Raw genomic sequence first — 57,671 nt, 5'->3', positions numbered from 1 at the left:
TTTACTTTTTGCAAGCTGGCATACTCTTCAAACAATGGCTCCTCAGGAACTGGCTCACCTCGCAAACCTAAGATCCACATATATTCCACATCTACAATGTGAAATAGGGTATGTAGTATACTGCCGAACCCACCGACCCGTTTCTTTAATAGTTCTTCATCCGGCATGTCTTCGCACAATGTAAACCACTCATCACGAACTTGCCAGTTATATTGAAACAGTTTCAACATCACAGCAACCTCCATCTTTTAGATTAACATTTAATATTCACCAAAAGACTTCAAAATTCCTATTTAAATAATACCTCTTATAAACCTATTAAAACCTTATACAAATTGGCCCTCAAATTGAACATTCAATATGAAGTTAATGAATGAAAAGAAAACCCCTATTATACAGGGGTTTATCAATCTTTTTATAAATCAATACTCAGACCTAATAACAACTTCGTGGTTTGAAAATATCCCTCTTTTTAAATAAAAATACTAAATCATTTTATAATAAATAACCGTTGCATCTAACTCACCATTCGGAGAAATTGCATATTCAGGTATTTTTCCAACTTCTTGATAGTCTAATGATTTATACAATCTATTGGAAGGGTCTCCTTCTCTCGTATCTAGTACTAAAAGAGACCGTTTTTCTTGTTTTGCTCGCTCCTCTGCTTTTTGCATGAGTAAACGTCCAATACCATTACGTCTAAAGTTTGGATGAGTCATTAACTTGCAAATTTCAGCTCTATGTATCCCATTAGGCTTTGTAACTAAATGTAATTGAATACTCCCTGCCACTTCATTGTTTATTTTAGCAACATACAATATCACTTCTGGTGCTAATATAGTTTGCCAATAATTTGTTGCTTCTTTTTGTTCCAGTGGAGGTAAAAAACCAATTGACGCCTCATCATTTACTACAGTTTTCAACAGTTCAGAAAGCTCTTCAATGTCTTCATCAAGTCGTTTAATTTCTTCTATTACTATACTTCGCATTCCTTTTCCCCCTTTTGTTTCATTGTAACAATTTTTAAAGCAGGAATAATGAAATACTAAGATGAAATTATTAAATATATGATTTTTTAGAGAAAGGATACCTATATGAAGTATATATTAGATAGGAAATATGCAAGAGAATTACTCCAGTGGGCATATGAGCAAAACCCAGGTCCGTGGTTCGATCATTCACGTAATGTTGCCCTTGCAACTGAAAAGATAGTTGTTGAACTTATTAATAATGGGTACGACCTAGATGCTGATATAGCATACAACGCTGCCCTCCTACATGACATAGGAAGATATAAAGGTTTTACTAAATCTGTTATTCATTCCTATGATGGTTATATGTATATGAATGATTTAGGGTATACAGGAAACGCCATTATATGTGTGACGCATTCATTTCCTTGCAAAAATGAGCATTTAGATATCGCGGCAGAGTGGAGCATTGTTCCTGATTATATGGAAAGCCGATTAATTGAAATATTGAATGAAAACAGTGACTACGACTTATACAATAAGGTGATTACCCTTTGTGACGCACTTGCTGATGCGGAAGGCTTTACTACTCTTGAAAAAAGATTGGTTTCAGTTGGTTTACGTCATGGCACAACCTCTCATACTTCTTTCCATTGGAAGGGATTCTATGCAATTAAGAAAGAATTAGAATCTTTAATTGGTAAGAGCATATACACACTTCTCCCTAATATAGAGACATCGATTTATAAAAATATAGAATATTAAAATGGGATTTGACTTGATAGAACATAAAGGTAACTTTGATTTTGGATATGAAGATATTGCGGGTATATCTCGGAAATGTAAATTTTCTAATTGTTCGCATACAAATGAACCACACTGTGCAGTAAAAAAGCTATCTCTGACGGCATACTTTCTGAAGAAATATTTAATAGTTTTTATAGAGATTTAAACGAGGCACACTATGTTTCTAAACAGAGTAATAAAACAAAAGCTATCGACTATATGAAACAATTGAAACTCTTTCAAAAAAATTAGACTAAACTAGAAAGTCCCCCTTAAAAGAATATTTTAAGGAGGGCTTTTTCTTGTTTAATGACTTTGATGTTTCAATTCCACCAGACATTCTTGTACTAAGGTTACTGCCTGACTCATTGCAGCTCCCCCAGCAAACGCGGCTGAAACACCACAAGCCTCTAAAATTTCTTTATCAGAACATCCTTGGTCAATACAGCCCTTCGTATGATAAATCGTACAATATTCGTCTTGTGTTGCTAAACTAATCCCTAATGCAATGAGCTGCTTTTCTCTTTTAGTTAATGTACCCTCCTGAAAACATGCTTGTGTAAAAGCGTTATATGTTTCTGCAATTTCAGGGATTTGTTGCGTAAAATTCCCTATACCTTCTTTATAATCAAGTAATACATCATTTATAGAGCCATATTGTTGATTTTCCATCGTATATCCTCCATTCATTTTATTCACACTTACTTTAGTATGAGATAAAATGAAGGACATATACAAATATTTACTTTAAAAAATAGAATGAATTTTCAGTTTATTTTACTTTTAAATTTGCACATCTACAGTTTCAGCCCATTATCTACTGACACTTTTTCTTTAGAATTTTTCCTTTCAACCTCTTTATTTCTTTCTTCCCAAAATGTTAAACCTTCAATTCCCACATTTTTAGGATCAAACACTGGATCTTTCCCTTCTTTTTTCTGCGTTTCATAGTCTTTTAACACTTTTAATGCCGTTTTACTTAATAATAGAATCGCGATTAAGTTTAACCATGCCATACTACCGATTCCTAAATCTCCAAGGTTCCATAATAGCGACGCTGATTCTACGCTACCGATGTAAACCATAATTAAAAACCCAATTTTCAAAACTGGTTTTAACCAGCTATATTTGAGGTCACGATCTAAATAAGTGAGTGTCGTTTCAGCGATATAGTAGTACGCGAGTAAAGTTGTAAATGCAAAAAAGAAGATTGCGATTGAAATAAATAATGGACCAAATCCTGTCATAACAGTTTCAACTGCTTGTTGTGTATAGATTGGACCTGCATCTACATTTCCCATATTCTTTACAATAGCGCTTTTCCCTTCAGGTATTACATTATACATACCTGTTATTAATATCATAAGAGCTGTCGCTGTACATACTACAATTGTATCAATATATACAGAAAACGCTTGAACTAGCCCTTGTTTTGCAGGATGAGATACTTCAGCAGCAGCGGAGCTATATGTCGCTTCCCCAACACCAGCGACGTTTGAAAATACAGCACGCTTTACTCCCCATGCAATAGCTGCGCCGACGATGCCGCCAAACATTTCATTTACACCAAAAGCACTTGAGAAAATTAAAGCAAACATACTTGGAATTTCCGTTACATTCGCAATTAATACGATACATGTAACAATTACATAACCAATTGCCATAAATGGAACTAGCATTTGAGAAACGCCCGCAATTCTCTTTACGCCACCAAAAATGATAGCTGCTAATAATACGACTAACAATATACCAGTTATATATTTGCTAATACCATTAGAATTTTCAAATCCAACTGCGATACTACTCGATTGAATACCTGGTAATAAAACGCCATATGATAGTGTTACAACGACCGCTACAATGACCGCAAACCATTTCATTTTCAAGCCTTTCTCAATGAAATATGGCGTACCACCACGGTATTCATTGCCTACTTTACTTTTATATACTTGTGCTAATGTTGATTCAATAAATGCACTAGCTGCTCCTAATAATGCCATCACCCACATCCAAAATACAGCTCCAGGTCCGCCGAAAGCGATAGCTGTCGCTACTCCTGCGATATTACCAATTCCAACCCTACCTGATAACGCCAAACAAAATGCTTGAAAGGATGATATCCCAGTCTCCGAGCTCTTCCCTTCAAATAATAGTTTAATCATCTCCTTAAAATAGCGAATTTGTAAAAAACGAGTTGCAATTGTGAAATACACTCCTGCTCCTAATGCGAAAACAACTAAACCAATACTCCAAACTTGCCCTACTAACCATTCTACTAACTGCTCCATCCAAATCCCCCTTATAATTCTTTTGAAAAAGCAATTTTATATATAAGAAAACGGACAACTATTATTAAACCTTCCAGTTGTCCGCATCTCTCATTATTTCATCCCTCTATTTATTAACAGTTAGACTCTCTATTACTTTATATTTACCCAAACACTTTTCACTTCTGTATAGTTATCAAGGGCGTATGAACCTAATTCACGTCCGATACCAGATTGCTTATATCCACCAAATGGTGCAGCTGCATTTTCTAAGTTATAATCATTAATCCACACTGTTCCTGCCTTTAATTTATTGGCAACTTGATGTCCGGTTTTAATATTTTGTGTCCATACGCCCGCAGCAAGCCCGTAAGACGAGCGATTTGCTCTTTCAATTACTTCTTCTGTCGAATCGAACGGGAGTACAACGACAACTGGTCCGAAAATTTCTTCCTTAACGATTGTCATATCGTCTGTAACATTTGTGAATACTGTTGGCTGTACAAAATAACCTTTTTCAAATGCACGTTTACCACCAGCTGCAACAGTAGCACCTTCAGCTTTTCCTTGTTCAATGTAATTTAGCACACGCTCTTGTTGTTTTTTAGATACGAGCGGTCCCATTTCAGTTTCCGCCTCCATACCTGCCCCTAGCTTCACGTCATTCGCCATTTTTACAAGTTCATTTACGACTGTTTCATAATGTTTTCGGTGGACAAACACGCGAGAGCCTGCACTACAATTTTGACCATGATTATACATAATACCTTGGAACGCACCGTTAATCGCTTCTTCTAAGTCAGCATCTTCTAAAATGATGTTTGGTGATTTACCACCAAGTTCTAACGTTACATGTTTAATTGTTTCTGCAGATTGACGCATAATATATTTCCCTGTAACTGTTGAACCTGTGAAAGCTACTTTATCAATATCATGATGGTTTACAATTGCCGATCCTGCTTCAGGACCGAAACCTGGTACAAAGTTTACGACACCGTTTGGAAAACCAGCTTCTTTAAAAAGCTTCGCTGTATATAGTAAAGATAAAGGTGTTTGCTCTGCTGGTTTTAATACAATCGTACAACCCGTCGCAAGAGCGGCTCCCATTTTCCAAGAAGACATAACGAGCGGAAAATTCCACGGGATAATTTGACCTACAACGCCAACCGGTTCATGGCGTGTGTAATTTAAATAATCTTTTGAAATTGGAATGGTTTGCCCAATAATTTTTGTAGCCCATCCCGCGTAATAGCGGTAATTTTCTACAGTCGCTGAAATATCATCATCAAGTGCTACTTGATATGGTTTTCCATTATCTAAAGCTTCCAGCTGTGCTAATTCTTCTCTATGCTCTTCAATTAAATCTGCTAATTTATAAATAAGGTGTGCTCTTTCAGCAGTAGTCATCTCTGCCCACGGGCCTGATTCAAAAGCAAATCTTGCCGCTTTTACTGCGACATCAATATCCTCTTCTTGCGCTTCACATACGACTGCTAGAACATCTTCTGTCGCTGGATTGTATGTTTCAAATGTCTTCCCACTTATTGAAGAAACAAATTCACCATTAATGAACATTTTAATTTCTTCATTTAAAAACGCTTTCACTTTTGGTTTCAGCTCAATGTTTGTCGTTAACATATATACTCTCCTCCTTATTTAAACAGCTGCATGAGCCGCAATTTCTGATAAAATCGTTTGAAGCTTTTGATCTTCTTCTTCAGTTAATCCTAATCTCGGATAACGTGAAGGTCCTCCGACTTGCCCATGTAATTCCATTGAACGTTTAACGATTTGCACATACTTTCCTGACCCTTCAAGAAACTCACAAAGAGGTAAAATAGCATCGTTCATTTCCCACGCTTTTTCTAATTCACCATTTTGAAAATGCTCATACATTTTCGTAACGAGTCCTGGAACGATATTTCCGGCTACTGAAACCCATCCCGATGCACCAACTAAATAAGATTCCATAACTAAATCTTCAGATCCGCAGAAGACTTGGAAAGCACCTTCACCTTGTCTTACTAAATCTCTCGCTTTTCGAATATCTCCGCTAGATTCTTTAATATGTGTAACATTTTCACACTCTTTTCCAATACGGAGCATTAACTCTGTGCTCATATCAACACCAGAAGTAAATGGGTTATTGTATAGCATAATTGGTATATTTACAGCGTTTGAGATTTCTTTAAAATGAAAATAAATCTCCTCTTCCTTCGGTTTACAATAGTAAGAGTTTATAATTAATGCGCAATCCGCTCCGTGCGCTTCTGCATGTTTCGTATATTCAATCGTTTCTTTCGTCGTCTCTGCAGCAGTTCCAACAATGACAGGAATACGGCCATCAACTTCTTTTAATACTGTTTCTACCATGTTAAATCGTTCTTCTTTTGATAAACTAACAAATTCCCCTGTACTTCCATTAATAATAATTCCAGCTACCTTTTGCTCAATAAAGTAGTTTACGTTTTGTTTTACGCCTTTCCAATCAATCTCTTGAAATTCATCCATCGGTGTTATTAATACTGGAAATGCCCCTTTAATTTTTTGCATCTTTATCTCTCCCTTTAACATATTATTTTAATAAGAAACCTGTTGGAAACGGATCAGTAGGATCTAATATAAATGTTTGCATACCTGTAATAAACCCTCTACTTTCAAATCGAAAAATGTATCCGAGTTCTTCTTTCTTCACTTTTTCTACTGTTATAAAGCTATTAAAAATACTTTCATTTTTAAAAGGTTTATCCGCTATATAATCATTTTTAAATAATGTATGAACATAAGACACAATAGTAGAAACAAAACCTGGTGAACGTACTATAAAGTTATCTTCATGAAATGTAATCGACTTTATATGGTTCTTTTCTTTTTGCATAGAATCTACTAAAATAAGTCTTTTTATTAATGACTGTTTTTGTATAGCTTGAAGTGTAGCTTCACCCCATTTTTTTAATTTAGAGATGTTTTCAATACTGATTTCTGGCGAATACGTATCCTTTTCTACAACTGCATATACTTTATCTGCCTGTATGAGAGAGTAACTTATATTACCAACCTTTAAATTTTTCTCAATCATATAACATAGTTTGCTTTCAAACGAAACAGATACAACTTCATCATTCTCTACATATGCATTCACTGAAAATATGCCAGATAGCGTTTCGATTTTGTATTGATTAGACTCTCTCTTTTTTAAATACCCGCTTTCTAGTAACATCGTTATTACTGCGACAATGCCTCCGTAATGAAGAGGAATGGATCCTTCATGATTAAAAAACAATACAGCTGCATCCACTTCATTATGAATAGAAGGAACGACAATACATCCATTTAAACCGATAAAACCACGTGGTTCATTTAATAAAAGCTTCATTTCTTCTGCTAATTCACCTGAAAATTGTTCGTTTAATTGCTCCAAACTGTAGTAGTATTTACATGGTACGTCTTTCATTACACGAAATGCCTCGCCATTTACGTGTACGTCTACTGCTGTATACATTTTTTGAATGTTCATTTTACATCCTCCGTTTCATGTTCCATCGGCGGAATTAGCAAAAATCCTTCTTTAAGTGGATCCTTTTCATTGTAAAAAAATCTATGCATACCCATAAGCCAAGCTGATCCCGTAATTTTCGTTACTACAGCTTCAATATTTTCTACATATGTTGTATTCATAACACACCCTTTAAATAAAGAACCTACAATACTCTCATGAACAAATTCTTCATCGATATCAATTTTTTTATGAGCATATAATACAGCTAACTTCGCTGATGTTCCTGTGCCGCATGGAGATCGATCAATTCCTCCTGGCGGAACAACAACTGTATTTTTCACATGCGCACTTTCATGAGTAGGATCTGTATAAAATTCAACATGTGTTAATCCTCTTATAAACGAATACTCTGGATGAATGATTTCAAACTTCTCATTAATTGTATTTCTAATATGAATCGCCTTATCAATGATTGTAGATGCGTTTTCTGGTACTAACTCTAAACCTACTGACTTCGCATCGATAATGGCATAAAAATTCCCTCCATACGCAATATCAGCCTCTACAGTTCCAATTTCTTCGACGTGTACAGAAATATTTTTCAGTAAAAAAGCTGGTATGTTACAGAAGGAGACTTCTTTCGCTTTCCCATCTTGAACAGAAATATCTACTTCAACTAAGCCAGCTGGTGTATCTAGCTTTAAAGAAGTAACCGGTTCAATTACTGGAATTAAACCTGATTCAACTAAAGCTGTACATACACCGATTGTATCGTGGCCACACATCGGCAAATATCCACCTGTCTCTATGTATATAACACCTATATCAGCTTCAGGATGACATGGATCTGTTAATAATGCCCCTGACATTACATCATGACCACGAGGTTCATTCATTAACAATTTCCGAATCCAGTCATACTCTCTTTTCATATGTAACATCTTCTCTGCCATCGTCTCTCCAATTAACTTAGGAAGTCCGCTAATTAATGTCCTCGTTGGATTCCCGCCGGTATGTGTATCAATCGTCGTAAAGACTCTTTGTGACCTCATCCGTTTAACACCCTTTCTGTAAAACGACTCAAACGAAGTGGTTCAATAGGAATGATTGTTTCTTTTTCATTTAATAACTCTTCAATCACTTTCCCAGTAACTGCCGCAAGACTAATTCCATCACCTTCATGTCCTGCTGCTATAAAGTAGTTCGGAATATGTTCCACTCGTGAAATTATCGGCAAATGATCTTCTGTCCACGGGCGTAATCCAGCATATGAACGAATCACCATCATATCTGCCATTTTTGGATAAAAACGAATTGCTCTATTCGCAATACATTTAATAACCTCGTTATTTATCTTCGTATGAAAACCTACAAACTCTCTACTACTACCAATTAAAAAATTTTGGCTTTCTGTCGGTTCAAATACAAGTGCCACCCCATACTTTTCAGTTAAAGCATCCACTTTTCGTTTTCCACCAAATTTAGAAATTAAATAACCAAATTCCATTACTTTACGGCAGCCAACGTGTTGTTGCCTTGAAGCTACAATAATATGTCCCTTTCTCGGTTCAATTGGGATATTCACATCTAACATCTGTCCGATTTTAGGAGCCCACACACCGGCTGCGTTCACAACTTGCTTCGCAGTAAACGTTCCATTTGTTGTTTCTACAATAAAGGAACCGTCTATATCTCTTTTCACTTCTTTAACTTCTGTATGATTAAAAGCTTTTGTACCAAATTTCTTCGATTCTGCAAGAAGTGAAAAAGCAAGAAGATATGGATTTACAGTTGAATCCGTTGCACATTCTAAACCGCCTAATAAATCATCTGCAAAAAATGGTGATTCTTCTTTTATATCTTGCCTATCAAGCATTCGAAATGGTAAACCAACCTCTTTTTGACGATTTACCCATTGCTGCGCTGCCTCCATCTCTTCGTCTGATTCACAAACGAGAATGCTTCCTGGCGCTCTATATTCAAATGAGTGCTCCAATTCTTCACTTAATTCAGTTACTAAATTTTGACTTACTAACGACATTTGACTATCAAACCCTGGGTCTTTATCAATCGCCAAAATGTTCCCGTCACACCGTGAAGACGTTCCACTGACAAACTCCCCTTTTTCAATGATTGTTACGTCTCTTCCGTATTTTGATGTGTAATAAGCGATAGAACATCCTATAATACCACCGCCTATTATTAAAACGTCACAGTGTCTCACATAGCACCCCTCCTTTCTCCTAAATCTCTCACTTTCTATTTATGCAATTGGTGTGCCAACTCTACATACAGAACTATTTATATGAAATAATTTTTATTTGTAAAAATATTTTAAATTTATCGTAAATAGGTGTATTATTTTTTTATCACTGTCTAAATTTTTATACATAATAGGAGGGCAATATGGCATTTTCATTCCCAACAATAAAAGAGTTAATAAAAATTTTGTCAATTGATTGTACAAGTATCGTTAAGCGCATGACACAGGTAGGTGAAAAATTTTATTACCTCCATTCACCTACTGAGGAATGGAGGTGCGCAGTTATATATGAAGATGAATCTTTCACTACTTTAATCGACGCATTTTCTCATGAACTAGCCGTTGTCATCATTAAAGAAAATCAAGAGCCTTTATGCTGTATAACTGCTCAGCAAATGATTCCTTTTCTTTATAAGTATTACAATGAACTACTAGCTTTTTATAACACTGTTATTCAAACGTCTGATTCTTCTGTTACAGTCATCGACGATAAAGAATGCGTTCGTACTTGGACAGATGGCGCTGAAAAGATTTTTTCAGTGAACCATAATGAAATTATCGGACAACCCATCACCCGTTTTTTTGATTATAAAGATTTAGAAATTCTGCAATCATTACATGACGGAAAAAGCATAATTGCTCAGTTCCATCAGCCACGTCCAGATTTGTTCGTATTAATTAATTCAAACCCAGTTTATTGCAACGATAAAATTATTGGAGCAGTCGTTTCAGAAACGGATGTTACAAATCAAGTCGTATTAAATGAAAAACTATTTAATATGTCGCATGAAATGCACCGTTTAGAACAAGAAGTAGCAAAATATAAAGATACATCCGATCCTTTCCTTGCGATGAATGGAAAAAGCCCTGTTATACAAAGAACGATTCAATTAGCTAGAAAGGTTTGTTCAGTGAAATCCACGGTTTTAATACTCGGAGAAAGCGGAGTTGGAAAAGAAGTGTTTGCGAAAGCAATTCATGAAGCAAGTGAGACAGCAAATGCCCCTTTCATTTCAATTAACTGCGGCGCAATCCCAGAAGCGTTATTTGAAAGTGAATTATTTGGTTACGAGCGCGGGGCGTTTTCTGGTGCAAATAGTAAAGGTAAGAAAGGTAAAATAGAACTTGCACAAGGCGGTACTTTATTCCTCGATGAAATAGGCGAAATGCCGCTCGATATGCAAGTGAAACTTTTGCGTGTACTGCAGGAACGAAAGTATTACCGAGTTGGTGGAGAAAAAGAAATCAATATTGATTTCCGCATTATCGCTGCTACAAACCGTGATTTACAAGAAGAAATGAGAAAAGGAACTTTCCGAGAAGATTTATACTATCGCTTAAATGTAGTTAGCTTGCTTATTCCACCGCTGCGCGAAAGACGAGAGGATATTATCGAATTGACGTACTCCTTTTTAAACGATTTTTCAATAAACTATAACAGGCCTATTCGAGACTTACCTTCAAATATTATGCATGAACTACTTCATTACAATTGGCCTGGTAATATTCGCGAGCTCCGAAACGTAGTTGAAAGACTCGTCGTATTTGCGACAGACGGCATTATTAAACAAGAATATTTACCATTTCATACAAATGAAACTTTAGACAATCATACAGCTCAATCCCTATTACTCAGCAACAATAATACGATTCTTTCTTTACAAGAAGAAATGGATGAGCACGAGAAAAAGGTAATTGAAAGAGCTTTACGCATTTTAGATGGTAATAAATTAGAATGTGCGAAACAACTTGGCGTAACAAGAGCCACTTTATATAATCGTTTAAAAAGACTGGGGTTACAATAATCCCTCTCCTCCTCTATATTGGCATAGTTTTTGCATAATAATTTGTGTAAACCGAACTAGAGGAGGAATACATATGACGAATAAAGAGAACTTAATTGTTTGTCGTTGTGAAGAAGTTACATACGGACAACTTCAATCGACAATTGCTGAATATAATTGCTCAGCTCGTGAGCTAAAACTAAGAACACGTGCTGGTATGGGTTTTTGCGGCGGTAGAACATGTAGAATGACGATAGAACGAATGGTAGAAAATGCGAATCCTAACATATCCCAAAATAAAATTCCATTAAAATATCAACCGCCAGTGCGTGCTGTTACTTTTGGAGCGGTAGGTGACAATCAATGAGTAGAATTACACATCACCCTATTTTAGGTAGTTTAAATAATAATCAGCACATCACTTTTCAATTTAACGGTCAACAATACGAAGCATATGAACATGAAACGATAGCGGCCGCTCTACTTGCAAACGGAATAAGAACGTTAAGAGTGCATGAAGATAGCGGAACTCCGCGAGGTATTTATTGTAATATCGGGCATTGTTCAGAATGCCGCGTGACAGTAAATAATCAATCGAACGTACGAGCATGCTTAACAGTTGTAGAAGACAATATGGTTGTTGAAAGTGGAAAACAGCATCCGAATATCGTGAGAGAGATGGTGAAAAAGCGATGATCGATGTAATTATTATTGGCGCAGGACCAGCAGGATTATCAGCGTCTATCTCTTGTGCCCATTTTGGACTTAACGTACTTGTTATTGATGAATTTATGAAGCCGGGCGGGAGATTGTTAGGTCAGTTGCATCAAGAGCCTACTGGGGAATGGTGGAACGGAATAGAAGAATCAAAGCGCCTTCATGAAGAAGCAAAATCCCTTTCAGTCGATATTCGGTGCGGTGTTTCCGTATATAACTTAGATGAAGATGAGAGGTCTTGGTTCGTGCATACAAATATCGGGACGCTAGAAGCACCGTTCGTACTAATTGCTACTGGGGCTGCTGAGTATTCCATTCCCCTTCCTGGATGGACACTTCCAGGAGTTATGTCAATTGGAGCAGCTCAAGTTATGACAAATGTTCACCGCGTTCAAGTTGGTAAAAAAGGAATCATTATCGGTGCTAATATTTTGTCATTCGCCATTTTAAACGAATTGCAATTAGCTGGAATCACAGTGGATCATATTGTACTCCCTGAAAAAAGCGAATTAAGCCAAAAGGCCGGTGAACCAGAAGAAGTTTTAAACTCACTCTTAAATGCGGCTCACCTCGCCCCATCTCCCTTCCTACGTATAGGTAGCCGTTTTATGAAATATGATTGGATTCGAAAAGCTGGATTAACATTTTATCCAAATAGCGGCATGAAAATAAACGGGACGCCGCTTCATCTTCGTAAAGCTGCACTTGAGATTATCGGAGCGGAACAAGTTGAAGGTGTTCGTGTTGCTAACATTGATTCTAAAGGAAATATTATTAATGGATCAGAAAAGATATATGAGGCTGACTTCGTTTGTATAGCCGGAGGTTTATATCCGCTTGCTGAGCTTGCCGCTGTAGCAGGATGCCCTTTCTATTACATTCCAGAATTAGGCGGACATGTTCCACTTCATTCAGAAGAAATGGAAACCCCTCTTCCAGGTTTATTTGTAGCTGGAAATATTACCGGAATTGAAAGCGGAAAAATCGCGATGGTGCAAGGAACAGTTGCAGGTCTATCTATCGCTAAACATGCAAGTGAGAAACTTGACGTAGTCGACCAACAATTACAACAAGCAATTCAAAACGTTCACTCTGTTCGTCAAAAAGCAGCGATTCAATTTAACCCCATGATTGATGTTGGTAGACGGAAGATGAATGAACTTTGGCGTGATTATTCTTCTACATATGCACATACTAAAAAGAGCTGCTGAGATTACTCTCAACAGCTCTTTTCACTACTCGTCCGAGTTATTAAATTTCGCTAATGCGTAAATGCCTTCTTCATCATCTAATTCAAGTTGCAATCTTGCTGCAAATGAATTGACGTTGTATTCTCGATCAAGCAACAAGCGTAGTGCTTCGATTAAGTTTGCTTGAATTAAAATTTGCTGGCGACCATTTACCTCTACTTCTGCAGAGAAACCGTAGTCATCATCATACATTAGTTCAACTGAAACTTCTTCTGGACCAACTTGTCTTTTTTCAGCGATATATACGCAAAGCGCATTTATAAGTTCTTGTTCAGAAATTTTTATTGTTTCCATGCTACTTCATCTGCCTTTTTCTTACGTTGATCTTTGAAGTATTTAAATGCACGAACTGCTAACATTACGATACCAGCCATTACTAACATATTTACCATAAACGCTAATACAGAACCAAGTGCTCCCATATTTGCAAATAAGCTGCCCATTAGTAAACCACCAAGACCACCTAGTAATAAGCCTTTCATAAAGCCACCTTTATTACTTTTTGGCGCTGTGTTTGTTGCTTTTGTTTTTGAATCAGTTGTCGTTTTTTGTGAATTCACATTAGAATCTTTTTTGTTTAAATCAACTTTTGACTTTTGACCTGAACTTGGTGTATATGATTTTTTACCAGATTTGTAACTTTTCGCTGCCGCATGATCTACGAACATAAAGCTACTAGCCCCAAAGATAACCATGAATGCTGTCATTACTGCTACAAGTTTTTTCAACATATTATATCCATTCTCCTTTTATATAGATATATGTGAAATCTACCTTTCTAGTAAATTCAGAATGATAGATTTGTTTTAAAACCATTTTAAAGGTTCTTATGAACTTATTATATGAACTTTTGTCGAAATATGCAAGCATTATTTACTTACGACAATTTCATGACATAGGAAAAATTAAGCAAAACGGAATTGACTTTAAATGAAACAAAACATATTATAAGTTCATAAGAACTTTTTATAATTTTGGAGGTGAAAAGATGGAAACATTTCATCTCACACGAAACGAAATGGCAACGCTCCTTCTATCACTAAGAGGATGGAATACGAAGAAGCCTCTCGGCATTTTACAAGAAGCTTGGGCAAAGTCACATAAAAAAGATATTGAAAGCGGACAAAGCGTTACTGCTTTTATTACAACCGCACTTTCACCTATTTTTGAAAAATTGATTAAAATTGACGATACGGATGTCGGTTTTTCTTTAAATGAAATAGTTGCGCTTGGCAATCAGATTGAAAACACGAGTTTCTCTGTAACTGCTATGCAAAACTGGGTGAAACGAGATATAAAAGAAATGATTGGCTCCCCTCAAAAAGGGAAAAAATACTCAATCGAACAAGCAGCATTACTATTCATTGTCGAAGATTTAAAAACAGCGCTTGATTTTGAATCTATTCGTAAGCTATTACGTCTTATCGTAAATGACCCAGCCGATCGAAGTGATGACTTAATCAATCCTGTTCATTTGTACGGAGCATACTCTTCTCTATTTGAAGAACTCAATCAAGGGAATTGCTTACAATTAAATGCAACAGACACAATCCATACAATTGAAAATATCGTGAAAGAAAGAGCTGATAAAATAGCAAGTAAGTTCAATCAAATTAATAACGAACAACGCGAAGCAATTCGTAACGCCATTATTATCGCCACCCTTTCTGTACATACCGCATATGTACAAATGTTAGCGAAACGTTACGTAACAGCAACTTTATTTTTACAAAATTTAGAAGTGAAACCGTAAAAAATAGGAGCAGATTTGCTCCTATTTTTTAATTTCTATACTATTTTGCACTCCTTAACTCTTTGCATCTCATACATTTTCAACTGATTCTCTACATATGATTCAATTTTTTTGAACCCTGCTTTCTCATAGCATCGCATTGCCCTCTTATTATCTTCCCTAACTTGCAATACAACCGCTTGTATATCAGGGTCTAAAAATGATTTAGCGATAAAATAATTTGTAATCTCTGTTCCAAGCCCTTTTGAATATAAATTTGAGACGCCAATCAATATTGAGTACTCCATCACATATATATCGTCATTTCTCTTCTTTTTTAATCCAACTCTCCCTATTACTTCATCCTCTACTACGATCACATGATAACTTGCATAAGATCGAGACAGTTTTTCTGTCCAATACTTTTGAAGTTCTTCTATTGTATATCGTTTGAATAGTTTCACGTCCGCTATGTTATGTAATTCTTCGTCATTATACCACTCTAATATAATTGGTAAGTCATCCATTTCTAATAAACGCTCATGCCAATACATATTTTCACCCCATCCAATTTCGAATTACTTGGTCAATTAAATTGAATACGCATATTCTTTTTTTGGCAAATTCACAATGTCCCGAATGTAAAATGATCGTTCTATTATATCTTCTAACTGACCATTTCTATAAACATAAATACCACCTACATATGAACTGTAAGCCTTTTTCTCAGTTATTATCGCTAATTTGTTATTTTCTTCGTTAAAATCACCTTCTAGCCCTTTTTCAAATGCTAAGCTTTTGGATGTTGAAGAATAAAGCTGAATTAATGATGCTATTTCTAAATGATTTGATTTTGCAAGGTACTTTATTTCATTAGCAATCATTTCATCCTGCAATGGAAGAAAGCCCTTCACTTCTAATTTCTCTACTTTACGAAAGAAATTTTGTAACTCCAGAGTATAAAACGACAGTTTTTTCTCTTCTATCTTTTTAAAAATGCTTTGTAACAATAAATCTTTACCTACTACAAACGGATGACCAAACCCATTATTATAAAGCTCTTTTTTCATCTTAATTAGCTGTTCAATAAAAGGTATTCCCGTTTCTTCAATAACAAGCTTTCCATCTATAAAACGCATACTGGCAATTAGTTCTTTTATCTCAATACCTTCTAACTCAAGCGATGAATAATATAAATCTCTATTCCAAAAATCTAATTGATCCATTCCTAGTGAATTAAATAATAGCTCATCTATAATCGGAAAAACTCCATCTTCTGATAAACCTTTCGTTACATCTTCTAATAATCCGGAAGTCTTATTTAAAATTGTGCGTATTTCATCATCCTCTTGAATAATTCGAACAGTCCAATCCCCGTGATCCTCTCCAGATATTTTCTGAAAGCAATGCGAATATGGACCGTGTCCAACATCGTGTAGAAGGGCTACAGTAGATACTAACTTTCGCTCATATTCTGACAAATGAATGTCACCAATCTCCGTAAGATGTTCTATCACTTTATTAACTAGTACATATACACCTATTGAATGTTCGTTCCTCGTATGTATTGCGTTCTCGTGTAAAAAATATGTATGTCCTTGTTGTTTAATATGGGCCAACCTTCGAAACGCTTTAGTATCGATCAATCGTATAATATCTCTATCTTGAATAGTAATTGATCCGTAAATAGGATCTGTAAAACGCATAACTTCTCCCCCTTTGTAAATTCAACACTTACATCATTATACAAAATTTTCAGTCTACTAATCCTTTCATTCTCTTTAAATATGAGAAATTTTTAATAATCTTTTCATTATCTCTTCATGAAAACATGGCTTATATCCTTTACTATAATACTTATGAGAGACATAAAAGAATTGAAATGGCAATCCCCTATATGAATAAGGTATAATCTACATATAGTGAACCTTTTATGTTATTAAATAAAGGGGCTTATATTCAAAATTCATAAATTAGAAGGTGCAACAATGGTAAGTAGTTTTATTCATTCAGTATTAACGTTTTTTGAAGGATTAGGTTATTGGGGCATTATGCTTGGACTTATGATTGAGATTATCCCAAGTGAAATTGTCCTTGCTTATGCCGGATTTTTAGTATTCAATGGTAGTATCTCATTTGTAGGCGCAGTTGTATTCGGTACAATTGGTGGTGTTATTGCCCAAATCTTTGTTTACTGGATTGGTCGATATGGTGGTCGCCCTGTATTAGAACGTTACGGTAAGTATATTTTCATACATAAAAAACAAATGGATGCTGCTGAAGATTGGTTTAATCGTTACGGAACTGGCGTAATTTTCACTGCACGTTTCATTCCTATCGTTCGTCATGCGATATCAATTCCTGCTGGTATTACAAAAATGCCATTACTACGTTTCACTACATTAACAGCACTTGCGATCATCCCTTGGTCTATCATTTTCATTTATTTAGGTGAGAAACTAGGTGAAAATTGGGAGAATATTAACGATATTGCTGGACCGTATGTGAAATCGTTCGCTATCGGTGGCGTTGTACTTATACTTTTATATTTCGTAATAAAAAAGTGGACAAAAAAACGTAAAAATCTTGCTTAAGATTATAATAAAAACCGCTATAAATTCATTTAGAATTATAGCGGTTTTTATTATAGGCTTGATTATGTATTAGAAATTGCATTATTTCTTCTTTATGCTTTAAGTCATGCTGAATGAGTGATGGAAAATAATTATTTAACCTCACTTTTTTTGTACCAAATTGATAGTCATTATTAAAATTACGAGCAGGAATTCGCTCAATTTGGTCTACTAATTGTTTACGAGTAAAGCTGAATTGATCTAATAGTTCTTCTTTTGAAATACCAGATCTCGCATATTTTATTGCACCCTCATTCATTTCCTCAACACCTGTTGGAACATTGGGTACAGATTGTCCGCTTATAAAGTATGGAATTCTAAACTTCATTAAAAACTCATCCCAAACGATTAAATGTGAAATCACATCCGCGGTTCCCCATGAACCTTTTCTAAAAGGTTTAACCATACATCATTTTAGTTACATACTTCAACGTTTGGCACCAATCTATTAGACTTAACTTTTTTTCTAGAATACTTTCTTTCTCCATAATTCATTCCTTCCTCTTTCACACTAATAATCGATTCATATATAACTTCTAGACATTACATAAAAACCCCTCCATTCTAAGATTTACATGGATAAGCAACAATTCCACCATAAAATACGTATAGTAACTCAAAAAGGATTGATTCCCTATGCATTGGCAGCAAAAAGTACCATACTTAATCGGACGCCCTGTTGGTGTTTCTCTCATTAATGGGCAAGGGACATCCGGCGTTTTATGCGGTGTTCAAAATAATCAATTATTTGTTTACGAATACCTTTACCAAGCCCAGTTCGCCATGAAACATTATGACTTTAGACAAATTCAAGATATACACGCCTTTACAAATTGCCCACACCAAAATCCTCTATACTAAAAAACAGGAACGGCTTTATTGCCATTCCTGTTTCTATTGTTTATGCATTATTTTTCAGAGTAAAACTTCTGCACTGCTTCATCAAAATAGATCCATCCTTTCCAGCCTAAATGAATTGTATCTTTTAAGAAATACTTATCATATTCATGGCTAGAAAAATCGACTACTGGGTATCCTGCTTTCTCGACTTGATCGCGAACCTTATTGTAATACACATCACGACGTTCTTTTGGGAAACCAGCGTAATCATACCACGGTCCGTTTACAGGCACAGAAATAAAGAGTGGTTTTACATTTTTTTCTTTGAAAAGATCTAAAACAATTTGTAAGTCATCATATTCTGGTGAATCATCATACGATTCATTTGCTCTAAAGTTTTTTAAACCTTTTAATTTTTTCTTTAAATTATGTTTATAATAATATGGATTTTCAATTCCGAATGTATTTGTTGTGGATCCTACTTTACCTTCTTGTTCCGCATGTTTACGTGCATCTTCCCAAGAAAGCGAACGTAATCCCATATTTGTTTCCTCTTTCATCGGTTCGATCTTAAATAGAGAGTTAAATAAATCTCGATGATCTAAAATGTTCCGGTACATATACGCTAGCGGTTTAGCTAGTCCGGCTTTTATGTTATGTTTTGTATCGTTATATACAATACTTTCTAGCGAACTATTTAATATCGCATCCTTACGAACAACTTTATAATCTAGTAAACGTTTCGCGATTTTTTTCTTCATTTCAGGCTTTATTTCGTCATTAAAAATAAAGTGATAGGCTTGTTGTTTGGAGAAATTATTTGTAAAATCCCCTTGTGATACACCGGTTTTTGTAAACCATTGTGGTGAAAGAACAAAGACTACCTTTTTATCTTCTAATTCATCCATTGTAGACGTCATATTTAATATATGAGCCAAGCTTTGCGTACCACCAGTCCCTATTAAAAATGGAGTAAAACCTGCTGGATTTACTTTAAAATAGTTAGATGGATGATATGCATCCATTCGTAAAAACTCTGATGAACCATACATCGGTAAATACTGCGAATTCTCTAACATTTTCTGTTGCAAGAAAACACTTTGTAATTTCTCTTTTTGTAAGGAAGTTGCTGCATCTTCTATCTTTTTATCGCTTATTAATGATACTAAACTCTTAGATGGAATAAGCAATACAATGAAAAAGAGTAGACACGCTAAAATAATTGGACCAAAAGCATGCTTCATCTTCATCGTTTATTCCTCTTTCTATTACGAATAAATTGTAACCCTTGTTTATGACACGTCATCATTTTTCTCCTTTTTTCTATACATGTTCCATTCTATTTATCTATTATATACATGTATGTATTTCCTCCCTTGCTCTATTAAGTCCTATACAAATAGCGCAAGAAAATGCTTCCAAAGAAACATGTTAATTATACAAGATTCTACATAAATTTCACACTTTAATTTATGTAATAATTTTATTTTTAAGCGATGAAAAAACTTATAAAATGTCTATAATTCATTTAAAGCTATAAGAAAAAACAGACTATCACATACGTGAAGTCTGTTTCTCCATCACTTTATTTTTGTACATCTGCCCATTTTAAACTTGTAGCTGGACCGAATTGATGTACATATAATTCTCTCACATATGGTTTTTGTAAGTAAGAAAGACCGCGCTGGAATACTGGTGCAATTACCGCATCATCAAGGAGCACTTTTTCCGCATCTTGTAGTGCTTTCCAACGAGCTTTTTCATCATTACCTAACTCTGTTTTAATCTTCTTAATTAAAGCGTCGTATTCTGGATTTGCATATCCTGTATTATTTACGGTACTTCCCGAAAGGAAAACTTCTAAGTATGTCATTGGATCTGGATAATCAGGTAACCAACGTGATAACGACATTTCGTATTCTTTTTTCTTCTCTAATGCTAGTTTTTGCGTATGTGGTTGTAATTTCACATTTACTTTTAGCCCTGGTAAGTTTTTCTCAAGCTGTTCTTTTATATATTCGCCTACTTTTTTAAAGTTCTCTAAGTCATAGTTTAATAGTTCTAACGTCACTTCATTTGTGCCTGTCTCTTGCTTTGCCTTTTCCCAATATTCTTTCGCCTGTTTTACATCAGTCTTATTAAACTCACCTGCCGTACTTCTAAAGTCTTTCTTGTCTGGCCCTTTTAAAAACCCTTTCGGCACGTAATAGTTCGCAGCTACGGAACCATCATTTAAAAATGAAGTTGCGAGCCCCTTCTTATCAAAAACTGTGCTTAATGCAAGACGGGCGTTTTTATTTTTAAGAATCGGTACATTTTCATTGAAACGGAAGAAATACATAACTGGATCTGTATATTGTTTCAGTTCTTTATTATTTTTATATTTATCTACGAATTCTGTAGAAATGACCGCTCTGTCTACTTTATCTGTTTCATATAAATTTACCGCAGTTGAAATTTCTTTAACAATTTGATAGTTTACCTCATCTAATTTCACTTCTTTTTTATCCCAATATTTATCGTTTTTCTTCATTGTAAAACTTGCTTCATGCTTCCACTCTGATAATGTAAATGGTCCATTATATATCGCTTTATTTGCTTCTAATCCGTATTTATCGCCTTGCTCTTTCGCAAACTTTTCATTAATTGGATAGAAAGACGGTAAAATAAGTAGTTTCGTAAAATACGGTACTGGATGTTCTAACTCAACAACGAACGTTTTATCATCTTTTGCTTTCACACCTAATTCTTCTAAGCCTAATTGTTTCTTATTTATCTTCTCCGCATTTTTCACATCGTACGCGATATATGCATATTGAGAGACTGTATCTGGATTAATAAGTTGCTTCCAAGCATATACGTAATCATGAGCTGTTACTGGATCACCGTTAGACCATTTTGCATCACGCAAGTGGAATGTATAAGTCTTTCCGTCTTTACTCACTTCATATTTCTGTGCCCCAGCCTCAATCACTTCATCATTTTTCGATAAACGGAATAACCCTTCCATTACGTTATTTAACACGTTAAACGATACCGCATCTGTTACTTTCCCTGAATTTAATGACGGAATTTCACCCGTTTCTAGTAGCTGTAATACTTTTTTCTCATCTTTCGGCTTTGTCGTTGTTTTTTCTTTTGCGCAGCCAACTAAGAATGAAGAAACTAATAGAGTACTAACTAATGAGTAACGAACAACTTTTTTCATTTGAAAACCCCCTCTATTTTTTAAGGTAAGTAACGACGAGCACCAGCGTATTCTTCTATATATCCTGGCGTATTTAGTGGTATAATCTCTACCGATCTTTCAGCTCTCGGTGAGTGAATCATATTTCCATCACCAATATACATGGCAACGTGATGAACACTACCTTTTCCTTGATTATGTGCAAAGAATATTAAATCGCCCTTTTGTAGGTTTTCTTTACCAACCGCAATTCCTGCTTTTGATTGTGGCCCAGAATCCCTCGGTATTGTAATGCCATGTGATTTATAAATCGTATGTGTAAATCCAGAGCAATCAAATCCGAATCCACTTGTACCAGCCCATATATACGGTAATCCTAAAAACATTTTTCCGGTGTTTATTAAGTCATCAGCGGTTGGAGTCGGAATATCATTTTGAGAATGGTAAACAGTTCCATCATTTTTCCGTAGCCACGCCTTCTGACCATTTGGCAACAATACGCGGTATGAGATCGTATCTTCACTTAATAGCGGTAAACGCGTATTATAACTGACTTCAAGCGATTTATGTTTTTCAGAAGGGTTAATATATACAATTGCTGTCGGTTTCGTTACTAATACAAAAGCTTCGTTTGTTTTATCTGCAAATTCCTGATTATACGTTAATTGTTTTTCGGGCATCCATCCCGGGTAACCTACTTCGTTTCTTGGTGTTGGCTGACCGTGGACTAACACTTTCACCCAGTCACCTTTCTTATCAACAACCGTTACTTCTTGACCGAGTAGCGCTTGCGTTTCTAATTTATTTGCACTCGTTAACCAAAGCTTCTCATCTAGCGTCATTGATTTCGTCCACTTCCATAAATCAACTGGATTTGTCGCACTCGGTGCATCAATTGGTCGTAATGAATCTGGTGCAGTCCATAACGTTGCAGCAGATACATCTATAAATGCTTTACTATCCTTCTTCTCTTCAGCATTCACCGAAGTAAACGATGAAAATATAAATAAAGTTGTTAAAAATGCAGTTCCTACTTTTTTCATATATATCCCCCTTATAAGATAGTTTACTAGGTACTACTTCTAAGATTGTATATTCACTATAGAATGTAGGTTTACCTTTGGACCAGTGTAAGTCATCCCTTCTGGCTCTTCTACTAACCATAACGGTGCATCAAGATCAAAGTAATGAATATTCGGATGTGCCGCAGCTAAATGGGCAACAGCGCTAACTGAAAGTGAAGGTTCCATCATACTTCCAACCATACATTTCACACCTGCTGCTTCCGCAATATCTGCAATTTTCCATGCTTCTCGTATGCCACCGCATTTCATTAATTTAATATTAAGTAGGTCTGCATATCCTCCTTGGACAATCTTTAATGCATCGCTTGCCGAAAACATACTTTCATCTGCCATAATAGGCGTTTGTACATTGTCCTTCACGTACTTTAATCCTTCCCAATCTTTCGCATGAACTGGTTGTTCTACAAATTCTATATTTAAATTTCTATTCTCCATTTCTCTAATAATAGAAACCGCTTCTTTCGGTTTCCATCCTTGATTTGCATCTAAACGTAACGTCGTATTCTTTGGTACTACATTTCGAATTGCCTCTATGCGTTCTAAATCTAAATGTGCCTCTTTACCCACCTTAATTTTTAATGTTTGGAATCCCTTTTCGATATGCTTTTTCGCTTCTTTTGCCATTAATAAAGGCTCATCCACACTTACTGTAATATCAGTATGAATCTCTTTCTTCCCACCTAACAATGCATACAACGGTATGTTGTGAAATCGACAATATACATCGTATAAAGCCATATCTACCGCCGCTTTCGCACTTGTATTTCCTATACAGCTCATTTGAATGTGTAACAATAACGTTTGAAATTGCAGCACATCTTTATCAACTAATACGGAGCGAATTGGCCCTAATATTGCTTCCTCAATCCCGTTGGCAAAATCACCTGTAATAACCGGTGTTGCTGCAGCAGCTCCTTTTCCAACAATCCCTTCATCTGTATGAATAAACACATCTATACTTTCGATTTCCGTTACAGTGCGAAGCGCAGTTTTAAACGGTGTATGAAGCTTTACATGTCGGCGGTTTACCTTCACATCGGTAATTTTCATTTTGTTCATCCTTTCATTGTTTATAGAGTGATACTTTAATATCCGGGTGGCTTTTCCGTTAATGCGAAACAAAAAAATCCAGCCATAAGAAGATTCTTACGGCTGGATTTTGTCTATGAATGGGTAGACAAAGCAGCGATCTGATTATATTTTTTCTGTGCATCCTTTAGCGCTACAAGTAGCGCCTTTTGAGACGAACCGAAGTACCGATTTTTTATTTCTGTTACTAATGCTGGGTCATTAATATTTTTATGTAGAAACAAATATTTAACAAATTGAGATGTTAATGCAATTGTGGCTGAGCAATCTGCATCTACAATTTCCCCTGTATCCTTCTCAAGTACAAATGCTACAAAATAACTTTTGAACTTTTCGGTAATGGGATTATTTTGAGGTGCTTTCGCATCCCCTACGACGTAAATTGTATTTGAAGCGTACACAGCTATCTTCCTTTCTTATACGAGGATAACGGTTTTCTTAACAGACGTATAAGCTGTTAACTCAACGTTGATTAAAAAATGTATCCGCTTACCTTGTATTATATACAATTGACAGAATTTTAACAATATTTATTTTGACATATATTCCATAATTATGAAAATCTCTTAAAACAATTAAAATTGGCTCAAACTTCTTATTTTTACAATATGTCATTGCTCCTTGTACCATGACATTCACACTACAAACAACTTTTCCCTCATACATCAAAAAACAGTTAGCTATCGCTAACTGTTCCACCACTTCACTTTGGCAATACGAATATTGTTTCGTTTGACTTAGAAAATTGATACTCTTTTCTAGCAAACTTTAAAATCTCTTCTTCATTATCGGTTAAATTCTCAATGTTAGTCTTTAAAGAACCTTGATCTTTCTTTAAAGAAACTAATTGTTTCTTTTGATTTGTTATTGTATTTTTTTTGCCATTAATTACTTCTTGTTGTTTCGTTAAAATATATTGAACGTACAAAGTAGTCGCAGCAATAAAAATGAACATGAAAATAAAACGCCTTAACTTCTTCTTATTTATAGTTCGCTTGTCGTTAGGCTGTGATAGTTGCTCTGGTATATTAGGAACATTGACTCTTTTGAGTTTCCTCATTTTCAAATCCCCCTAACCCATATTTTCTCACTACCATAGGCACGATCTCTTACTAACTTAAATTCTATTCTTATAAAATAACCTCCTTCACAAAAAAATCTCACAAATTAACCAATTAGAGATAGCGTTCGACGACATCTCTGTATTTAAAATGAGAATTTTTATTTATGCTGCTATAAAATAGTAGTTTATGTTATTCTTTTTCCCCAATTGTAGAAAACATTTTTACACATATAAATTCTAGTTTTGCATACCGATGTTATAACATGCTTACAAGGAGGAAAAATGATGCACTACCGTACATTAGGTAAAACTGGAATTACTGTTTCTGAAATTGGCTTTGGAGCGTGGGCGATTGGCGGCGATGAATGGGGTCCTGTTAACGACAAACAATCTATAACCGCTATGAAGAAAGCAATTGAATGTGGCGTAAACTTTATTGATACTGCTGATGTATACGGATTAGGACATAGTGAAAGGTTAGTAACTCAAGCGATAAGAGAGCACCGTAATAATATCGTTTTATCAACGAAAGGCGGTTTAATTGGGCATCACTATGATCCAAGTGGAGAGCCTGTTTATAATACTGCAGAAAAAGTGATCGCAGTATTTGAAACTAGCTTACTGCGCCTAGAAACAGATTATATTGATGTTTATTTCTGTCACATTTGGTGGGATAAACAAGAAGAAACAGAAGCATTTTTACGAGCATTTGAAATATTAAAACGGGACGGAAAAGTAAGAGCTGTTGGTGTTTCAACTCACGACATACAATATATAAAACACTTCAATAAAAACAATGAAATTGATGTTGTGCAACTTGATTACAACATATTAAACCGAAAACCAGAAAACGACATACTGCCCTACCTACAGGAGAACAATTTAGGAGCTGTTATACGCGGCCCTTTAAAAATGGGGATATTAACTGGAAAATTTACAAATAAAACAACTTTTCTTGACGGAGATTTACGCAAAGAATGGCCAAAAGAAAAGTGGTTTCAAGAAGATTTACAAAAAGTAGAGAAACTACGATTACTCTCAAATGAAAATCAAACCTTAGGGCAACTCGCACTTCGTTATGTCCTCACTCATCCAGCGGTATCGGTCGCAATTCCTGGCGCAAAAACAGAAAAACAAGCGAAAGAAAATGCAGACTCGTCTATCCGTCCGATTCTTACAGATGAGGAATTAGCGCATATTCAGTCAATATAAAACAAGACGAGCAGCTGGAAATATCCAACTGCTCGTCTTGTTTTACTTTTTAATATTGTAAATCAATATCATATTCCATCATCTTCGCTGTTTCTTCAGCAACCCGAGCACCCAACAAATTTCTCACAATGTGAAATGACATATCAATTCCAGCTGAAATTCCTCCAGACGTAATAATATGCCCCTCATCTACAAACTTTACATTCTCTAATACTTCCACATTCGGAAAATCATTTCTAAAACTTTCAATACTTGCCCAATGTGTTGTCGCTTTGAAGCCATCGAGTAATCCAGCTTTCGCAAGTAAAAGCGCACCCGTACAAACAGAAGTCATTAACTTTACTTCTTTCATTTGCTCGCGGATCCAATTTGTTATTATTTCATTTTTCATTTCGTTTTCTCTAACACCTAACCCACCAGGAATAATTAAAATATCAACTGGAGGCAAGTTTTCGATACTATAGTCCGGTTGTACCTTTAATCCATTTCTCGCTGTAACCATTTCTCCATCTTGACTAACAGTACGAACTGTAAATAGTTGACCTTCACTTGTTGCTGTAACGGAAAACACTTCAAATGGACCCGCAAAATCTAACACTTCCACTTCATTAAAAAGAAAAATCCCTACATTCCAGTGGCTAATCATAAGCTCACTTCCTCTTGCAAATGATGTAATAGGGATTCATACCCTTTTTCTAAAGCAATATCATATGCGATTTTCCCATCATTTTTCTTAATCATTTTATTAGCACCATTTTCAAGAAGTAATATAATGATTTCTTCATTTCCTAATAACGCCGCTTCATGAAGTCCTGTCCAGCCACCACTTTGCACAGCATTCACATCTGATCCCTTTTCAATTAAGAAAGCTACAAGCTCGCTTTGCTTATTCGCAATTGCTGCTTGAAGAGGTGTATTTTCATTTTCGTTTTTTGCTCTAATATGTATATCTGCACCCTGTTCTAAAAGGAAGCTTGCAATTTCTTTCTGTCCAAAATAAGCAGTTAAGTGAAGCGGTGTCCATCCATCTTCACTAAATGAGTTAACAACACTTGGATCCGTATTAATGATTTCTACTACCTTTTCTTTTTCCCCTCTTATGACTGCTTGTGATATTGATATGATTTGTTCCATAATGAACCTCCATGTATACAAATATTAAGTACCCCTTAATAAATTCCATTAATAATCACATGTTCCTTTCTAAATAATTAAGTTTACATAATAATATTATTTTTATAATTCGCTATCCTAATAAAAAAACAACCGACTCTAATGAGTAGGTTGTTTTTTAATTTCATTTTTATATTTGTTTAAAAAAATATCATTTTCACTTACAACTAATAAACATTAATAAAAATGAAATGAAATTATATATTTAGCAGCCATGAACTCTTTACATATCAAAACCGGCTATTTACTTAAATTAATAGTTTTTATCATTTGAAAATAAAAATGGAATTTATCCTTACATTTGAAAAATAAATATATAGCAAGAATCTATAGCAGTACTCTTATCATACTAATCTATAACAATTCTGCCTTCTTCCCTTACCTGTATCCTTTAAAACATAAGACTTTAAAACGAGTGCTGTTAGTGAATCTGTTAATGTTTTATATGATAAATTTGAAAGAGCTAATAGATCGTTCGTATATAACATTCTATGCTTCTCTAATAATAATAGTACTAATCGTTCTGACGGTTTTAATGTTTCATCACTTTCTAGTATAAAATCTATATTTTTCATATCCCTACTTCTTACTCCTTATATAAAAAAATGATTTTAGTAGTTATTTAATATAAAAATACTACATAACAAATTTGAAGATATATCGAAATAACATAACGCCCAAACACTTTTATACTATAACATAAAAAAGACATTTCCCCAAATTGAAAATGCCTTTTTATATCTACTTCTCTTTTTTATATAATTGATATGATTGTTCTAGCCCTTTATTATATTTCGTATTATTATCTGTCCATTCTCCCCCTAAGTTTCCTGGCCACCCTGATGTATTAGCAACATATTTAAGCAACTCCCAATCCTGCAGTCCTTTTTTCACACCACGTTCATACGATTTGACCATACTTGAAATTGCTATCGTTGTATTTATACGCGAATCCACTAAACTCTCTTCCGATAATTGCGCTGGTGCTAATCCACCACGATGTAATTGGAATAATCCGAAAGATGTTCCGTTATCTCCTATTGCTTTTCGGTTAAATTTTGTTTCATGATCCGCAATTGATAATGGTATCCAATCTGGAATATCATACCTCTTTGCAACTTCACTAATTACTTGTTTATTATTTTTAATCTCTTTCTGCTTTTCATAGTTAATATAAATTACATAACTTAAAGTAACTAACGTAAATAATATGAATATATATTATAGTGCCTTTTTCATCATTTCATCTCCTGCTTTGTATATGTTTCACTTTCTATATACACTATAAGACTTTTATGTGACATTCATTTGACAAAATGATATTAATTATACATAAGCTGTTCCAGTTTTAACTATCAATCTAAAAACTACAATTCTTCTAAAAGACTCCTTCAACACATAAAAACAATCAGCCTTTCATGTATAGTACATGAAAGGCTGATTGTTTTTCACTACACTTTTTTATGTATACAGTATATCCCTGCTATAATAAAACAAAAAAGACCTTTATACGTTAAAGATCTTTTTCATCTTATTTTTGTTACAAAAAACGCCAGAATCTAAAAAAACTTACTTTATGATTTGTATTTTTATATATAAATTAAAGGTTATAAGACTACCAGCATCTTCTCGATTAACATTTTTCACATTAAATGTTTCTTGCAATATGCGGTTTGCTGTAATGACTCGTCCCACCGCCACCTACTACTACTTTACCACCTTTTTCGAAGATTAATAATTTACTTGAACCATCTGAAAGTAAAACTATTACTTCAGCATGATCACTTGTCGCTACATAGATTACATAACCACTTTTTGAAATACAAGTTTCCCAATGCTTATCAAATTCTGATCTTACAACTCGATTAGAATACACTTGATTTTCAATTCTTCCTTGTTCTTCGTTTTCCAAGTTTATTCCTCCCACTTCTCTAAAGTGTCATTTATAGTAAAATAACAGCCCATTTAAAATAGTGACTGACTTTAACATAAATAGTATATGTAGTTAGTAGGAGAATGCTTGGACAATGAAAACGTAACAGCATTTAAGTATTTTACAATCGGAATTTTCCCTTAATCATTACAGCTACTTCTTTAGCACTCAAATGAGTATTATTAATTTTTATGTACTCTTCTTTTTCAATTTCATCATGAAATGAATTTAATCTATGTTTTTTCATCGTTTCTTTTAAATTTTTTTCAGACCATTCAATGTCTCTTTTTTTCAGTTTATGCTCTAGTCTATGTGGACTTTTATTTCGCTCTAATCTTTCATCTATTTCTGCCTCGAGCTCTACAAAATATACTGCTGCGCCTTTTGATTCAAAAATACTTACTACATGGTTTATATAATCCCAATCCGATTGAAGGTCAAATGCCCATACATATGTAAAAATCATTCCGTATAAATCACTTTTAGACACTTCTTCAAACAGTTCATTACGAAACAAACTTACTAACCGTTGTGCTTCCGCTTTGTACTGTAATCAAAAAACGAGCTAACAAAATCAATCGTCATATGATTATGAAATAGCTTTAAATCAGTTATTTTTTCTAACTCATGCCCGACCGTCATTTTCCCGACTGCTTGCGGGCCAAATATTAAGATGAATTTCCATTTGTTTGCCTCCGATTTTTCTCTATAAACAATGAAATAAAACATATCCTAAAATTGAAAATAAGGCAGTCGATGTTGTGTCGATTGCCTTATTTTCATGAATAGTTCCTATATTATTACTTTCGTACAGCTTCAAAAGTAATAATTTGTTCTGCATTTGACGGTTGCTTTTCATAAACATAGTCAGCAGAGCAAGTAATGTCAGTGAAACCTATACTTTCTAAAAGGAGCTTAAACTCTTCTATTCCATACCACCGCATTGCAAAACGTTGTAGTTCAGTTTGTACTAACTGTCCTTTACTCCATTTTTCATATTTTAAATATGATACAGTTACTTGGTTAAGCCAATCTATTTCAATTGATTTATTTTCTAATGTAATTCCGTCCCCGCTTGGCAGAGAAAAAGTCGATGTATGAATCTCACCCGTCTTCCAGTCATATGGAAGCGCAAGATCTACAATTAAACGCCCGCCTAGATTAAGATGTCGATAAAAACATTTCAGAGCATTTATAGAATCATCACGATTTTCAATTAAACAAAAGGATCCAGTAGGAATTATTATCGCTTCATATTTATGTGGCAGTGAAAATTGTTGTAAGCTTCCTTCATATAAATTAGGATGCAAGCCTCTCTCTTTACACCGCATACGGCAAGAGTCTAGCATTTCAGGCGAATAATCTATCCCATCAACTTTAAAGCCAGCTTCAAGAAATGGAATAATGACACGTCCCGATCCTACTGCTGCTTCGAGAATTCTCCCTTTACAACTTTTTAAACGATCTTGATAATATTCAATATCACCATTCAAAGAGTAACCGACAGGTTTTGTGAAATCATATAATTCCGTACAAAGTGTACTATAATAACTAAACATTTATTTTCTCCTCCGTTTTATGTGTACGGAAGATTCTAATTTACTTAATCTTTCCGTACCTCAAATTTTAATGAGAATTCGAAAGAGCTGACTGTCATAATATATCACTCGCTTTCTATAGAATATAATCATATTGTATAATATTCCCTTCAAAATGAACATATAGAAACCAAAATTCAGACTTATACTGAAAGGAGGATATGATGAATTCATTAATTGGATTTCTTTTTCTTCTTATCGCTATTAATGTTCTAATTTTCTTTATAGCAAAGCAGTGTAAACGAATATGGAAAATAGCCAGTGGTATTTTCATTCTTTCTTCTCCCATTTTCTTCTTTGCCACTTTGCACGTAATTGGAGAAAAAGTAGGAGATGATTAGCTGGAGGTTTTGCCGCTTTTATCTTTAGTGGCCTTTTAATCATTAATGCAATTTTTTTATTTGTTGTAAATATTATTATATCTACCAATAGAAATGCATAATACACTCCCTATGTTTGTAGGCATTTCTATTTCAAAATTTAAAGAGCTTACTATAGTAAGCTCTTTATCAAAAACTATTTATTTCACAATCGGCAATGTCACTTCACTCAATTTCACCGTTAGCTTCGTTCCTGCTTTCGGTCTAATTGTATAATCGTAATCACTTGCGATTAAAACGACCCCCATTTGATGCCCAGCTTTAAATACATAATCATCTGGCTGCATGTCCCATGTAAATGTGTAATCTTTACCAGGTTGAATCGCTGTTGAATTTTCTATACTATTTAAGTTTTGCGGATCCATCCAACCTCTCGTTACAATTTCAGGCCTCGCTCCGCCATAATCAACAAGTAAAGCTGTTAAATTTGAAACAGATCGATCAATATTTCCTGTTATTGAAATTTTAGGCGTACCACTTATTCGCATATCTTTTTGCAGTACAGGCATTGTATATACTAATCGATTCGCTATTTCTAACTCAGGGTTTTCTACTAGTTGATTTGACTTTATTTTAGCATCATCTACTAATGAGAAAACATTGTTTACTGATCCCATACTTAATGGTAGATTGACTGCTTTATTACTTAAATACATACGGACTTTTGATGGTACAGCTGCTGGATCTGGCCAATTTTTTATTTTTTGCCACGATTTATTTTCACGTTGTACATCTACCATCGGTTCATCCATAATTCCATTTTCAATTCCATATAGCCAATAATCGAACCATTTATTTTGGGTTTGTTGCCAGTTATTACTTGATGTTCCACCATGTCCACCTTGATGTAACCACATTTTACGAGGAACATTATTTTTGCCAAGAGCTTCCCACCACTGTGCGAACTGCTTCGTTTTTACATTCCAATCATTTAAACCGTGAACAACAAACACACTAGCCTTCACATTCTTAACATCTTTTACATAGTTACGTTTATCCCAAAAATCGTTATAATCGCCTGTTTTACGATCTTGTCCAGCTGTTAGTTCTTTAATAATTTGCCCGCAAACTTCAGGGTTCTTTCTTGTTAGTACTGCTTCTGCCATATTATCTGTATCTTCTCCCTGATATCCACCTGGCGCAATAACCGCCCCATTTGCACGATAATAATCATACCAGCTACTAATCGCTGCGATTGGAATAATTGTTTTTAACCCTTCCACTCCTGTCGTTGCGACAGCATTCGGTAACGTACCATTGTAAGAAACTCCTGTCATTCCTACATTTCCCGAAGACCAATTTGCATTTACTTCCTTACCATCCTCTGTATATGCTTTCGCACGCCCATTTACCCAATCAATGACAGACTTCGTCCCTAGTATTTCTTGTTCATCTCCAGTTGTCGGACATCCATCTGATTTTCCAGTTCCGATACTTTCGCCTAAAATGACTGCATATCCTCTCGGAACATAATAATTACCATACGACCCAAGATTAACTGCCCCATACGGTTTTCCTTCATACGCATACAATTCTTCATCAACATTATAAACAGGAACATCTTTTAATCCTGATCGATATGGACTCATTTCATAAATAACGGGGACTTTCACATCTGAGTTCGTCTTTGGACGCATAACCTTTACTGATACACGATCTTTTTTACCATCACGATCACTATCAACTTCTGTCTCTACAAATAGATTTTCTACGATGGCTTCATCAAGTGAATAGATTGGCTTCGTCATCCCATTTTCTAATTCAATTTTCGTATTTGACATTAAACCCTCTGAAATTTGACCATTTAACATAACATTTTTGTCTTTTACGGAGCTCCCTTCATTTTCTTCTGCATGTGCAGTCATACTAGAAACTCCTGAAGTAATTGTTAAAGATAATATAGTCGATAGTGTAATTGCTATTTTCTTTTTTTTCATGCCCTTCCCTCCCCATATATTCCTTCTTTTACTATACATTAAAAATGCAGAAAATTCAGTTTATATTTCGTAGAAAGTTGAGAAATTTGTAAAACATTCGAATCTTTCAAGATAATAGAAAAGGAACTAATAACAATTAGTTCCTTTCTATATACATATAAAATTGTATTTCTCCATCTTCTACCGAAACTCCGTATTCAAAACCATGTCTTTCTAATATACTTTTTACAATCGCTAATCCTAATCCAGTACCTGATTTTTCTTTACTGCGAGAAGACTCTAATACGTAAAAAGGCTCCCAAATTTTATCTATCTCTTTAATTCCCTCAGCAGCAATACCATTTTGAATTTGAAAATACACAATGCCATTTTTCTCTTCTAATATGATTTTTATATTTTGATTCGTTGTATATTTTATCGCATTAGAAATTAAATTTTGAAAGACCATTCTCATTTTATTTAAATCAGCATAAACAATCGTGTCACCAACACTATAGTTCACTTGCAACTTGAGTTCTTTCGACTCCAGTTCAATCTTATGCTTATCTATTATACTTTGTACTAGTGGTTCAATAGGGAATTCTTCTTTTTGTAAAATATCTCTTTCTAGTTTAGAAAATCGCAATAACTCTTCAATTAAATTTGAAATTTGATCTGTTTGTTTAATGATTGTATCAACATATGTGCCATCATCTAAACCGTCTTTTATTCCCATAGAATATGCTTTTACTAATGCGATTGGTGTTTTTAATTCATGAGTTACATCGCCCATAAATCGTTTTAAGTGGTCATTTCGATCTGTTAAATCTTGATGTGCTTCATGTAATTTATCACTCATAATGTTTATACTATTTGCTAAATCACCTATTTCATCATTCGTTTTAACTTTCGTCCGTTTAAATTTCAGACGTGAAATATCTTCTGCGACATCACTCAATTCATTCAGTGGTGTAGTGATTGTTTTTGAAAAAATCCAGACGAGCACGATAATAAGAAATAGTGAGAATCCCAAAATGTATAAATAAAATGAGTTAAGCGTTTTAATTACTTCATTTGAATGTGCGATAGAAACTCCTACTAAAATCAACATATCATCTTTCGCAATGTATTTCGCAAAAAAACTAGATTTTATCTTTTCTTGATCATATATTTTATTCGATTGTCCGAGGTTCTTCACTTTCGTAATTTCTTCTTTTGTAATCCAAAGTTTATTCAATGCAACTCTCTTTTTTGTAAGTTGCATGCGTAATTCTTCATTAATAGCATCTTCTGAACTATTTATTGATGTGTACGCAATCGTAACATTACCTTCATTTTCAATACGATTTATAGCATCATCTAGTTCTTTACGCGGTATTGACTGGATTTGCGCTGTAATGCCTTCTAAGCTTTCGCGTGTTTTGTGCACATTATATTTTGGTAAAAAATAGTTAATTAATAATAAAGAGATGGAAAAAATAAGGATGACTGTTAAAGAGATGCTGAAAAACAACTTTTTACCGAGTTTATTCACACTCTTCCTCCAAACTGTATCCTAAACCGCGATGTGTCTTTATAATATTTTCTCCTATTTTTTTACGCAACCTTCTTACATGCGTATCAACCGTTCGCTCTTCCCCAAAATAATCAAATCCCCAAACGATATCTAACAACTTTTTCCGCGTTAAAATCGTGCCTTTATGATTTAAAAAACATTTTATTAATTGTAATTCTGTCTTTGTAATATCTAATTCTTTCTCGTTTTTATATACTTTATTTTTGGTGAAATCTATTTTTAAATCTTGAACTTGAATAACATCTTCATGCTGTACAAGCTTTTTCGCTCGCGTAATTAGCACTCCTGGGTGAAATGGTTTTTTCACATACTCATCTGCCCCGGTTTGAAGAGCTGCTAATTCATCTTCACTTTCACTTTTCGCAGTAAGCATTAATACTTTTACACTCGAATTCTTTTTTATTTCCTGACAGACAGTAATACCACTACTTTTCGGCATCATCCAGTCTAAAATAGCTAAGTCAATTTTCTCATCATAAAATATTTTAAGTGCTTCCTCTCCATCCTTTGCTAATAAAACTTCGAAGCCTTCTTTTTCAAAATACGCTTTTAAAATTTTCAGCATATCCTGTTCATCATCCGCAATTAATACTTTCATTACATTTCCTCCATTACTTATAAACAAATATCAATTTTATCATACAACTTCTTTGTTACATCAATGTGACATAAAAATATTTACAACGTTTGAGGGTATAGTAAGTGTGAGGTGTTGTTTCATGTTCAAAAAAATAGGAGTCATTACTCTTCTCTTCTTTTTATTATCAACAAATGCGTTCGCAAATACAAATAAACAAATTGAAGTATTTGATTGTAAAAAAGAAATGGTCGTTCAAAAACAATCTTTAGATCCAGCTATTCAAAAAGAAGCTGTTCAATATGCTAAATCCATTACTGGCCCGTTCAAAAACTTAAACGTCGTTCCAAAAGATGGTCATATGATAAAAATCCCTTTATCTAAACCAGTTTCTATTACAAATCAATGGTTACATACAACAATTGATGAGGTACTTATTCTTCTCCCGCTTAATGAAAAACCTTATATTATGCTTTACGATGATGAGAATAATCCCCATTTTTATTATGTAAAAGGTAATCCGAAGGGTTTATTGAAACGAATGAATGTTAAGATGTAATTGCATAAGAAAGGTTCCATACTTGAGTATAGAACCTTTCTACAATCTTATCAGGTGACTTGAACCTTTATAATTTCCGATTTTTACAAATCCATTTGCGCTATAAAACTCTTCACCTTGCTTTGTATCCGAATGTAGAACAACAACGTGAAAATACTTTTCCGCATGTCTTAATAGTTTCTTTAATAACAACTTCCCTAATCCGATGCGCCGATAATCCTTTGAAATATAAAATCTCCTCAATCGGCCAATCTTATTATCTTTCGTATACGGATCTTGATTTAATCCCCCGATTCCAATTAACGTATCACCTCGAAAAATGCCATATAAACATTCGCCCGTTTTACTAAATGTATTTCTTTTACTTTCATATTCATTTATTAGTTTTATTAAGAAATTAAATCCTTCTTCTTTACTTTCCTGGACAAGGTGATTGACCTCATATTTTAGCAAATCTCCAATTCGTTTTATTTGTATATTTTCCAGCTTACTCCCCCACTTTCTCTATCCAAATGTATCTTTTTAAAAAATAAAAATGCCCAAGAATATATTATCCTGAGCATTCATTTGAATGTGAACTTATTCATTTTGTTATGTACGTATTCTTCAATTCTGGTAATATCCCCTTCAGTTCCATTAAATCATCAATTACTAAATCAGCATGAGCAAGCTCATCTTCTTGTGCAAAATCAAAATTACATCCAATCGCAATTAAACCATTATCTTTTGCCGCATTAATATCCGATAAACGATCCCCAACTACCGCTGCCTCTTGTATATCATACTTCTTCAAAATACCTTTAACTAAGTCACCTTTATTTAGCGAGTGTATTTGTTCAATACTGAATATTTCCGTAACCCATTGGTCTAAACCATAATAAGATACGATTGCCTGTAAATATTCCGTTAAACCATTACTAGCAATGTAAATGGAACAGTTATTTTCTTTTATAAAACTAAAAATTCCCTTTACATTCGGATATAAAGCACCATTTCCGTTCTTTATATTTTCAATTAGTCTTTCTAAAAAATATGCATCTGTTTGTTCCCTTACTTCATTAGAATGATTAGGTAATAAAGCTTCCCAAACTTTAGGTAAAGGTACACCCATAATTTCACGATATTTATCAATTGGTGTTATCGTATTCCATAATTGTAGTGACCGTAAATGATCAAATGTATCATCTAGTGATAACTCTAAAATTTTATCTGTTTGAAATAAAGTTCCATCCATATCGAAAATTAGTGCTTGTAACATGATATTCTCTCCCATTCTTTACTTATGAACTACAATACAGCTTTACTCGAAATATTTTTAAGCATCTCAACAATAATTTCTGAACAATAATTCGCTGCAGTTTTCGCGAAATCATCATATGAAACTTGCGCTGAATCATCTGCACTGTCAGAAATGCATCTCAAAACGAGAAACGGTATGTCATTTATATAAGCAACATGTCCAATTGCTGCTCCTTCCATTTCTGTACAATGAGGTGTATATTCAGTGACTAATTGCTCCTTTAATTTTGAATCCTCGACGAAGCATTCTCCGCTGACGATTCTTCCTTCATGAACAGTAATATTTAAACTACTACTATTAACAGCTTTTCGGGCTAAATCTCTTAATTCCTCGCTTGCATGAAACGCTTCTTGAAACGGAAATAGATTCTTCATTTGATTTTTATTAACATCATGATGCGTAACATTTGTAGAAATAACTAGATCGCCAATTTTCACATCCGGATGTAATCCACCCGCAACACCTGTATTAATGATAGAATTCACATCAAATTTATTAATTAAAATTTGTGTACATACGGCGGCATTTACCTTTCCTACACCACATCGCGTAATAATAATTTCTGTATCCATGAAGTTTCCTTTATAAAAAGGTATTCCCGCAATAGTATGTTCCTCTTTAATAAGTAGTTTTTCTAATAGTAAGTCTATTTCTATTTGCATTGCTCCGATAATACCAATTCTGTTCATATATGTAGTCTCCTTAATTAATTTGCAAATATTCATCAATATCTTTATGAATTTGCATAAAAGCTTTATTCCAAAATTCATACTCTGTTAGATCAATATCAAAATGTTTTTTCATCAATTCTTCAACTGGGGCCTTTCCTGTTTCTCGTAAAAACTCTTTATACCTCAAATGAAATGCATTTTTATTTTCCTTTGCTATTTCGATTAAACTAAAACTCGCTAAATACCCAAATGTGTATGGATAATTGTAAAAAGGAACGTCTGCTATATAAAACTGAACGTATTTCATCCAAACAAACGGCTGATATTCTGTTAGTGCATTCCCGTATGCCTTTTCTTGCGCGGCTATAGATAATTTCTCAATTTCATCAGCACTTAAAGGACCTTCCTTGCATTCTTCATAAAACTTCTTCTCAAACTGAAACGATGCACGAATTGCCATAACATAATTAAAACTATTTCTTATTTTCCAGCTAAGCAATGACTTTTTCATTTCTACACAATCTGTTGTTTGAATTAAATAATTCATGATTACCGTTTCAAAGAAAATAGACGCTGATTCAGCTGTACTCATTGACAGATAATCATCTAAAAATGAAGTAGATTGTTCAAGACTCATAACATAAAAATGCCAAGCGTGTCCCAGTTCATGAGCAAGTACTCTTACACTATCAATTGTTCCATCATAACGAAGCGAAATGCGAGATTCTTTTTCACTGAAAAAAGGAGCACAAAATCCACCCGGCGGTTTATTATCTCTCGGTTCAGCATCGATCCAGCCATTCGCTATTGCATTCTGTGCGAACTGTGCCAATTCTTCATCTATATTTTTTAGTGCATCATATATGTTTTTTACTGCTACTGAAAAAGGAATAACAGTCTCATTACTTTCTTTCCATGTCATTAGCTCGTACCATGTAATTGAATTCTTTCCTTTTTTATAACCGTTTAACGCAATTACTAGCTTCGTAAGATTTTGTTCCGTTGCATTCCACATTTGGGATAATGCAGTTTCAGAGATGCCATTTGCTTGTAGTGATTGTTTTAAAATCTCTGTCCCTTCCATTTCATCACTTTTAGCATGACGTAATCTTCCTATTTGATTCAATACAGTAGCAAAGATATCTTTTTCCTTATTCAAAGCATTTGTAAGAGAATCAAATACTATTAATCTTTCATTATGATCATCACTATTCATCGCAACGTAATTTGCTTGTCCAAATGATAAATTCTCTTTATCGTGTATTACTTCTATTTTATTTCTTAATTGTGTATACATATCTTCCCAAGCTTTTAATTCATTTTCTATTAGTTTAATACTTGAATGATTTGTATTAACACTTTGTCCCTTACTAGATTCTATTAATAGTTGAACTTCTTTCTTTAATTGATTTACTTTTACACTTAGTAAAGTATTTTCAGGATACTTCTCATCTTCAGCAGCACGGCAATATAAGTAATACTCTGCTTTTTCGATAGCCTGTATAAGTTGTGAAAGGATTACTGAGTCTTTTGTTGCTTTATATTCAATTTTTAATCTTTCTATCGTTTCTATAGAAAACGTGAAGTTTTGTTCTTGAGGATATAGCCTGTCCAAATCCCATTGAGATTGGGCTTGTATTATTTTATTCATTTTGCACCCTTCTTTTTTTACAAATAGTTACAAAAACCTACTCTTTTCACTATTATATACGAACTATCAAAATTTTAATATCTTGAAATGTTCAAACTTATATGAATGTAATTTGATATTTCATTTTCTATTTCTTCCTATACGAAATTCATATTTTGTGATTCCTTCCCATACAGAACCATTAATGCGTGGGAACCTCTTTTAATTAATAATCTGAGAAAACATATTACAGAAAACCTGTTTTAATCCATTTTATTTTCAGCTGAAATTTTAAAGTACTTCGCAGATAATTTATAAGAGCGATTCTCATTATAAAAGTTACCTAATTCATAGGATAATTCAGCAACTAAGCGATGTTGCTTTTTTTCTACTCCCACGTCAATTGCTTTTTGTATATTTTTCTCATATTCATAATAATCTCCACGTATTTTGAATATTTTAGCTTTCAAACCATATAGTTGGACATGTGCAATTGGTACATCATAAACCGATAAAAAATGAAATGCTTCATTCATAACTTTATTAACATTTTTCCAATCTTTAAGTTCTATGTACACCTCTATCATGTTTCGTAATGCATATACCTTTTGATGTTTCTCCGATAAAAATTCACTCAATTTCAAAGTTTCTTTATAGTATTTAATAGCATTCTTATAGTCTTTCAAACCTTGATAAATTTTTCCATAATCATAAGAAATTATAGGTAAATACATAGAATCACCATTTGTAGCCACACTATTTTCTACTTGCTGTAAGATTTCAAGCGCTTTTTCATATAACTCATCCAAAATATACAGTACTGCTAGCATTACAAGTGTATTTATTACATTCTTCTCCATACCATTTTTGCTGTATATGTTGTAAGCTTTTAGGGCATACAAACGACTAATACTTTTATCTTTATAAAGCACCTTATATACAAGACATAAATTATAGTATATATGAGCATGTTGTTCAGTTTCTTCTACACCAAGTAAACTCTCAGCCTGTACATAAATATCATGCGCAGCAATGTAGTCTTGTTTATTATAAAAATAATAACCTCGAGATTTTAAATAATAAATAGAATCTTCAGGATCTTGCATTTCGACCTGACTTGGTATCATTTGCGAAGCTTGATCTACAAGCGACTTCACATATAACAAGTTTTTTTGTCGGGCATGATAGTATATAAGTACACCATATACCTTTAATAATAAAGGGATTGAATCCACTTCACGAACGTATAATTCTAACAAAGATAATTCAGCTTCAGTTATAATTTTATCTTTTTTATATTTATTACATATTTCAAGAATAGTAAGCTTTATCTCCTCGTAATTGCCATCTATGAGAAAATCGCAATCAACACCCAGCTTCTTAGAAACTTGTTTTAAAAAAGAAGATGATGGTTTGATTTTCCCACTCTCAATTCTACTTAAATAGGTTACTGAGCATATTTCTGATACGAGCTCCCCCTGTGTCAATCCTTTATGCATACGAACTTGCCGAATACGTTCCCCTATTTCCATCTTTTTCTCTCCCTAATTAACCATTTCATGCTTTTTACTGATTAAGTCATTATGTATCTACATATTTTTCATACTAAATAAAAGTTTGTCGAATTATTTAGTAAATATGAAAGGATGACAAATATGATTGTAAAAACAAAAAAAGATTCAACACGAAAAATGGCAAGATATGTTGGAGGCGCTGCTACTCTTTTATTGCTAGCATCCTTCCTTTATCAGTGGAACAATGGTTTAGTAGTTGATGATACTGAAACATTTGGTTTCATACTAGCCTTCACTGGTTTCCTATCTACCTTCATACCTACTAAAAAGAAAGTTACTAACTAATATAAAATTACATATTTTTCATCCGCATAAAACAATTATATTAGAATTAAAAAAGGATTGATCAAAAGATCAATCCTTTACTCTACTTCATTTAAGAAGAACAATGTTAACGCACCAGGTCCTGTATGCGCTCCGATTGCAGCTCCAATTGTATTTACGATAAATACTTCACAGCCGAATCTTTCGGTAATTAATGCTTTTAATGCTTCGGCAGTTTCTAAATCATCACCGTGAGTCATACCGATTGTTTGACCTTTAAGGTCTTTCCCGCGCTCTTCCATAATATCAACAATTCGGCTTAATACTTTCTTTTTCCCTCGTACCTTTTCAAGTGGTACAAGTTTTCCTTCATCCACATTTAAGATTGGCTTAATGTTTAGCAAACCACCGATGAAACCGGCTACTTTACTTAAACGTCCACCTCTAACAAGGTACTGTAAGTCAGCTACAGTGAAGATATGCTCCATATGCTCCATTAGAAAAGCGACTCGGTTTAATATCTCTTCTTTTGATGCACCCTCTTTTGCCATTTTTGCAGCCTCTAATACGACAATACCTTGACCGAGTGAGGCACATTTTGTATCGATAATTTCTAAATCTAAATCAGTGTATGTTTCTTTCACTTCTTTTTTTATGAGAACTGACGATTGATATGTACCAGACAATTCAGATGAAAAAGCTAAATATATACAAGGGTTACCTTCTTTTGCATAGGAAACAAATTTTTCTTGGAATGTTTCAAGTGAAGGCAATGACGTTTTATAAACTGCGCCTTCTCTCATTTTTTGCAGTAATGTAACTGATTTTAATGTAACCCCATCTAAATACTCTGTTTCTGCTTCATCATATACACGGAGTGGAATTAAATCTATATCATATGCTTGCAGCAATTCTACCGGTAAATCCGCCGCACTATCCGTAATGATTTTAACACCCATTTTTAAACCTCTATTCTGTTATAAATATAAAAAATATAAAATAAAAATAGTACTTTTAAATTATATACGTAAAACTTAAATGAAGAAAGGAAAAGACTTTATATTGTATGCACTATTCTTCAAAACTTGAACTGCAAATAAAAATGATTTCATTTTAACCTCTTTTTACAAGTTATTACACTGTGTATAATGAGAATATTATATTTTTTCTGAGGGAGGATACATATGAGCATTCAACTAGCTATATATAATGATTTATAATGGGTTAATAATCATTATGAATCGATAGGATTTGTACCAAGTGATTTAACACGAGACACAGTTGCGATCATTACATATAACAACGAGTATGCAGGTGTTGGACGTTTAGTCCAAATAGATGAAGGTACTATTGAAATGGGTGGAATTTTTATTCTCCCTAAATTTAGAGGTCTACAATTAGCTGGGCAACTCGTTTCATTTTTAGTACAAACTGCAAAAAAATTACAAATACTAAATGTGTATTGTCTTCCTTTCGAGGAACTAGAAAACTTTTATAAAAAATATGGCTATACTGAAGTCGATACTACGAAAGAAGTTGTCCCCCCAATTATTCTAAAAAAATATAATTGGTGTTTGGAAAATTACGATAAACATGTTTTACTATTTAAGTTGTGAGTTTTGTAAAAAAGGAGTCAATGCACTTTGTATTACACATCAGATTATACAAGCAATTATCTGTGAACTAGCTTCTTTATTCAAACAACATATACGCCACATTTTATACCCGTTTTTAATAAGTGTTAGCAAGTTCGTTGACAAACTTGTTAGCACCTTTTCAAAACTTAAACCTGAAGAAATTCATACAATTAAGTAACTATCCTAGCTAGCAATAATATCATCCTTCATAAATATTAAAGTGAATTCATTGAGGATAAACCGTTTGGAGGATATTCTATAGCACTGAATGATTTACAAAAGATTACGCATTGATACGCTACGAATAAAAATAATGAGCTAATCAAGGGAATATAATCATTTTTATGTAATTCGCACTTGTACTTCCTGTTCTTGTATCACTTGAATGATTAATTCCAATACAATATTTTGTACTAACTGATACACATTGTCATGAAATGTACTTTGTTCTGATATGTATTCAATACATTGATATATATATCCTTCTACCAATAAGCTCCCTTTTTCAACTGTAAATTTATTTTGTCCATTCTTTTTTACTTTTGGTACTAAAAATTCGGTTTTTGTCAAAACAATCTCCTGTTCCACCTCTTTTATTCCTATGACTTTTTCTGTAAATACCACTTTTTCTCGTAAACTAATTTCACCTTTATATCTTCCTATTTCTATTGGTAGTCTGGCTGTTATATAATTACTTACTTCTCCCCCATTTTCACTCTCTAATATTATGCTGTGAATAGGAATCCATGAAGATGTCTCTACCTTATTCTCTTCATTATTCCCTTTAACTTTTTGATTATATAATTCAACAAGCACTCTCTTTTCATGAAGATTTAAAGAAACTAATTTACAATAAGCCTCCGAATGATACTGTTGCACTGTAGTTAATAACTTAGAATCTAATTCACGCCCCTCCGCATCTTTTTCATTTCGAAATACAAATGCATCTTGATTTTTCACATTTATTTTTGGAAATACTTTAAAGCTAGACACTTCTGAAATAATAGAAAATGGCGTTTTCACTACCATTGAATGCACTGAAGTCTCTATTTTTGATCCTAAACCTATACTTTCTCTCTTTGATTCAGTTTCTTCACTTTTTTTCTCTGATTCATTTGCTACTTCTACTTTCTCTAATCCAATCACTTTATTTTCTTTTGCTGGTTCAGTCTCTTCACTTTCTTTGTTTGATTCAATTGCTTTTTCTTCTTTCTCTAATTCTCTTTCTTCATATTCTTTTACTGATTCAATTTTCACCTCTTCTTCCTCTAATCCAATCGCTTTATTTTCTTTTGTTAATCCAGTTTTTTCACTCTCTTTCTCTATTCCAATTACTTTATCTTCTTTTTTTGACTCTGTTTCTTTACTTTCTTTCTCTATCCCCATTGCTTTATTTTCTTTTGTTAATCCAGTTTTTTCACTCTCTTTCTCTATTCCAATTACTTTATCTTCTTTTTTTGACTCTGTTTCTTTACTTTCTTTCTCTATCCCCATTGCTTTTTCTTCTTTTTTTGACTCTGTTTCTTTACTTTCCTTTTTTTCTCTTATTTCGCGCGAATCATCTTGAACATTCAGCATTTTCCATTTGTAAACTTTGTTCCATATTTCCTTACCAACCCATGGCTTATTCATCACCATCCCCCCATCTGATGAAATTCATAAAAATATGCTTTTTGTACGCGACCATTCCATCATTATATATGTTTTATAATAATAAAAAAGACATTGTCTTTTTATTAAAGACAATGCTTTTTTAGTCTTATACTTGTACTTGTTGTACTTGTAAAACTTTTAAAGTAAGATCTAGTACAATTTTTTCACGAAGAGTTCCAAATGGCTCGTTTAATTCTGTTGGACAAGGTGAAAAGTCTAATTCGAAAAATTGTGCGCTTACTAATTCACAATATGGTTGTTCATTATAAAAAACTGTATTTTCGAAGAAGTATTTGTCTAAACGTGGTAAATCACCATTTTTAGGATTAATAAAGTGAGATGTAGTATCTGAGGAAGAAGCTACTACAGCTTGTGATAGAAAATCAGCTGCTGTTAAATCTGCAAAACCAGAAAATGGAACATTTGCAATACGATCATATAGCACTCCATTACACTCATCATTTGCATATTCAATATTTTTACGAATATATCCTTGTACAAATAATTTTGCTCTTGTAACTCGGCGGTAATTTGTACCTGGTACTGGAGTAAATGCTACAGGAACTAACTTACATTGTGTTAAAAATACATTTTTTAACACACGTTTAATCTCAGTTGCTGGAGGATCTAATGAAATATCAGATTCTACAACAATTTGAATTGTTCTTTCTGCTAATACAACTGGTATTTTTACAATCGGTGTTCCTGGAGTAAGAATTGGTGTTGCAGCTGCATCACTTAATGGCGTTTGAGTTTGTCCATCTACCTGACATGGTACATTAATTGGGCATTGTTCGCTCATATTTTATAATCTCCTTTATACAATATTTTGGAGTTTTTTAACTCTCTATACTGTATATGTATCTCTTCTATTAATGCGTGGGTTTGTATAATAGTTACTTTCATCATTTACAAAAAAATAGCAAATTTAGTGTTAGTTAAACACACATAACTTAATATATTAAGCCTTTATGATTATCTATCTATATAAAAAGAGAATTTCTGAACCCTCATCGTGGAAGTAGGAACTGATGTGTTAATTATATTCACTAGTAATAGAAGAAAAATCAATATTAGTATCACTCTACTGTTGAAAAAAATAAAAACCGACTAAAAAAAGTCGGTTTTTATACCCAAATTCTTGCGGAATCCCTTCATCCTTATCATTAATATCATTGTTTTATTCTCAAATTTTTCACTAAAATTTATCAACTCTTCTTAGGAAACCAATCTTGTCGTCATTCTTTTCCCTTAATTTCATTTATTAACATCTCTTTTAATACCTTTTTATCTTTGGATAGTTTAGTTTTTGTTTGCAATTATAAAAAATAAGACTACTAAACGTTAATTTACTAGTCTTATGACATTGTACAATCCGTACACGCTCCCGTTCATTCACTTATTATTTGCAAAATAAGTATCATATGCCTTATCAAAAACATACCCTAGCTTTTCTGCTAATTTGACAGAAGTACTATTCGCTGCGTCCCAGTTTGGATACCTCCCCTTTTCTAAACAATCCAATATTAAGGTCGCACAAACTACAGTTGCCAATCCCTTTCTTCTATGATCAAGATCAGTAGCAACTTCAATTTCAATACCATCATTATAAATACTATATGATGATGCACCGCATACGACTTCTCCATTATACAAAATGCTATAACCTATACCTCGATTTACATAATCATCTATTGATCGAAATTGACTTGTAAAATCTTCAGAAACGTTGTGTAATGTTGGATTATTTGCGATATGCTCATCTATTTTTCTTAATTCATATCCTTTTGGAAGTGCAGTTATAAAAGATTGTAATTTTGAGCGATTAAACACTTCTGCATTTCTTTTAAATTTATATCGTAAAAACTTATCTATTTTTCTTTCATGGAATGTTTCTAAACGCTTTTTCCATTGATCACTATTTACGATTACTAAAATTCTTTCAGGGATGTTACGTAATAACTCTTCTGTCTCTTTTGCATTTGGATCCCCAGCGTAAAATGTGAAAATCCCTACCGTAATTTGCGCTACTGTCGGGTTTTCAAGATCGTTCACCCAGGCATTGCCCATATGTCCTTGTAAATAAGAAAGTAGAACAACATTATTAAAATCCTCGAACATAGAAACTAATTTTTTTCTTGTATGTATTTTTGCCTCATATATCATTTACATTCCCGCTTTCTTTAAAATCAACTAGACTCAACATTTTCATGAGTTAACTTTTATTAGTATTCTTATACACACTTATTTATTATCTAAGTAAATGTCTATGAAACTCAACTCTAAAATATCAAATAATTATAAATTATACGTAAATTCAATTTTATTATAACATCTAATTTCATTGAAATGATTTACCAATCAAGAATTGCTATTTTCAGATTCATTTTAGTCCTCATATCTCATTTTCTATTTACAGGTAAAAACATTATTATTCACAAATAATAGATAGCATTAGGACCATACCACATAGCTATCCACTCAATTAATACATTGTTTCCCAAAACGAAAAATTTGTAATTCCTCAATATGAAAATACATACATCCCGATATTCTAATGAAAACTATTTGTTGATAAATTTTTGCATGTATACCAAATCAAGATAAATAACTGTAAGATTGATTTGTAAATAAGCTTATTAAGGGGGATTATAAAATGTCTGATTTGTATTCTCGTCTTTCAAAAAGTGATGCCGCGGTTCTTCTAGTGGATCATCAAACAGGTCTTATTTCCAGTCTAGTGCGTGACTATGGTGTTGATGAATTCAAGAATAATGTTTTAGCTCTTGCGAATACCGCTAAGTTTTTTGATTTACCTGTTATTTTAACAACTAGCTTCGAAGACGGTCCTAATGGTCCACTCATGCAGCAATTAATCGAACTATTTCCAAATGCGCCTAAAATAGCGCGTCCTGGACAAATTAACGCGTGGGACAATGATGAATTTGTAAAAGCTATTGAAGCAACGGGTAAAAAACAGTTAATTATCGCAGGTGTCGTTACTGATGTTTGTGTTGCGTTCCCAGCTCTATCAGCTATAAATGCAGGGTATGAGGTATTTGTTGTAACGGATGCATCTGGAACTTTTAGTAAACAAGTTGCTGATGCCGCTCTTATGCGTATGGCTCATGGAAGGGTGCAACTAATGAACTGGTTTAGCGTTGCAGCAGAATTACAACGTGACTGGCGAAATGATGTTGAAGGTTTCGGAGCTTTACTTGCTAAGCATCTTCCAAGTTATCAAAATATCATTGGAAGCTATATGGGGGCTCAAAGAGAGCTTAGCAAGTAAAATCTTAATATAAAATCAGAATTGGTATTGTATTTTCGTTAACTTGATGGCGATATATGGTAACAATGATGACTAATTATTCCTAATAAAATTCACTCCCAAAAAAACTTACAGCAGGTATTTACATAATTAAAAAAAGGGCTGTCGTAGCAGCCCTTTTTTTAATTATTTTACTAATATTGTATAATCGCCTACTCCACCGCTATATTTATTTACACTTAAATAAATATCCCTTGCAATTGACTTCTTTCATATTTTGTTGCGTAAGCAGGGTACCTAATTTGCATGTTTATGGCAGTGACGCATTAAGAAATAACACGTATCAATTGATAGTACAAACCAGCCTATTTCCCGCTACTACGGCCTATACAGTATAGAAAACAATAAATACCTTTACTTTCATTAGTGTATCTAAAGAGAAGCTAAAAAGTTTCCGATTCTACACAATAAATGGTTAAATTCAAATGTAACAATATTTCATTTAATCATTTTTATGTAAAAACCCTCATTATAGTGTACGAGGGTTAATTACGATAAATACGTTATAACTCCTTCTTAGAAATGTAAGATTCCGTCTCACCATTTTTATATATTCTAGTTAACTTAATAATTGAATTGTACATCATACTATTGTCGTTAATAATCTCTTTTTTCATCTCTTCTATTTCGGCATTTCCAGTTCCACTCTCTATTTTTAAACAGTTTGAAATGTTGAGGTATCCATTTGATGCGAAAAGAATGATAAACGTAATATCAGGGAAGTTAATAAACAGTAATCCAAATTTCAATGGATTTCCAGTTATATCCGATAAGATTAATCGAAAATCTAACAGTTCAGGTACCGGAACGAAATCTTTAGAAACAATCGCTTCACCTACTATAGTAATTTGCTTTCCTACATTCCCAAGCTCATCTACAAATTCAATACATCTAGGTGGATCAATCGTTGTTGCCTGTAAAGATAAACTTAATTCAGGATTATTAAAATCGAAGAATAGTGTACTTCCCTCATTTAAACAATGTGGACAAACATTTCCAAGTAAACTGAATTCATCTTCAATAAATTTAACTTTCGTTTTACAACTACAAACTTTCCCTATTCGAATCGCATCAATTCTTGAACAATCTACAAATATTACCTCACTGTCTTCTTGTGCAAACGACACTATACCTTTTATCTCATTAAATGAAATAAAATAAGATACAACTATTTCGTTTCCGTCTATTACAATACTCTCAACCCTAGAATAAGGATGTAAACTTTTCAAAAATTCACATATACTATTTTGACAACATTGACAATCACGTTTCGGCTCACAATCCACTGATTCTCCATTCCTTTCCTATATGTTTTACCTAATAAATATAATATGAAAGGTATGTAAGAAAAGCTTGGACAATATAACTCTAATATTAGTCTAGATAAGTATACAGACATATGCCTGTCAAATTAAGAAACTCATCGTTCCTCAAATAAGTAATAAAATATATTTTTCACTATAAATGCATATAACAATTTCATCTTTCAACAAAAAAGCGTTATAATAAAGTGAAACTTCTATTAGCGGGGAGCTTTATCTCCTACTAATGGTTAGCCCTCACCAATCGGGCTCTTACGGGCAGTTATCTCCTGCCGTCCTCATCATTTGCTTCTTCACCTTGAGGCAGGAGTCTACTGCTCGTTATTGCGGGATGAATTGCAGCCTCTAAGATTACGTAATAAAGGAGATTAAAACAATGACTAAAATTAAAGTATATCAAGTAAAAGAAGAAAATATGGAAGCAGTAAAAAACATCATTGATGTTGAGGAACAAAACCCAACTGCTGAGAACTTACAAAATCTATATACATGTGTATTAGATACTGAAGATATGGCATTACCTGAATCATACGTTGAAGAAGATATCTTAATTGATTCTATGGAAGTTATGGTTAACGCTTCTCAAAGCAAGCTAAGAGACTTAGGTACATATGATGTAATCGAAGTTCAAAACAAAGGTAAGAAAACACAAATTTTATTATTAGCAGACGAAGAATACGAAATTATCGAAGGCTAATTCGACTCCGTACATAAGAAAAAGCTCCTTTCAAAATTGAAAGGAGCTTTTTCTCTATGCTTTTGATGTTTCACTTTTCACCTTGTTTTGTTCTTTTTTATATACCATGCGCTCATTTCCCATAAAGAAAACGAATACGAACGCTAAACTTGCGGGGACTAACGCCCACATAAATGTCTGAACGATTGAACTAGAGAGAGCTTCAATAATTTTATCTAATATTTGCGGCGGAATTTGAGATCTTGCCGATTCTGATAGAATAGCTCTTGAATCTCCTAAAGCGTTTGTATTCATTCCCCCGCTCATATCTTTAAACGATTCTTCTAATTGATCCTGGAAACCAGTTCTTTGAATCATTCCGAAGATTGTAATACCAAGTGTCATACCTAATGAACGAATGAAGTTACTCGTTGAGGTCGCAGAACCGCGTTGCTCCATACCGAAGTTATGAATAGCAGCCATACTTAGTACAGAGAATGAGAAACCAACTCCAAAACCGATAATAACCATATAAATTGTTAATAATATACGACTTGTTTCTGGCGTTAATGTACTTAATAAGAATAATCCGATTAGCATAATTACAGCAGAAATAATCATAATGTTTCGGTAGCTAAGTTTCGATGTTAAAAATCCACCTAACTGCGCTGTAACTACTGATCCTAACATCATTGGTAATAACAATAATCCTGAGTTTGTTGCCGTACCACCGTATACACCTTGAATAAATAACGGAATGTACACAGTTGCTGACATAAATGCCGCCCCGTAACATAAGGCAATAATTGTACTCATTCCGAATAGACGTTGTTTAAACATCTCAAATGAAATGATTGGTTCTTCTACTTTTCGTTCAATAACAATAAAAGCAATTACTAAAATAGCGAACCCAGCAAATAAACTTAAAATAAAGCTAGAATCCCAATCATACTTTTGTCCGCCTAATTCTAAGGCGAACATTAAACAAACTACTGCACCAACTAAAGTAATTGCGCCAAACCAATCAATCTTTTGTTCTCTATGAACTCGTGACTCTTTATAAAATAATGTAATAAAAATAAGTGCTAAAATTCCAAGTGGTAAGTTAATATAAAACACCCAGTGCCAGCTAATATAATCCGTAATATATGCGCCAAGTAATGGCCCGAAAATACTTGATAAACCAAATACTGCTCCGAATAAACCACCCATTTTCCCGCGCTTTTCTGGAGGGAAAATATCAAAAACGATAGTAAATGCGATCGGCACTAGTGCCCCGCCGCCAATACCTTGAATGGCACGATAAATACCTAACTGTGTAATATTTTCAGCAGTTCCACAAAGTGCCGAACCAATCATAAATACGATTAAACCGAAAATAAAGAATCTCTTTCTACCATACATATCTGATAGTTTACCGAAAATCGGCATACCTGCCATTTCTGCGACCATATAGGCAGAAACGACCCATACAAAGTTTTCAAGGCCTCCTAAATCACCAACGATTGTTCCCATCGCTGTTACGACAATGGTATTATCCATTGATGCCATTAAAATCCCTAGCAATAAGCCCGCCACAACAAAACCGAGCTTATTATTCTTCTCAACCATAACCTTGCTCTCCCTCATACTACTTATATTTGTTTATGTTCTTTTACGACTGCATTACCTTTCTGATTAAAACTAGTATGATATTCTACTACACTAATTTCACAGCCAGGGCCAATTATAACATGATTTCCTCTTACTACGTCTGCTATTGTATGTTCTAAATAAATATCATCCCCTTCAATAATTGATGTTTGAAGGCTTCCTGCATGACTTGTAAAAGGTATAAATCTCGCTTTTTTACGTACTGTAATCTTTTTCCCACCGATTTCTCTCACTTTACTTCCTTCATAACGAAGTGAGATTTCAATATTTTCAGCATTAAGCAAACCATCACTTTCAAGACCACCAGTTAGTAATAATTCCTCTACTTCTATATCTCCCATTACATTTAAAGCGCCTTTCACATCTACGAAATCACCGGATAGCTTCCCTTTAAATTCTATCATACCTCTAACTTTTGTTTTATTAATTTGTCCGTCGCCTTGTACTTGGGCATTGCCATATACTTTTACATATTCCGCCTCCATATTCCCCTGTACTTCACTATCTCCATACACGACATAATTTTTCGCTTTCATATTGCCACGTACTTCACTCGTACCATACGTTTTAAAATCATTACAACTCATATGATTAGAGATTGTTCCTTCGCCGCGTATCTTTACTTTGTTATAATCTCCACCTGCTGAGCTACCTGATCCATTTACAGTAAGACTATGTTGATTTTCCATACCGATTCCTCTCTCCCTTTTAAACTTAAACTTGCTTAATTTCTTTTACATTTGCACTTTTATCAATAGTAAGAACCCCAGTATATTCAATTAGTTCAATCTCACAGTTCGGCCCTACAGTAACATTGTTTCCCCTTACTGTTTTAATGTGAGCATAATCAATATCGATATTGTCACCTTCTAGCAGTTCAGCTTCTAACTGTAAGCCAAATACTGTTTTAAATAGTCTACTAAAAGCACTCAATCTATGTTTTACTTTAATGGTTTGGCCACCAATTTCTTTCGCTCTACATGTACCATGAATATTTATATTAATTTCATCTGCGCTTAATAATCCACCAACTGTAAATTGCCCTTCTGAAGAAAAAATATCAACTTCACAATTACCATCAATCGTCGCTTGACCATTGATTTTAAATTCTTCACCAGTTACATTACCACCTATCGTCCCTTTTCCTGCAATTTTTAAAGTGGTCGCCTTTACATCTTGTGTAATTGTCCCTTTCCCATCGATTCGCATCATTTCCGCACTAACTGTACCCTCAACTTTACCTGATCCGCTAATTCTCGCATCGCTACTTTTCAAATCACCAGTAACAATTCCGTAACCATTACATTCAAATTGGTCGCACTCAACGTTTCCATTAACAGTTCCTTTTCCATTTAGTTGCACTTTATGAAACTCTCCACCGTTTGATGAACCATATCCGTTTATAATTAAATTTTCTGTACGCATTATTTCTCCTCCACTACAACAGTTTAGTTTTTAATGCTTCGGTATATTTCATAATTGCTACACGTAAAACAATCTTTGTTCCCTTTTCAAAAATTAAATCCTCAACGCTTGATACTAAGAAGCATGTAGAAATCCCTAACTTCCGAATAATAACTAAGTCACAATTTTTATGTTTAATCGCTTCATAATTTTCACGTAAAACTTGTAAAACCATTTTCCCTTCTTCTAAGCTAACGTCTCCTGATTGAAGAAGTTCTTCTAACACGTATACATAAAGAATATCTGCAAATTGAAAATCTGCCGTTTTGTTCGTTTGCTCCATGAAAAATTGTAAAACAGGTTCTGATGTAATTTCTTTACGAATGAGATCTTCCTTTGCTAAAAGAATCTCTGTTACGCTTGGTGAAAACATATTTGCCAATTCATCAAGCGATAGATCCTCTTTCATCGTTTGAATTTTATCAATACGCTCTAATATCTTTTCTTTCGGAAAAAATGTTTCCTGACCTGTGAACGTTGACTTCCGTACAAACCAATCTTCCGGTATTAAATTTTTTCTCTTCCACCTATATAACTGTCCGTATGAAATACCAGTTAACTCTAATAAATCTTTTTTTGAAATTAAATCTGTAATCAACTGTATATCACTCCTTCCTAACAACAATGTAACATAACACTGTTACGCTGTAAAAGAACTTTTATAACATGTAGCGTAAAAATGTGCAAAACAAACTTCATTTCCATACAAAAAAGGTTCTTACACATCTTACTAAAATGCATAAGAACCTTTATATATCAAGGCTTAAACCATATTTGATAAAAATCGATCCAACCTTGTGGATTGATCATTATATTTTGCACTTTTTCGTGTGAACTTACTTGCTGTTTGTTACGATATAAAGGAATAATATGAATTTGACGTAACAATGTGTCTTCAATATCGTGTAACAGTGTCATCCGTTTCTCTAATTGATTCTCTATAAAATAAGACTGCAATACTTCGTTAAATTTTATATTGCTATGCTGATGAATAAAGCTGTTTTTTGTAAGAAACATATATAGTAAACTATCTTCTATCCGTTCACTAATTGTCGCACTATCATGTATTATATCAGCCTTTTGTATCGTACTTGCTTGCAATAACTCTTTTGTTTCAAGAAAAACGACTTCAATAGTGACGCCATACTTCGCAGACTCTTTTTGTATCCAATATGAATCTTCAACATGATCTTGTTCTGTAAATGTATATAGTCGCAATGTTTCATTACGGTAAGAGCTCTCTTTAATAAGCGTATATATGTCCTCATTTATATGTATAGTGCCACCCTTTGTTAGAACCAATTCTTCTGCTATTTCTCCGCGCGCTCCTTGCAATTCCTCGATAAGCGCATTGCTATGAATGATTTTATGTAGAGCTTTCCGAAACATCGTGTTTTGCATAGGTCCTTCTTTTGCGGTATTTAATGTAATGTATGTTACATTCGACTCAAGTCTAGTTAGTTCTTTATGATGCTTTTCTATATTGTTATAGTGTGCTTTCGCTAAAATATCGCACGTATTTACGCTGTGCTCTACATTCCATAATTCAATTCGATCGAGAAATGGTCGCTCGCGAAAATATAAATCATTTGCTTCTAATACGAATACATCCTCATTCTTTTCACATAATCGAAACGGTCCAGTACCGATTAACCTTCCATCTCCATCTTCATTTACAATAGAACACTGTTCTGTACTTAAAGCATGTAAAAACAACTTATTATCTGTAGATAAACGAATCTGCACAATGTAGTCATCAAGAATATGTAAACTTTCAACGTGCTGTAACATCCAAGCATGCGGGTTATTTTTCTCTTTCATAAATCGTTTAAATGTATGTACAACGTCATACGCAGTAAATTCTTTCCTGTTATGAAACTGAACACCTTTTCGTAAGTAGAAGGTCCATATATATTTCTGGTCATCATATTCCCAATAAAACGCAAGTCTTGGCTCTACACTGTTTGTATTTCCGTCTATATACACTAACGTGTCGTATATATGTTTTACCATATGACATTCCGAACGCATCGTAGCGTATACAGGATCTAATGCAATATCTAGATTCATTTGGACTTGCAAACGTAGCACATCTCTTCTCCCTTTAGATGTCCTTTCGACTTGATAACCGAATATCGAATCAATCCACGTTTGAAATTGCGTTTGAAGTGATGGAAAATACGAGCTATATCTTTCAATAAATGCACTTCCACTTTTTACGTCCCCTTGTTTCGTTATTTCTTTTCCTCTTTCTAAAATTAAAGAAAGTGGATGTTTTTGAAATAACAACTTTGAACGATTTCCTCTCCCTCGGCCTGGAAACCACATAATCCAATTAAATTCTTCTAATTTTTTTATGATTAATTTACTATTTCGCTCTGTACAAAATAAAGTTTCAGATATATTTTGTATAGTTATTTCTAATTGTTCTCCCTCTGCTCTCCCATTTCCATACTGGAGCCACAGGTGCATATATTGCTCCAAAATAATCATAAAACGCCCCCTAAAAGATGAAAAATCTTCCTCTTTCATTCTACCCTTTTTCATTTCTGGCTTCCATCTTATCATTTCAATATAGAAAGGAGGAAATAAAAATGAAGTATCTTTTAAAACGTTATAATAAGCCTATTCTCATTCGATTGTTCGGTGAATTGTTAGTCCGAACGACTGAAGCGATGTTAGCTATCATTTTTATCGTTCATGTTAATAAAGCGTTAAATGGTAATGTCATCGTTACAATGCTTCTTTTCGGATTACAGCCTCTCGCTGATATTGTGTTTACATTAATCGCTGGGGGTGTAACAGATAAATACGGCCGAAAGAAAATAATGTTACTCGGATTACTTTTACAAGCTTTTGCCGTAAGCGGCTTCGTTTTTGCTGAATCGGTCGCCTTTTTCGCCTTATTGTATGTAGTAAATGGTATTGGGCGCTCTTTATATATTCCGGCACAGCGAGCACAAATCGCTGACTTAACGAAGGAAGAACAACAGGCAGAAATATTTGCTGTTCTGCATACTACGGGAGCAATCGGCTCTGTAATTGGCCCATTAATCGGCGCCTTTTTCTATACTAGTCACCCTGAGTATTTATTTATTTTGCAAGGTGTAGCCCTTACGCTATATGCTATTCTTGTTTGGACGCAGCTTCCTGAAACGGTCCCACTCAGACAAAGCGTTAATAAAACTAAAGAAGTATATTCGCCAAAACAATTTATTTCAAAGCATTATGCTGTGTTTGGACTTATGGTTTCTACACTACCTATTAGTTTTTTCTACGCTCAAACCGAATCAAATTATCGTATATTCGCCGAAAGTGTATTTCCAAATTTTTTATTCATACTCGTATTTATCTCAACTTGTAAAGCAATCATGGAAGTTATGCTCCAAATTTTCCTTGTGAAATGGTCTGAACGATTTTCTATGCCTAAAATCATTGTTATTTCCTATACTTGCTATACGTTAGCTGCGATTGGCTACGGTTATTCCACAACAATATGGTCATTATTCTTCACATTGCTCTTTTTAGTAATTGGGCAAAGTATAGCTTTGAATCACTTACTACGATTCGTTTCACAAATCGCTCCAAGTCATAGACGCGGATTATATTTTTCTATATACGGTATACATTGGGATATTTCAAGAACTTTCGGGCCTTTTGTAGGTGCATTGTTATTAAGTAAATTAAACGGTAGTACTCTATTTTATATTTGCGCCTTCTTATTAATAATCGGTGGTATCATTCAAGCTTTTTTTGTTCAATCGTTAGAAAGAAACAAAACAAAAGAGCTGTCCCTATAGGAACAGCTCTTCATTTAACCTGCCATTTTATTAATACTATCCTCCGGTGAGAACACAGAAATATGATGTACTTTACCAGTTGACTTTGGAATAACGAATTTCAATTCAAATTGGTCATTTACTTTATAAACGTATATTTTGTCATTACCATTTACTTTAACAGACGCTGGTTTTCCTAAAGCCTTTTCGATTTCTTGCAACGTAATCGATTTGAGTTCTGAATGATATGAGCGAACGTCAAAGACTTGAGATCCTTTGTTAAAGCCAAATGCTACATTTTCACTTGTAAAAGTTGCATACATCCCGTTGCCTGCTTGATCAGTTTTATCTGCTTTTCCCCACTCTTTTTCTATTTCCTCGATGTCACCTGTATGTGCTGCATATGGTACGTTAGGTACTTTACCTTCTTTCGCTTGCTCAAATAAATCTTTTACATGGTTAATTGATTTTTGATTAAGCACTGTATTTTTCGTATTAGACTCCGTTGAAGGTTTTACAGAATCATGACCTTTTGGTTTTTCCACAGGTTCTTTCTCTTTTTTGGGAGCAGTCTCTTCATTCTTTTTACCCGTTTCTGACGTATCACTCTTTTTTTCCGTACTATTT

60 protein-coding genes and 4 pseudogenes (2 of these 64 only partly in view) are annotated in these 57,671 nt (G+C 33.9%); 17 read left to right on the top strand and 47 right to left on the bottom strand.

Annotation, left to right across the window (positions count from 1 at the left end; all coding sequences use genetic code 11):
• Window positions 1-230: the 5' end (the start) of a DinB family protein gene (locus tag MKX66_RS05980; protein WP_016101259.1), read on the bottom strand. Its footprint begins 286 nt before the window's first position; only the first 230 of its 516 coding nucleotides appear in the window; it begins with the start codon at window positions 228-230; its stop codon lies off the left edge, out of view.
• 255 nt (window positions 231-485) lie between these two features.
• Window positions 486-989: a GNAT family N-acetyltransferase gene (locus tag MKX66_RS05975; protein WP_193653656.1), complete on the bottom strand. Its 504-nt coding sequence runs from the start codon at window positions 987-989 to the stop codon at window positions 486-488.
• A gap of 105 nt (window positions 990-1,094) precedes the next feature.
• Between MKX66_RS05975 and MKX66_RS05970 the strand changes: the two genes are divergently transcribed.
• Together MKX66_RS05970 and MKX66_RS05965 are read left to right on the top strand one after the other, a co-directional pair.
• Window positions 1,095-1,736 carry an HD domain-containing protein gene (locus tag MKX66_RS05970; RefSeq protein WP_193653655.1) on the top strand — a complete coding sequence of 214 codons (642 nt, stop codon included), beginning with the start codon at window positions 1,095-1,097 and terminating at the stop codon, window positions 1,734-1,736.
• 1 nt (window position 1,737) lies between these two features.
• Window positions 1,738-2,009, top strand: a pseudogene (locus MKX66_RS05965) (hypothetical protein).
• A 54-nt stretch (window positions 2,010-2,063) separates the two neighbouring features.
• Here MKX66_RS05965 and MKX66_RS05960 read toward each other — a convergent pair.
• The 7 genes from MKX66_RS05960 to MKX66_RS05930 form a co-directional block, all read right to left on the bottom strand.
• Window positions 2,064-2,429, bottom strand: a complete 366-nt coding sequence (locus MKX66_RS05960; protein ID WP_002085063.1) for a carboxymuconolactone decarboxylase family protein — start codon at window positions 2,427-2,429, stop codon at window positions 2,064-2,066.
• Window positions 2,430-2,554: 125 nt separating this feature from the next.
• Entirely contained in the window at window positions 2,555-4,045 is a 1,491-nt protein-coding gene (locus MKX66_RS05955; protein ID WP_002189873.1) for an alanine/glycine:cation symporter family protein, read from the bottom strand.
• Between the two features lie 132 nt (window positions 4,046-4,177).
• The gene (locus MKX66_RS05950) at window positions 4,178-5,662 is read right to left on the bottom strand and encodes an aldehyde dehydrogenase family protein (protein WP_098168337.1); all 1,485 of its coding nucleotides are present in this window, start codon (window positions 5,660-5,662) and stop codon (window positions 4,178-4,180) included.
• Between the two features lie 18 nt (window positions 5,663-5,680).
• Window positions 5,681-6,577 carry a 4-hydroxy-tetrahydrodipicolinate synthase gene (dapA, locus tag MKX66_RS05945; RefSeq protein ID WP_002189875.1) on the bottom strand — a complete coding sequence of 299 codons (897 nt, stop codon included), beginning with the start codon at window positions 6,575-6,577 and terminating at the stop codon, window positions 5,681-5,683.
• Window positions 6,578-6,599: 22 nt separating this feature from the next.
• Entirely contained in the window at window positions 6,600-7,541 is a 942-nt protein-coding gene (locus MKX66_RS05940) for a proline racemase family protein (protein WP_002142093.1), read from the bottom strand.
• The gene (locus MKX66_RS05935) at window positions 7,538-8,575 is read right to left on the bottom strand and encodes a proline racemase family protein (protein ID WP_078185957.1); all 1,038 of its coding nucleotides are present in this window, start codon (window positions 8,573-8,575) and stop codon (window positions 7,538-7,540) included. Before MKX66_RS05935 ends, MKX66_RS05940 begins: the two co-directional genes overlap by 4 nt.
• Window positions 8,572-9,747, bottom strand: a complete 1,176-nt coding sequence (locus MKX66_RS05930; protein WP_002032609.1) for an NAD(P)/FAD-dependent oxidoreductase — start codon at window positions 9,745-9,747, stop codon at window positions 8,572-8,574. Before MKX66_RS05930 ends, MKX66_RS05935 begins: the two co-directional genes overlap by 4 nt.
• Before the next feature lie 182 nt (window positions 9,748-9,929).
• Between MKX66_RS05930 and MKX66_RS05925 the strand changes: the two genes are divergently transcribed.
• From MKX66_RS05925 to MKX66_RS05910, 4 genes are all read left to right on the top strand, one after another.
• Window positions 9,930-11,591, top strand: coding sequence for a sigma-54 interaction domain-containing protein (locus tag MKX66_RS05925; RefSeq protein ID WP_215589762.1), 1,662 nt, complete (start codon window positions 9,930-9,932; stop codon window positions 11,589-11,591).
• Between the two features lie 73 nt (window positions 11,592-11,664).
• Window positions 11,665-11,937 carry a (2Fe-2S)-binding protein gene (locus tag MKX66_RS05920; protein WP_341085781.1) on the top strand — a complete coding sequence of 91 codons (273 nt, stop codon included), beginning with the start codon at window positions 11,665-11,667 and terminating at the stop codon, window positions 11,935-11,937.
• On the top strand, window positions 11,934-12,266 hold the full coding sequence (locus tag MKX66_RS05915; protein WP_341085780.1) for a (2Fe-2S)-binding protein: 333 nt from the start codon (window positions 11,934-11,936) through the stop codon (window positions 12,264-12,266). The genes MKX66_RS05920 and MKX66_RS05915 overlap by 4 nt, the downstream gene beginning before the upstream one ends.
• A complete protein-coding gene (locus MKX66_RS05910) occupies window positions 12,263-13,498 on the top strand; it encodes an NAD(P)/FAD-dependent oxidoreductase (protein ID WP_341085779.1) in 1,236 nt (411 codons plus the stop codon). Before MKX66_RS05915 ends, MKX66_RS05910 begins: the two co-directional genes overlap by 4 nt.
• A gap of 24 nt (window positions 13,499-13,522) precedes the next feature.
• Here the strand turns inward: MKX66_RS05910 and MKX66_RS05905 are convergent, their stop codons facing one another.
• Together MKX66_RS05905 and MKX66_RS05900 are read right to left on the bottom strand one after the other, a co-directional pair.
• Window positions 13,523-13,831: a YxcD family protein gene (locus MKX66_RS05905; protein ID WP_002127770.1), complete on the bottom strand. Its 309-nt coding sequence runs from the start codon at window positions 13,829-13,831 to the stop codon at window positions 13,523-13,525.
• Window positions 13,819-14,268, bottom strand: a complete 450-nt coding sequence (locus MKX66_RS05900; protein WP_002032604.1) for a hypothetical protein — start codon at window positions 14,266-14,268, stop codon at window positions 13,819-13,821. The genes MKX66_RS05905 and MKX66_RS05900 overlap by 13 nt, the downstream gene beginning before the upstream one ends.
• 257 nt (window positions 14,269-14,525) lie before the next feature.
• Between MKX66_RS05900 and MKX66_RS05895 the strand changes: the two genes are divergently transcribed.
• Complete coding sequence (locus tag MKX66_RS05895) at window positions 14,526-15,290, top strand: DUF1836 domain-containing protein (RefSeq protein ID WP_341085778.1); 765 nt, start codon at window positions 14,526-14,528, stop codon at window positions 15,288-15,290.
• A gap of 35 nt (window positions 15,291-15,325) precedes the next feature.
• Here the strand turns inward: MKX66_RS05895 and MKX66_RS05890 are convergent, their stop codons facing one another.
• Together MKX66_RS05890 and MKX66_RS05885 are read right to left on the bottom strand one after the other, a co-directional pair.
• Window positions 15,326-15,823: a GNAT family N-acetyltransferase gene (locus tag MKX66_RS05890; RefSeq protein WP_002142101.1), complete on the bottom strand. Its 498-nt coding sequence runs from the start codon at window positions 15,821-15,823 to the stop codon at window positions 15,326-15,328.
• Between the two features lie 36 nt (window positions 15,824-15,859).
• On the bottom strand, window positions 15,860-16,975 hold the full coding sequence (locus tag MKX66_RS05885) for an HD domain-containing protein (RefSeq protein ID WP_002142103.1): 1,116 nt from the start codon (window positions 16,973-16,975) through the stop codon (window positions 15,860-15,862).
• Between the two features lie 282 nt (window positions 16,976-17,257).
• Between MKX66_RS05885 and MKX66_RS05880 the strand changes: the two genes are divergently transcribed.
• Window positions 17,258-17,863 (top strand): DedA family protein, encoded by a 606-nt coding sequence (locus MKX66_RS05880; RefSeq protein ID WP_341085777.1) that lies wholly within the window; start codon window positions 17,258-17,260, stop codon window positions 17,861-17,863.
• A gap of 25 nt (window positions 17,864-17,888) precedes the next feature.
• On the opposite strand, the pseudogene MKX66_RS05875 reads toward MKX66_RS05880, so the two are convergent.
• A pseudogene (locus MKX66_RS05875) lies at window positions 17,889-18,390 on the bottom strand (DinB family protein).
• 148 nt (window positions 18,391-18,538) lie between these two features.
• Here MKX66_RS05875 and MKX66_RS05870 point away from each other — a divergent pair.
• The gene (locus MKX66_RS05870) at window positions 18,539-18,763 is read left to right on the top strand and encodes a hypothetical protein (RefSeq protein ID WP_215589767.1); all 225 of its coding nucleotides are present in this window, start codon (window positions 18,539-18,541) and stop codon (window positions 18,761-18,763) included.
• Window positions 18,764-18,810: 47 nt separating this feature from the next.
• On the opposite strand, the gene dltD is transcribed toward MKX66_RS05870, so the two are convergent.
• From dltD to MKX66_RS05835, 7 genes are all read right to left on the bottom strand, one after another.
• Complete coding sequence (gene dltD, locus MKX66_RS05865) at window positions 18,811-19,992, bottom strand: D-alanyl-lipoteichoic acid biosynthesis protein DltD (protein ID WP_002142108.1); 1,182 nt, start codon at window positions 19,990-19,992, stop codon at window positions 18,811-18,813.
• Between the two features lie 335 nt (window positions 19,993-20,327).
• Window positions 20,328-21,950, bottom strand: coding sequence for a peptide ABC transporter substrate-binding protein (locus MKX66_RS05860; protein WP_215589768.1), 1,623 nt, complete (start codon window positions 21,948-21,950; stop codon window positions 20,328-20,330).
• Window positions 21,951-21,970: 20 nt separating this feature from the next.
• Window positions 21,971-22,972: a C40 family peptidase gene (locus tag MKX66_RS05855; RefSeq protein ID WP_215589769.1), complete on the bottom strand. Its 1,002-nt coding sequence runs from the start codon at window positions 22,970-22,972 to the stop codon at window positions 21,971-21,973.
• Between the two features lie 39 nt (window positions 22,973-23,011).
• Entirely contained in the window at window positions 23,012-24,073 is a 1,062-nt protein-coding gene (locus MKX66_RS05850) for a dipeptide epimerase (protein ID WP_002032592.1), read from the bottom strand.
• A gap of 104 nt (window positions 24,074-24,177) precedes the next feature.
• The gene (locus MKX66_RS05845) at window positions 24,178-24,504 is read right to left on the bottom strand and encodes a DUF3870 domain-containing protein (protein ID WP_002012954.1); all 327 of its coding nucleotides are present in this window, start codon (window positions 24,502-24,504) and stop codon (window positions 24,178-24,180) included.
• An 88-nt stretch (window positions 24,505-24,592) separates the two neighbouring features.
• Window positions 24,593-24,868: a hypothetical protein gene (locus tag MKX66_RS05840; RefSeq protein ID WP_341085776.1), complete on the bottom strand. Its 276-nt coding sequence runs from the start codon at window positions 24,866-24,868 to the stop codon at window positions 24,593-24,595.
• Window positions 24,807-25,163 (bottom strand): FtsB family cell division protein, encoded by a 357-nt coding sequence (locus tag MKX66_RS05835; protein ID WP_002085024.1) that lies wholly within the window; start codon window positions 25,161-25,163, stop codon window positions 24,807-24,809. Before MKX66_RS05835 ends, MKX66_RS05840 begins: the two co-directional genes overlap by 62 nt.
• A gap of 288 nt (window positions 25,164-25,451) precedes the next feature.
• Here MKX66_RS05835 and MKX66_RS05830 point away from each other — a divergent pair, with 288 nt between their 5' ends.
• The gene (locus MKX66_RS05830) at window positions 25,452-26,378 is read left to right on the top strand and encodes an aldo/keto reductase (RefSeq protein ID WP_002127781.1); all 927 of its coding nucleotides are present in this window, start codon (window positions 25,452-25,454) and stop codon (window positions 26,376-26,378) included.
• 49 nt (window positions 26,379-26,427) lie between these two features.
• Here MKX66_RS05830 and MKX66_RS05825 read toward each other — a convergent pair whose 3' ends face one another.
• From MKX66_RS05825 to MKX66_RS05795, 7 genes and pseudogenes are all read right to left on the bottom strand, one after another.
• Window positions 26,428-27,024 (bottom strand): DJ-1/PfpI family protein, encoded by a 597-nt coding sequence (locus MKX66_RS05825; protein ID WP_033709175.1) that lies wholly within the window; start codon window positions 27,022-27,024, stop codon window positions 26,428-26,430.
• Window positions 27,021-27,512: an ankyrin repeat domain-containing protein gene (locus MKX66_RS05820; RefSeq protein WP_326997341.1), complete on the bottom strand. Its 492-nt coding sequence runs from the start codon at window positions 27,510-27,512 to the stop codon at window positions 27,021-27,023. Before MKX66_RS05820 ends, MKX66_RS05825 begins: the two co-directional genes overlap by 4 nt.
• A 383-nt stretch (window positions 27,513-27,895) precedes the next feature.
• Window positions 27,896-28,126, bottom strand: coding sequence for a hypothetical protein (locus tag MKX66_RS05815; protein ID WP_000789035.1), 231 nt, complete (start codon window positions 28,124-28,126; stop codon window positions 27,896-27,898).
• Between the two features lie 166 nt (window positions 28,127-28,292).
• On the bottom strand, window positions 28,293-28,769 hold the full coding sequence (locus MKX66_RS05810) for an invasion protein (RefSeq protein WP_341087614.1): 477 nt from the start codon (window positions 28,767-28,769) through the stop codon (window positions 28,293-28,295).
• A gap of 430 nt (window positions 28,770-29,199) precedes the next feature.
• A complete protein-coding gene (locus tag MKX66_RS05805; RefSeq protein WP_002147285.1) occupies window positions 29,200-29,463 on the bottom strand; it encodes a hypothetical protein in 264 nt (87 codons plus the stop codon).
• A gap of 142 nt (window positions 29,464-29,605) precedes the next feature.
• Window positions 29,606-30,213: pseudogene (locus tag MKX66_RS05800) on the bottom strand (shikimate kinase).
• A gap of 71 nt (window positions 30,214-30,284) precedes the next feature.
• On the bottom strand, window positions 30,285-31,043 hold the full coding sequence (locus MKX66_RS05795) for a class I SAM-dependent methyltransferase (protein WP_193653664.1): 759 nt from the start codon (window positions 31,041-31,043) through the stop codon (window positions 30,285-30,287).
• 203 nt (window positions 31,044-31,246) lie between these two features.
• Between MKX66_RS05795 and MKX66_RS05790 the strand changes: the two are divergent.
• Window positions 31,247-31,524: pseudogene (locus MKX66_RS05790) on the top strand (hypothetical protein).
• Between the two features lie 78 nt (window positions 31,525-31,602).
• Here MKX66_RS05790 and MKX66_RS05785 read toward each other — a convergent pair.
• The 3 genes from MKX66_RS05785 to MKX66_RS05775 all read right to left on the bottom strand — a co-directional run bounded on the left by MKX66_RS05785 (window position 31,603) and on the right by MKX66_RS05775 (window position 35,552).
• The gene (locus tag MKX66_RS05785; protein ID WP_002189888.1) at window positions 31,603-33,399 is read right to left on the bottom strand and encodes a Xaa-Pro dipeptidyl-peptidase; all 1,797 of its coding nucleotides are present in this window, start codon (window positions 33,397-33,399) and stop codon (window positions 31,603-31,605) included.
• A gap of 136 nt (window positions 33,400-33,535) precedes the next feature.
• On the bottom strand, window positions 33,536-34,912 hold the full coding sequence (locus tag MKX66_RS05780) for a sensor histidine kinase (protein WP_002189889.1): 1,377 nt from the start codon (window positions 34,910-34,912) through the stop codon (window positions 33,536-33,538).
• Entirely contained in the window at window positions 34,905-35,552 is a 648-nt protein-coding gene (locus tag MKX66_RS05775) for a response regulator transcription factor (protein WP_341085775.1), read from the bottom strand. The genes MKX66_RS05780 and MKX66_RS05775 overlap by 8 nt, the downstream gene beginning before the upstream one ends.
• Before the next feature lie 121 nt (window positions 35,553-35,673).
• Between MKX66_RS05775 and MKX66_RS05770 the strand changes: the two genes are divergently transcribed.
• Window positions 35,674-36,090 (top strand): hypothetical protein, encoded by a 417-nt coding sequence (locus tag MKX66_RS05770; RefSeq protein ID WP_341085774.1) that lies wholly within the window; start codon window positions 35,674-35,676, stop codon window positions 36,088-36,090.
• Window positions 36,091-36,129: 39 nt separating this feature from the next.
• Here MKX66_RS05770 and MKX66_RS05765 read toward each other — a convergent pair whose 3' ends face one another.
• The 5 genes from MKX66_RS05765 to MKX66_RS05745 form a co-directional block, all read right to left on the bottom strand.
• Window positions 36,130-36,543 (bottom strand): GNAT family N-acetyltransferase, encoded by a 414-nt coding sequence (locus MKX66_RS05765; RefSeq protein ID WP_002192844.1) that lies wholly within the window; start codon window positions 36,541-36,543, stop codon window positions 36,130-36,132.
• A gap of 130 nt (window positions 36,544-36,673) precedes the next feature.
• Complete coding sequence (locus MKX66_RS05760; protein WP_215589774.1) at window positions 36,674-37,348, bottom strand: HAD family hydrolase; 675 nt, start codon at window positions 37,346-37,348, stop codon at window positions 36,674-36,676.
• A 29-nt stretch (window positions 37,349-37,377) separates the two neighbouring features.
• On the bottom strand, window positions 37,378-38,079 hold the full coding sequence (locus MKX66_RS05755) for a 5'-methylthioadenosine/adenosylhomocysteine nucleosidase (protein ID WP_341085773.1): 702 nt from the start codon (window positions 38,077-38,079) through the stop codon (window positions 37,378-37,380).
• Between the two features lie 13 nt (window positions 38,080-38,092).
• Window positions 38,093-39,712: a M3 family metallopeptidase gene (locus MKX66_RS05750; protein WP_326997297.1), complete on the bottom strand. Its 1,620-nt coding sequence runs from the start codon at window positions 39,710-39,712 to the stop codon at window positions 38,093-38,095.
• Between the two features lie 242 nt (window positions 39,713-39,954).
• Complete coding sequence (locus MKX66_RS05745; RefSeq protein ID WP_341085772.1) at window positions 39,955-41,223, bottom strand: helix-turn-helix domain-containing protein; 1,269 nt, start codon at window positions 41,221-41,223, stop codon at window positions 39,955-39,957.
• Window positions 41,224-41,346: 123 nt separating this feature from the next.
• On the opposite strand from MKX66_RS05745, the gene MKX66_RS05740 reads away from it, so the two are divergent.
• Window positions 41,347-41,550: a hypothetical protein gene (locus MKX66_RS05740; RefSeq protein WP_002189898.1), complete on the top strand. Its 204-nt coding sequence runs from the start codon at window positions 41,347-41,349 to the stop codon at window positions 41,548-41,550.
• A gap of 77 nt (window positions 41,551-41,627) precedes the next feature.
• Here the strand turns inward: MKX66_RS05740 and MKX66_RS05735 are convergent, their stop codons facing one another.
• A complete protein-coding gene (locus tag MKX66_RS05735) occupies window positions 41,628-42,488 on the bottom strand; it encodes a DegV family protein (RefSeq protein ID WP_002142141.1) in 861 nt (286 codons plus the stop codon).
• A gap of 285 nt (window positions 42,489-42,773) precedes the next feature.
• On the opposite strand from MKX66_RS05735, the gene MKX66_RS05730 reads away from it, so the two are divergent.
• The gene (locus MKX66_RS05730) at window positions 42,774-43,145 is read left to right on the top strand and encodes a GNAT family N-acetyltransferase (RefSeq protein ID WP_326997303.1); all 372 of its coding nucleotides are present in this window, start codon (window positions 42,774-42,776) and stop codon (window positions 43,143-43,145) included.
• A gap of 363 nt (window positions 43,146-43,508) precedes the next feature.
• Here MKX66_RS05730 and MKX66_RS05725 read toward each other — a convergent pair whose 3' ends face one another.
• The 3 genes from MKX66_RS05725 to MKX66_RS05715 all read right to left on the bottom strand — a co-directional run bounded on the left by MKX66_RS05725 (window position 43,509) and on the right by MKX66_RS05715 (window position 46,985).
• A complete protein-coding gene (locus MKX66_RS05725; protein ID WP_341085771.1) occupies window positions 43,509-44,798 on the bottom strand; it encodes a BC_2427 family protein in 1,290 nt (429 codons plus the stop codon).
• A 127-nt stretch (window positions 44,799-44,925) separates the two neighbouring features.
• Complete coding sequence (locus tag MKX66_RS05720; protein ID WP_002013348.1) at window positions 44,926-45,621, bottom strand: CsxC family protein; 696 nt, start codon at window positions 45,619-45,621, stop codon at window positions 44,926-44,928.
• Between the two features lie 593 nt (window positions 45,622-46,214).
• Window positions 46,215-46,985 (bottom strand): GNAT family N-acetyltransferase, encoded by a 771-nt coding sequence (locus MKX66_RS05715; protein ID WP_088292051.1) that lies wholly within the window; start codon window positions 46,983-46,985, stop codon window positions 46,215-46,217.
• Window positions 46,986-47,475: 490 nt separating this feature from the next.
• Between MKX66_RS05715 and ycaC the strand changes: the two genes are divergently transcribed.
• Window positions 47,476-48,111 (top strand): isochorismate family cysteine hydrolase YcaC, encoded by a 636-nt coding sequence (ycaC, locus tag MKX66_RS05710; protein WP_193653673.1) that lies wholly within the window; start codon window positions 47,476-47,478, stop codon window positions 48,109-48,111.
• 542 nt (window positions 48,112-48,653) lie between these two features.
• Here ycaC and MKX66_RS05705 read toward each other — a convergent pair.
• Complete coding sequence (locus MKX66_RS05705; RefSeq protein WP_326997294.1) at window positions 48,654-49,436, bottom strand: BC_2878 family exosporium-associated protein; 783 nt, start codon at window positions 49,434-49,436, stop codon at window positions 48,654-48,656.
• A gap of 412 nt (window positions 49,437-49,848) precedes the next feature.
• Here MKX66_RS05705 and MKX66_RS05700 point away from each other — a divergent pair, with 412 nt between their 5' ends.
• Window positions 49,849-50,169 carry a hypothetical protein gene (locus MKX66_RS05700; protein WP_002032538.1) on the top strand — a complete coding sequence of 107 codons (321 nt, stop codon included), beginning with the start codon at window positions 49,849-49,851 and terminating at the stop codon, window positions 50,167-50,169.
• Window positions 50,170-50,223: 54 nt separating this feature from the next.
• On the opposite strand, the gene MKX66_RS05695 is transcribed toward MKX66_RS05700, so the two are convergent.
• The 5 genes from MKX66_RS05695 to MKX66_RS05675 all read right to left on the bottom strand — a co-directional run bounded on the left by MKX66_RS05695 (window position 50,224) and on the right by MKX66_RS05675 (window position 55,797).
• On the bottom strand, window positions 50,224-51,759 hold the full coding sequence (locus tag MKX66_RS05695) for an MDR family MFS transporter (protein WP_193653674.1): 1,536 nt from the start codon (window positions 51,757-51,759) through the stop codon (window positions 50,224-50,226).
• A 23-nt stretch (window positions 51,760-51,782) separates the two neighbouring features.
• On the bottom strand, window positions 51,783-52,490 hold the full coding sequence (locus MKX66_RS05690) for a polymer-forming cytoskeletal protein (protein WP_061674101.1): 708 nt from the start codon (window positions 52,488-52,490) through the stop codon (window positions 51,783-51,785).
• Window positions 52,491-52,515: 25 nt separating this feature from the next.
• Complete coding sequence (locus MKX66_RS05685) at window positions 52,516-53,226, bottom strand: bactofilin family protein (protein ID WP_215589779.1); 711 nt, start codon at window positions 53,224-53,226, stop codon at window positions 52,516-52,518.
• A gap of 13 nt (window positions 53,227-53,239) precedes the next feature.
• A complete protein-coding gene (locus tag MKX66_RS05680; protein WP_002189908.1) occupies window positions 53,240-53,863 on the bottom strand; it encodes a YhbD family protein in 624 nt (207 codons plus the stop codon).
• Window positions 53,864-54,021: 158 nt separating this feature from the next.
• Window positions 54,022-55,797, bottom strand: a complete 1,776-nt coding sequence (locus MKX66_RS05675) for an SgrR family transcriptional regulator (protein WP_341087611.1) — start codon at window positions 55,795-55,797, stop codon at window positions 54,022-54,024.
• Between the two features lie 62 nt (window positions 55,798-55,859).
• Here MKX66_RS05675 and MKX66_RS05670 point away from each other — a divergent pair, with 62 nt between their 5' ends.
• A complete protein-coding gene (locus MKX66_RS05670) occupies window positions 55,860-57,065 on the top strand; it encodes an MDR family MFS transporter (protein ID WP_078176546.1) in 1,206 nt (401 codons plus the stop codon).
• Window positions 57,066-57,079: 14 nt separating this feature from the next.
• Here MKX66_RS05670 and MKX66_RS05665 read toward each other — a convergent pair whose 3' ends face one another.
• On the bottom strand, window positions 57,080-57,671 hold the 3' portion of the coding sequence (locus MKX66_RS05665; RefSeq protein ID WP_002032524.1) for a YjgB family protein. 113 nt of this gene lie beyond the right edge of the window; 592 of the gene's 705 nt are visible here — the last part of the coding sequence; its start codon lies beyond the right edge, outside the window; it ends in the stop codon at window positions 57,080-57,082.

The organism is Bacillus sp. FSL R9-9530, from assembly GCF_038008145.1.
Taxonomy (GTDB): domain Bacteria; phylum Bacillota; class Bacilli; order Bacillales; family Bacillaceae_G; genus Bacillus_A; species Bacillus_A mycoides.
The sequence above is the reverse complement of the archived record's forward strand: the minus strand, read 5'-3'. Positions and strand labels throughout refer to the sequence as shown.

What these genes read in the sequence shown, in the direction of transcription:
- MKX66_RS05820 (WP_326997341.1), bottom strand. Translation starts at nt 27,512, where the DNA reads ATGGAACAAATCATATCAATATCACAAGCAGTCATAAGAGGGGAAAAA.
- MKX66_RS05870 (WP_215589767.1), top strand. Translation starts at nt 18,539, where the DNA reads ATGCATTGGCAGCAAAAAGTACCATACTTAATCGGACGCCCTGTTGGT.
- MKX66_RS05935 (WP_078185957.1), bottom strand. Translation starts at nt 8,575, where the DNA reads ATGAGGTCACAAAGAGTCTTTACGACGATTGATACACATACCGGCGGG.
- MKX66_RS05700 (WP_002032538.1), top strand. Translation starts at nt 49,849, where the DNA reads ATGACTAAAATTAAAGTATATCAAGTAAAAGAAGAAAATATGGAAGCA.
- MKX66_RS05825 (WP_033709175.1), bottom strand. Translation starts at nt 27,024, where the DNA reads ATGATTAGCCACTGGAATGTAGGGATTTTTCTTTTTAATGAAGTGGAA.
- MKX66_RS05770 (WP_341085774.1), top strand. Translation starts at nt 35,674, where the DNA reads ATGTTCAAAAAAATAGGAGTCATTACTCTTCTCTTCTTTTTATTATCA.
- dltD (WP_002142108.1), bottom strand. Translation starts at nt 19,992, where the DNA reads ATGAAGATGAAGCATGCTTTTGGTCCAATTATTTTAGCGTGTCTACTC.
- MKX66_RS05755 (WP_341085773.1), bottom strand. Translation starts at nt 38,079, where the DNA reads ATGAACAGAATTGGTATTATCGGAGCAATGCAAATAGAAATAGACTTA.
- MKX66_RS05835 (WP_002085024.1), bottom strand. Translation starts at nt 25,163, where the DNA reads ATGAGGAAACTCAAAAGAGTCAATGTTCCTAATATACCAGAGCAACTA.
- MKX66_RS05970 (WP_193653655.1), top strand. Translation starts at nt 1,095, where the DNA reads ATGAAGTATATATTAGATAGGAAATATGCAAGAGAATTACTCCAGTGG.
- ycaC (WP_193653673.1), top strand. Translation starts at nt 47,476, where the DNA reads ATGTCTGATTTGTATTCTCGTCTTTCAAAAAGTGATGCCGCGGTTCTT.
- MKX66_RS05675 (WP_341087611.1), bottom strand. Translation starts at nt 55,797, where the DNA reads ATGAAAGAGGAAGATTTTTCATCTTTTAGGGGGCGTTTTATGATTATT.
- MKX66_RS05750 (WP_326997297.1), bottom strand. Translation starts at nt 39,712, where the DNA reads ATGAATAAAATAATACAAGCCCAATCTCAATGGGATTTGGACAGGCTA.
- MKX66_RS05695 (WP_193653674.1), bottom strand. Translation starts at nt 51,759, where the DNA reads ATGGTTGAGAAGAATAATAAGCTCGGTTTTGTTGTGGCGGGCTTATTG.
- MKX66_RS05940 (WP_002142093.1), bottom strand. Translation starts at nt 7,541, where the DNA reads ATGAACATTCAAAAAATGTATACAGCAGTAGACGTACACGTAAATGGC.
- MKX66_RS05685 (WP_215589779.1), bottom strand. Translation starts at nt 53,226, where the DNA reads ATGCGTACAGAAAATTTAATTATAAACGGATATGGTTCATCAAACGGT.
- MKX66_RS05795 (WP_193653664.1), bottom strand. Translation starts at nt 31,043, where the DNA reads ATGTTTAGTTATTATAGTACACTTTGTACGGAATTATATGATTTCACA.
- MKX66_RS05735 (WP_002142141.1), bottom strand. Translation starts at nt 42,488, where the DNA reads ATGGGTGTTAAAATCATTACGGATAGTGCGGCGGATTTACCGGTAGAA.
- dapA (WP_002189875.1), bottom strand. Translation starts at nt 6,577, where the DNA reads ATGCAAAAAATTAAAGGGGCATTTCCAGTATTAATAACACCGATGGAT.
- MKX66_RS05910 (WP_341085779.1), top strand. Translation starts at nt 12,263, where the DNA reads ATGATCGATGTAATTATTATTGGCGCAGGACCAGCAGGATTATCAGCG.
- MKX66_RS05955 (WP_002189873.1), bottom strand. Translation starts at nt 4,045, where the DNA reads ATGGAGCAGTTAGTAGAATGGTTAGTAGGGCAAGTTTGGAGTATTGGT.
- MKX66_RS05740 (WP_002189898.1), top strand. Translation starts at nt 41,347, where the DNA reads ATGATTGTAAAAACAAAAAAAGATTCAACACGAAAAATGGCAAGATAT.
- MKX66_RS05860 (WP_215589768.1), bottom strand. Translation starts at nt 21,950, where the DNA reads ATGAAAAAAGTTGTTCGTTACTCATTAGTTAGTACTCTATTAGTTTCT.
- MKX66_RS05895 (WP_341085778.1), top strand. Translation starts at nt 14,526, where the DNA reads ATGGAAACATTTCATCTCACACGAAACGAAATGGCAACGCTCCTTCTA.
- MKX66_RS05960 (WP_002085063.1), bottom strand. Translation starts at nt 2,429, where the DNA reads ATGGAAAATCAACAATATGGCTCTATAAATGATGTATTACTTGATTAT.
- MKX66_RS05720 (WP_002013348.1), bottom strand. Translation starts at nt 45,621, where the DNA reads ATGAGCGAACAATGCCCAATTAATGTACCATGTCAGGTAGATGGACAA.
- MKX66_RS05815 (WP_000789035.1), bottom strand. Translation starts at nt 28,126, where the DNA reads ATGAAAAATATAGATTTTATACTAGAAAGTGATGAAACATTAAAACCG.
- MKX66_RS05885 (WP_002142103.1), bottom strand. Translation starts at nt 16,975, where the DNA reads ATGCGTTTTACAGATCCTATTTACGGATCAATTACTATTCAAGATAGA.
- MKX66_RS05830 (WP_002127781.1), top strand. Translation starts at nt 25,452, where the DNA reads ATGCACTACCGTACATTAGGTAAAACTGGAATTACTGTTTCTGAAATT.
- MKX66_RS05920 (WP_341085781.1), top strand. Translation starts at nt 11,665, where the DNA reads ATGACGAATAAAGAGAACTTAATTGTTTGTCGTTGTGAAGAAGTTACA.
- MKX66_RS05950 (WP_098168337.1), bottom strand. Translation starts at nt 5,662, where the DNA reads ATGTTAACGACAAACATTGAGCTGAAACCAAAAGTGAAAGCGTTTTTA.
- MKX66_RS05905 (WP_002127770.1), bottom strand. Translation starts at nt 13,831, where the DNA reads ATGGAAACAATAAAAATTTCTGAACAAGAACTTATAAATGCGCTTTGC.
- MKX66_RS05880 (WP_341085777.1), top strand. Translation starts at nt 17,258, where the DNA reads ATGGTAAGTAGTTTTATTCATTCAGTATTAACGTTTTTTGAAGGATTA.
- MKX66_RS05900 (WP_002032604.1), bottom strand. Translation starts at nt 14,268, where the DNA reads ATGTTGAAAAAACTTGTAGCAGTAATGACAGCATTCATGGTTATCTTT.
- MKX66_RS05715 (WP_088292051.1), bottom strand. Translation starts at nt 46,985, where the DNA reads ATGATATATGAGGCAAAAATACATACAAGAAAAAAATTAGTTTCTATG.
- MKX66_RS05855 (WP_215589769.1), bottom strand. Translation starts at nt 22,972, where the DNA reads ATGAAAAAAGTAGGAACTGCATTTTTAACAACTTTATTTATATTTTCA.
- MKX66_RS05670 (WP_078176546.1), top strand. Translation starts at nt 55,860, where the DNA reads ATGAAGTATCTTTTAAAACGTTATAATAAGCCTATTCTCATTCGATTG.
- MKX66_RS05760 (WP_215589774.1), bottom strand. Translation starts at nt 37,348, where the DNA reads ATGTTACAAGCACTAATTTTCGATATGGATGGAACTTTATTTCAAACA.
- MKX66_RS05725 (WP_341085771.1), bottom strand. Translation starts at nt 44,798, where the DNA reads ATGAATAAGCCATGGGTTGGTAAGGAAATATGGAACAAAGTTTACAAA.
- MKX66_RS05785 (WP_002189888.1), bottom strand. Translation starts at nt 33,399, where the DNA reads ATGAAAAAAAAGAAAATAGCAATTACACTATCGACTATATTATCTTTA.
- MKX66_RS05850 (WP_002032592.1), bottom strand. Translation starts at nt 24,073, where the DNA reads ATGAACAAAATGAAAATTACCGATGTGAAGGTAAACCGCCGACATGTA.
- MKX66_RS05775 (WP_341085775.1), bottom strand. Translation starts at nt 35,552, where the DNA reads ATGAAAGTATTAATTGCGGATGATGAACAGGATATGCTGAAAATTTTA.
- MKX66_RS05690 (WP_061674101.1), bottom strand. Translation starts at nt 52,490, where the DNA reads ATGGAAAATCAACATAGTCTTACTGTAAATGGATCAGGTAGCTCAGCA.
- MKX66_RS05915 (WP_341085780.1), top strand. Translation starts at nt 11,934, where the DNA reads ATGAGTAGAATTACACATCACCCTATTTTAGGTAGTTTAAATAATAAT.
- MKX66_RS05925 (WP_215589762.1), top strand. Translation starts at nt 9,930, where the DNA reads ATGGCATTTTCATTCCCAACAATAAAAGAGTTAATAAAAATTTTGTCA.
- MKX66_RS05745 (WP_341085772.1), bottom strand. Translation starts at nt 41,223, where the DNA reads ATGGAAATAGGGGAACGTATTCGGCAAGTTCGTATGCATAAAGGATTG.
- MKX66_RS05890 (WP_002142101.1), bottom strand. Translation starts at nt 15,823, where the DNA reads ATGTATTGGCATGAGCGTTTATTAGAAATGGATGACTTACCAATTATA.
- MKX66_RS05975 (WP_193653656.1), bottom strand. Translation starts at nt 989, where the DNA reads ATGCGAAGTATAGTAATAGAAGAAATTAAACGACTTGATGAAGACATT.